The 56,121-nt window shown below is 75.4% G+C and carries 57 protein-coding genes (2 of these 57 only partly in view); 18 read left to right on the forward strand and 39 right to left on the reverse strand.

The features are described from left to right. Window positions 1-1,280, forward strand: partial view of a GAF domain-containing protein gene (locus ACI8AF_RS13205; RefSeq protein WP_456540173.1) — the 3' portion only. It extends 379 nt beyond the left edge of the window; 1,280 of the gene's 1,659 nt are visible here — the last part of the coding sequence; its start codon lies beyond the left edge, outside the window; the stop codon is at window positions 1,278-1,280. Between the two features lie 3 nt (window positions 1,281-1,283). Here the strand turns inward: ACI8AF_RS13205 and ACI8AF_RS13210 are convergent, their stop codons facing one another. The 3 genes from ACI8AF_RS13210 to ACI8AF_RS13220 form a co-directional block, all read right to left on the reverse strand. Then, complete coding sequence (locus ACI8AF_RS13210) at window positions 1,284-1,946, reverse strand: response regulator (protein WP_456540174.1); 663 nt, start codon at window positions 1,944-1,946, stop codon at window positions 1,284-1,286. 12 nt (window positions 1,947-1,958) lie between these two features. Next, on the reverse strand, window positions 1,959-2,723 hold the full coding sequence (locus tag ACI8AF_RS13215) for a hypothetical protein (protein ID WP_456540175.1): 765 nt from the start codon (window positions 2,721-2,723) through the stop codon (window positions 1,959-1,961). Window positions 2,724-2,828: 105 nt separating this feature from the next. Beyond that, window positions 2,829-3,908, reverse strand: a complete 1,080-nt coding sequence (locus ACI8AF_RS13220) for a sensor histidine kinase (protein WP_456540176.1) — start codon at window positions 3,906-3,908, stop codon at window positions 2,829-2,831. A gap of 434 nt (window positions 3,909-4,342) precedes the next feature. Here ACI8AF_RS13220 and ACI8AF_RS13225 point away from each other — a divergent pair, with 434 nt between their 5' ends. Together ACI8AF_RS13225 and ACI8AF_RS13230 are read left to right on the forward strand one after the other, a co-directional pair. After that, window positions 4,343-4,609, forward strand: coding sequence for a metal-sensitive transcriptional regulator (locus ACI8AF_RS13225; protein ID WP_456540177.1), 267 nt, complete (start codon window positions 4,343-4,345; stop codon window positions 4,607-4,609). A 139-nt stretch (window positions 4,610-4,748) separates the two neighbouring features. Next, window positions 4,749-6,125: an MBL fold metallo-hydrolase gene (locus tag ACI8AF_RS13230; RefSeq protein WP_456540178.1), complete on the forward strand. Its 1,377-nt coding sequence runs from the start codon at window positions 4,749-4,751 to the stop codon at window positions 6,123-6,125. 127 nt (window positions 6,126-6,252) lie between these two features. On the opposite strand, the gene ACI8AF_RS13235 is transcribed toward ACI8AF_RS13230, so the two are convergent. Continuing rightward, on the reverse strand, window positions 6,253-7,164 hold the full coding sequence (locus ACI8AF_RS13235) for a hypothetical protein (protein WP_456540179.1): 912 nt from the start codon (window positions 7,162-7,164) through the stop codon (window positions 6,253-6,255). A gap of 251 nt (window positions 7,165-7,415) precedes the next feature. On the opposite strand from ACI8AF_RS13235, the gene ACI8AF_RS13240 reads away from it, so the two are divergent. The 3 genes from ACI8AF_RS13240 (at window position 7,416) to ACI8AF_RS13250 (ending at window position 10,677) form a co-directional block, all read left to right on the forward strand. Next, entirely contained in the window at window positions 7,416-8,717 is a 1,302-nt protein-coding gene (locus tag ACI8AF_RS13240) for a wax ester/triacylglycerol synthase domain-containing protein (protein WP_456540180.1), read from the forward strand. Window positions 8,718-8,893: 176 nt separating this feature from the next. After that, the gene (locus tag ACI8AF_RS13245) at window positions 8,894-10,051 is read left to right on the forward strand and encodes an LLM class flavin-dependent oxidoreductase (RefSeq protein ID WP_456540181.1); all 1,158 of its coding nucleotides are present in this window, start codon (window positions 8,894-8,896) and stop codon (window positions 10,049-10,051) included. Continuing rightward, complete coding sequence (locus tag ACI8AF_RS13250; RefSeq protein ID WP_456540182.1) at window positions 10,048-10,677, forward strand: FMN reductase; 630 nt, start codon at window positions 10,048-10,050, stop codon at window positions 10,675-10,677. The genes ACI8AF_RS13245 and ACI8AF_RS13250 overlap by 4 nt, the downstream gene beginning before the upstream one ends. A gap of 300 nt (window positions 10,678-10,977) precedes the next feature. Here the strand turns inward: ACI8AF_RS13250 and ACI8AF_RS13255 are convergent, their stop codons facing one another. Continuing rightward, window positions 10,978-11,817 carry an alpha/beta fold hydrolase gene (locus tag ACI8AF_RS13255; protein ID WP_456540183.1) on the reverse strand — a complete coding sequence of 280 codons (840 nt, stop codon included), beginning with the start codon at window positions 11,815-11,817 and terminating at the stop codon, window positions 10,978-10,980. A gap of 47 nt (window positions 11,818-11,864) precedes the next feature. Between ACI8AF_RS13255 and ACI8AF_RS13260 the strand changes: the two genes are divergently transcribed. Then, window positions 11,865-12,632, forward strand: coding sequence for a TetR/AcrR family transcriptional regulator C-terminal domain-containing protein (locus ACI8AF_RS13260; RefSeq protein ID WP_456540184.1), 768 nt, complete (start codon window positions 11,865-11,867; stop codon window positions 12,630-12,632). A 63-nt stretch (window positions 12,633-12,695) separates the two neighbouring features. Here the strand turns inward: ACI8AF_RS13260 and ACI8AF_RS13265 are convergent, their stop codons facing one another. Continuing rightward, the gene (locus ACI8AF_RS13265) at window positions 12,696-14,270 is read right to left on the reverse strand and encodes an FMN-binding glutamate synthase family protein (RefSeq protein ID WP_456540185.1); all 1,575 of its coding nucleotides are present in this window, start codon (window positions 14,268-14,270) and stop codon (window positions 12,696-12,698) included. A gap of 20 nt (window positions 14,271-14,290) precedes the next feature. Further along, complete coding sequence (locus ACI8AF_RS13270) at window positions 14,291-15,217, reverse strand: hypothetical protein (protein WP_456540186.1); 927 nt, start codon at window positions 15,215-15,217, stop codon at window positions 14,291-14,293. A gap of 86 nt (window positions 15,218-15,303) precedes the next feature. On the opposite strand from ACI8AF_RS13270, the gene ACI8AF_RS13275 reads away from it, so the two are divergent. Then, the gene (locus tag ACI8AF_RS13275) at window positions 15,304-16,272 is read left to right on the forward strand and encodes a sulfotransferase family protein (protein WP_456540187.1); all 969 of its coding nucleotides are present in this window, start codon (window positions 15,304-15,306) and stop codon (window positions 16,270-16,272) included. Here the strand turns inward: ACI8AF_RS13275 and ACI8AF_RS13280 are convergent. Further along, window positions 16,263-17,597 (reverse strand): MFS transporter, encoded by a 1,335-nt coding sequence (locus ACI8AF_RS13280; protein WP_456540188.1) that lies wholly within the window; start codon window positions 17,595-17,597, stop codon window positions 16,263-16,265. The two genes, ACI8AF_RS13275 and ACI8AF_RS13280, sit on opposite strands and share 10 nt — an antisense overlap. 132 nt (window positions 17,598-17,729) lie before the next feature. On the opposite strand from ACI8AF_RS13280, the gene ACI8AF_RS13285 reads away from it, so the two are divergent. Then, window positions 17,730-18,368: a TetR/AcrR family transcriptional regulator gene (locus tag ACI8AF_RS13285; RefSeq protein WP_456540189.1), complete on the forward strand. Its 639-nt coding sequence runs from the start codon at window positions 17,730-17,732 to the stop codon at window positions 18,366-18,368. 1 nt (window position 18,369) lies between these two features. On the opposite strand, the gene ACI8AF_RS13290 is transcribed toward ACI8AF_RS13285, so the two are convergent. Then, a complete protein-coding gene (locus tag ACI8AF_RS13290; protein ID WP_456540190.1) occupies window positions 18,370-19,749 on the reverse strand; it encodes an MFS transporter in 1,380 nt (459 codons plus the stop codon). 136 nt (window positions 19,750-19,885) lie between these two features. On the opposite strand from ACI8AF_RS13290, the gene ACI8AF_RS13295 reads away from it, so the two are divergent. After that, complete coding sequence (locus tag ACI8AF_RS13295) at window positions 19,886-20,284, forward strand: cupin domain-containing protein (protein ID WP_456540191.1); 399 nt, start codon at window positions 19,886-19,888, stop codon at window positions 20,282-20,284. 30 nt (window positions 20,285-20,314) lie between these two features. After that, window positions 20,315-23,149, forward strand: a complete 2,835-nt coding sequence (locus ACI8AF_RS13300) for an FAD-binding and (Fe-S)-binding domain-containing protein (RefSeq protein WP_456540192.1) — start codon at window positions 20,315-20,317, stop codon at window positions 23,147-23,149. On the opposite strand, the gene ACI8AF_RS13305 is transcribed toward ACI8AF_RS13300, so the two are convergent. Continuing rightward, window positions 23,115-23,525 carry a VOC family protein gene (locus ACI8AF_RS13305; RefSeq protein WP_456540193.1) on the reverse strand — a complete coding sequence of 137 codons (411 nt, stop codon included), beginning with the start codon at window positions 23,523-23,525 and terminating at the stop codon, window positions 23,115-23,117. The two genes, ACI8AF_RS13300 and ACI8AF_RS13305, sit on opposite strands and share 35 nt — an antisense overlap. 49 nt (window positions 23,526-23,574) lie before the next feature. Here ACI8AF_RS13305 and ACI8AF_RS13310 point away from each other — a divergent pair, with 49 nt between their 5' ends. Further along, the gene (locus ACI8AF_RS13310; protein WP_456540194.1) at window positions 23,575-23,991 is read left to right on the forward strand and encodes a hypothetical protein; all 417 of its coding nucleotides are present in this window, start codon (window positions 23,575-23,577) and stop codon (window positions 23,989-23,991) included. A 105-nt stretch (window positions 23,992-24,096) separates the two neighbouring features. Here the strand turns inward: ACI8AF_RS13310 and ACI8AF_RS13315 are convergent, their stop codons facing one another. The 14 genes from ACI8AF_RS13315 to ACI8AF_RS13380 all read right to left on the reverse strand — a co-directional run bounded on the left by ACI8AF_RS13315 (window position 24,097) and on the right by ACI8AF_RS13380 (window position 35,064). Next, the gene (locus ACI8AF_RS13315; protein WP_456540195.1) at window positions 24,097-24,429 is read right to left on the reverse strand and encodes a DUF6204 family protein; all 333 of its coding nucleotides are present in this window, start codon (window positions 24,427-24,429) and stop codon (window positions 24,097-24,099) included. A gap of 52 nt (window positions 24,430-24,481) precedes the next feature. Then, window positions 24,482-25,021 (reverse strand): hypothetical protein, encoded by a 540-nt coding sequence (locus ACI8AF_RS13320; RefSeq protein ID WP_456540196.1) that lies wholly within the window; start codon window positions 25,019-25,021, stop codon window positions 24,482-24,484. A 45-nt stretch (window positions 25,022-25,066) separates the two neighbouring features. Further along, window positions 25,067-25,687: an SGNH/GDSL hydrolase family protein gene (locus ACI8AF_RS13325; protein ID WP_456540197.1), complete on the reverse strand. Its 621-nt coding sequence runs from the start codon at window positions 25,685-25,687 to the stop codon at window positions 25,067-25,069. A gap of 75 nt (window positions 25,688-25,762) precedes the next feature. Then, the gene (fabG, locus tag ACI8AF_RS13330) at window positions 25,763-26,533 is read right to left on the reverse strand and encodes a 3-oxoacyl-ACP reductase FabG (protein WP_456540198.1); all 771 of its coding nucleotides are present in this window, start codon (window positions 26,531-26,533) and stop codon (window positions 25,763-25,765) included. A 138-nt stretch (window positions 26,534-26,671) separates the two neighbouring features. Continuing rightward, a complete protein-coding gene (locus tag ACI8AF_RS13335) occupies window positions 26,672-27,100 on the reverse strand; it encodes an AAA family ATPase (RefSeq protein ID WP_456540199.1) in 429 nt (142 codons plus the stop codon). Between the two features lie 19 nt (window positions 27,101-27,119). Then, window positions 27,120-27,383, reverse strand: coding sequence for a hypothetical protein (locus ACI8AF_RS13340; protein WP_456540200.1), 264 nt, complete (start codon window positions 27,381-27,383; stop codon window positions 27,120-27,122). 105 nt (window positions 27,384-27,488) lie between these two features. Further along, entirely contained in the window at window positions 27,489-28,829 is a 1,341-nt protein-coding gene (locus ACI8AF_RS13345) for an AI-2E family transporter (RefSeq protein ID WP_456540201.1), read from the reverse strand. Between the two features lie 46 nt (window positions 28,830-28,875). Continuing rightward, on the reverse strand, window positions 28,876-29,631 hold the full coding sequence (locus ACI8AF_RS13350; protein WP_456540202.1) for a dienelactone hydrolase family protein: 756 nt from the start codon (window positions 29,629-29,631) through the stop codon (window positions 28,876-28,878). A gap of 22 nt (window positions 29,632-29,653) precedes the next feature. Further along, window positions 29,654-30,196 carry a hypothetical protein gene (locus tag ACI8AF_RS13355; protein ID WP_456540203.1) on the reverse strand — a complete coding sequence of 181 codons (543 nt, stop codon included), beginning with the start codon at window positions 30,194-30,196 and terminating at the stop codon, window positions 29,654-29,656. A gap of 37 nt (window positions 30,197-30,233) precedes the next feature. Further along, on the reverse strand, window positions 30,234-32,693 hold the full coding sequence (locus ACI8AF_RS13360) for a hypothetical protein (protein WP_456540204.1): 2,460 nt from the start codon (window positions 32,691-32,693) through the stop codon (window positions 30,234-30,236). Window positions 32,694-32,703: 10 nt separating this feature from the next. Beyond that, window positions 32,704-33,345 carry a hypothetical protein gene (locus tag ACI8AF_RS13365; protein WP_456540205.1) on the reverse strand — a complete coding sequence of 214 codons (642 nt, stop codon included), beginning with the start codon at window positions 33,343-33,345 and terminating at the stop codon, window positions 32,704-32,706. Between the two features lie 96 nt (window positions 33,346-33,441). Beyond that, window positions 33,442-33,963 (reverse strand): hypothetical protein, encoded by a 522-nt coding sequence (locus ACI8AF_RS13370; RefSeq protein ID WP_456540206.1) that lies wholly within the window; start codon window positions 33,961-33,963, stop codon window positions 33,442-33,444. Window positions 33,964-33,970: 7 nt separating this feature from the next. Continuing rightward, entirely contained in the window at window positions 33,971-34,558 is a 588-nt protein-coding gene (locus ACI8AF_RS13375; RefSeq protein ID WP_456540207.1) for a SatD family protein, read from the reverse strand. A gap of 38 nt (window positions 34,559-34,596) precedes the next feature. Continuing rightward, entirely contained in the window at window positions 34,597-35,064 is a 468-nt protein-coding gene (locus ACI8AF_RS13380; protein ID WP_456540208.1) for a PPOX class F420-dependent oxidoreductase, read from the reverse strand. A 75-nt stretch (window positions 35,065-35,139) separates the two neighbouring features. On the opposite strand from ACI8AF_RS13380, the gene ACI8AF_RS13385 reads away from it, so the two are divergent. Then, on the forward strand, window positions 35,140-36,429 hold the full coding sequence (locus ACI8AF_RS13385) for an AI-2E family transporter (protein ID WP_456540209.1): 1,290 nt from the start codon (window positions 35,140-35,142) through the stop codon (window positions 36,427-36,429). A gap of 85 nt (window positions 36,430-36,514) precedes the next feature. Next, the gene (locus tag ACI8AF_RS13390; RefSeq protein ID WP_456540210.1) at window positions 36,515-37,471 is read left to right on the forward strand and encodes a proteasome assembly chaperone family protein; all 957 of its coding nucleotides are present in this window, start codon (window positions 36,515-36,517) and stop codon (window positions 37,469-37,471) included. Here the strand turns inward: ACI8AF_RS13390 and ACI8AF_RS13395 are convergent, their stop codons facing one another. From ACI8AF_RS13395 to ACI8AF_RS13425, 7 genes are all read right to left on the reverse strand, one after another. Next, a complete protein-coding gene (locus ACI8AF_RS13395) occupies window positions 37,472-38,776 on the reverse strand; it encodes an MFS transporter (protein ID WP_456540211.1) in 1,305 nt (434 codons plus the stop codon). Window positions 38,777-38,969: 193 nt separating this feature from the next. Then, the gene (gene purU / locus ACI8AF_RS13400; protein WP_456540212.1) at window positions 38,970-39,851 is read right to left on the reverse strand and encodes a formyltetrahydrofolate deformylase; all 882 of its coding nucleotides are present in this window, start codon (window positions 39,849-39,851) and stop codon (window positions 38,970-38,972) included. Between the two features lie 53 nt (window positions 39,852-39,904). Next, a complete protein-coding gene (gene ligD, locus ACI8AF_RS13405; protein ID WP_456540213.1) occupies window positions 39,905-40,837 on the reverse strand; it encodes a non-homologous end-joining DNA ligase in 933 nt (310 codons plus the stop codon). Between the two features lie 73 nt (window positions 40,838-40,910). Continuing rightward, window positions 40,911-42,404: a non-homologous end-joining DNA ligase gene (gene ligD / locus ACI8AF_RS13410; protein ID WP_456540214.1), complete on the reverse strand. Its 1,494-nt coding sequence runs from the start codon at window positions 42,402-42,404 to the stop codon at window positions 40,911-40,913. A gap of 1 nt (window position 42,405) precedes the next feature. Next, entirely contained in the window at window positions 42,406-43,362 is a 957-nt protein-coding gene (gene ku / locus ACI8AF_RS13415; protein ID WP_456540215.1) for a non-homologous end joining protein Ku, read from the reverse strand. 198 nt (window positions 43,363-43,560) lie between these two features. Further along, window positions 43,561-44,139 carry a DUF1360 domain-containing protein gene (locus ACI8AF_RS13420; RefSeq protein ID WP_456540216.1) on the reverse strand — a complete coding sequence of 193 codons (579 nt, stop codon included), beginning with the start codon at window positions 44,137-44,139 and terminating at the stop codon, window positions 43,561-43,563. A 30-nt stretch (window positions 44,140-44,169) separates the two neighbouring features. Further along, complete coding sequence (locus tag ACI8AF_RS13425; protein WP_456540217.1) at window positions 44,170-44,694, reverse strand: hypothetical protein; 525 nt, start codon at window positions 44,692-44,694, stop codon at window positions 44,170-44,172. A 355-nt stretch (window positions 44,695-45,049) separates the two neighbouring features. Between ACI8AF_RS13425 and ACI8AF_RS13430 the strand changes: the two genes are divergently transcribed. After that, the gene (locus tag ACI8AF_RS13430; RefSeq protein WP_456540218.1) at window positions 45,050-45,448 is read left to right on the forward strand and encodes an STAS domain-containing protein; all 399 of its coding nucleotides are present in this window, start codon (window positions 45,050-45,052) and stop codon (window positions 45,446-45,448) included. Between the two features lie 47 nt (window positions 45,449-45,495). On the opposite strand, the gene ACI8AF_RS13435 is transcribed toward ACI8AF_RS13430, so the two are convergent. Then, complete coding sequence (locus tag ACI8AF_RS13435) at window positions 45,496-46,518, reverse strand: DNA topoisomerase IB (RefSeq protein ID WP_456540219.1); 1,023 nt, start codon at window positions 46,516-46,518, stop codon at window positions 45,496-45,498. Window positions 46,519-46,567: 49 nt separating this feature from the next. After that, window positions 46,568-48,421, reverse strand: coding sequence for a SpoIIE family protein phosphatase (locus ACI8AF_RS13440; protein ID WP_456540220.1), 1,854 nt, complete (start codon window positions 48,419-48,421; stop codon window positions 46,568-46,570). Window positions 48,422-48,657: 236 nt separating this feature from the next. Between ACI8AF_RS13440 and ACI8AF_RS13445 the strand changes: the two genes are divergently transcribed. Together ACI8AF_RS13445 and ACI8AF_RS13450 are read left to right on the forward strand one after the other, a co-directional pair. After that, a complete protein-coding gene (locus ACI8AF_RS13445; protein WP_456540221.1) occupies window positions 48,658-49,161 on the forward strand; it encodes an ATP-binding protein in 504 nt (167 codons plus the stop codon). A 47-nt stretch (window positions 49,162-49,208) separates the two neighbouring features. Continuing rightward, a complete protein-coding gene (locus ACI8AF_RS13450) occupies window positions 49,209-50,120 on the forward strand; it encodes an RNA polymerase sigma factor SigF (RefSeq protein ID WP_456540222.1) in 912 nt (303 codons plus the stop codon). A gap of 79 nt (window positions 50,121-50,199) precedes the next feature. Here ACI8AF_RS13450 and ACI8AF_RS13455 read toward each other — a convergent pair whose 3' ends face one another. Both ACI8AF_RS13455 and ACI8AF_RS13460 read right to left on the reverse strand, forming a co-directional pair. After that, window positions 50,200-51,381, reverse strand: a complete 1,182-nt coding sequence (locus ACI8AF_RS13455) for an SPFH domain-containing protein (RefSeq protein WP_456540223.1) — start codon at window positions 51,379-51,381, stop codon at window positions 50,200-50,202. 76 nt (window positions 51,382-51,457) lie between these two features. Next, window positions 51,458-51,895 (reverse strand): NfeD family protein, encoded by a 438-nt coding sequence (locus ACI8AF_RS13460; RefSeq protein WP_456540224.1) that lies wholly within the window; start codon window positions 51,893-51,895, stop codon window positions 51,458-51,460. Window positions 51,896-51,952: 57 nt separating this feature from the next. On the opposite strand from ACI8AF_RS13460, the gene ACI8AF_RS13465 reads away from it, so the two are divergent. After that, the gene (locus tag ACI8AF_RS13465) at window positions 51,953-52,693 is read left to right on the forward strand and encodes a hypothetical protein (protein ID WP_456540225.1); all 741 of its coding nucleotides are present in this window, start codon (window positions 51,953-51,955) and stop codon (window positions 52,691-52,693) included. A gap of 100 nt (window positions 52,694-52,793) precedes the next feature. Here the strand turns inward: ACI8AF_RS13465 and ACI8AF_RS13470 are convergent, their stop codons facing one another. The 4 genes from ACI8AF_RS13470 to ACI8AF_RS13485 all read right to left on the reverse strand — a co-directional run. Continuing rightward, window positions 52,794-53,915 carry a ferrochelatase gene (locus ACI8AF_RS13470; RefSeq protein WP_456540226.1) on the reverse strand — a complete coding sequence of 374 codons (1,122 nt, stop codon included), beginning with the start codon at window positions 53,913-53,915 and terminating at the stop codon, window positions 52,794-52,796. Window positions 53,916-53,985: 70 nt separating this feature from the next. Then, complete coding sequence (fabI, locus tag ACI8AF_RS13475) at window positions 53,986-54,768, reverse strand: enoyl-ACP reductase FabI (RefSeq protein ID WP_456540227.1); 783 nt, start codon at window positions 54,766-54,768, stop codon at window positions 53,986-53,988. Beyond that, window positions 54,768-55,472: a 3-oxoacyl-[acyl-carrier-protein] reductase gene (gene fabG, locus ACI8AF_RS13480; protein WP_456540228.1), complete on the reverse strand. Its 705-nt coding sequence runs from the start codon at window positions 55,470-55,472 to the stop codon at window positions 54,768-54,770. The genes fabI and fabG (ACI8AF_RS13480) overlap by 1 nt, the downstream gene beginning before the upstream one ends. A gap of 78 nt (window positions 55,473-55,550) precedes the next feature. Continuing rightward, on the reverse strand, window positions 55,551-56,121 hold the 3' end of the coding sequence (locus ACI8AF_RS13485; protein ID WP_456540229.1) for an aminotransferase class V-fold PLP-dependent enzyme. It continues 785 nt past the right edge of the window; only the last 571 of its 1,356 coding nucleotides appear in the window; its start codon lies off the right edge, out of view; the stop codon is at window positions 55,551-55,553.

Consider the following 56,121-nt stretch of genomic DNA (forward strand, 5'->3'; position numbering starts at 1 on the left):
CGCCGATGAAGAGCTTCCTCGGGGTGCCGGTGCTGGTCCGCGGCGAGGTCTTCGGCAACCTCTACATGACCGAGAAGCGGCACGGGGAGTTCACCGCCGAGGACGAGGCGGTCCTCACCGCGCTCGCGGGAGCCGCCGGCATCGCGATCGACAACGCGCACCTCTACGAGGAGAGCGAGCAGCGCCGGCGGTGGCTGGCCGCCGTCTCCGACGTCCGGGCCGCCCTGCTGGAGGCGCCCTCGCCGGAGGCCGCCCTGGGGCTCATCGCCGAGCGGGTCGCCGACCTGACCCGGGCCCACGCCACCTGGCTGCTGACCGGACCCGATCCGGAGACGGGTGTCTACACCATCGCGGCGCAGCACGGCGAGGATCTGCGCGACCTCACCCACGAGCACCTCTCCCGCGAGGAGAGCCCCGTGCTGGAGGCCGTCGAGGAAGGCGGGTCGGTGGTCACGCTCGACCTGTCCGGCTTGGCCTACGACAACCGCAACCCGCACGTCGCCTGGGGTCCGTGCCTGGCTCTCCCGCTGCGCGGCAGCCACGCCGGGAACGCGGTGGTGATCGCCGCCCGCACGGCCGGGTCCGACGCGTTCGACGCCTCCCTCGCGCCGCTCATGACGGCCTTCGCCGACCAGGCCACGGCCGCTCTCGACATGGCGGCACGGCAGCGCCTCGCCCGGCAGATCGACGTGTACGAGGACCGCGACCGCATCGCCCGCGACCTCCACGACCACGTCATCCAGCGCGTGTTCGCCGCCGGCCTGGCGCTGCAGTCGGTGCTGCCGCGCATCGGGGACGCCGTGGCCCGCAACCGGATCCACTCGGTCGTCGGCCAGCTCGACGACACCGTCCGCGACATCCGGACGACGATCTTCGACCTCCACACGACAGACGCGGTCGACGCCGGCGACAGCCTGCGCCGGCGGCTGCTGGACATCGTCACCCAGACCGCCGGCGCCCTCGAGCCGACCGTGCGGATGTCCGGGGCGGTCGACAGCCTGGTCAGCGGCGACCTGGCCGCCGACGTCGAGGCGGTCGTCCGCGAGGCCGTGAGCAACGCCGCGCGGCACTCGGGCGGCCGGCACGTCACGGTGACCGTCGACGTCTCCGACCGGGTGGTGCTCGAGGTGGTCGACGACGGACGCGGCATCGACCCGGGGGCCGCCCGCAGCGGCCTGCGCAACCTCGAGCAGCGGGCGCAGCGCCACGGCGGTGAGGCCGCCGTCGAGCCCCTGCCCGACGGCGGCACCCGGCTGCGCTGGGCGGCGCCGCTGCGCTGACCCTCAGCGCGGGGAGTTCCGCAGCTCCGTCGCGAGGACGGCGGCCTGCGTCCGCCGCTCCAGCCCCAGCTTGGCCAGCAGGTGGGACACGTAGTTCTTCACGGTCTTCTCGGCCAGGAACATCCGCTCGCCGATCTGCCGGTTGGTCAGCCCCTCGCCGATCAGCTCCAGCACCGTGCGTTCCTGCTCGCTCAGCTTGGCCAGCGGACCGGCCGGCTCGGCGGCCCGCCGCATCCGCTCGAGGACCGCGGTGGTGGCGGTGGGGTCGAGCAGGGACCCGCCCGCGGCGACCGTCCGCACGGCGGTCACGAGGTCCTGCCCGAGGATCTGCTTGAGCAGGTAGCCGGATGCACCGGCCATGATCGCCTCGAACAGCGCCTCGTCGTCGCTGTAGCTCGTCAGCATGATCACCCTGAGCTCGGGCATGCGCGAGCGGAGGTCGCGGCAGACCGACACGCCGTCGCCGTCGGGCAGCCGCACGTCCAGGACGGCGACGTCGGGCCGGAGCGCCGGCACCCGGGCCAGCGCCTCGGCGGCGTTCTTCGCCTCGCCGATCACCGTGATGCCGGGATCGGTCTCGAGGACGTCGGCGACCCCGCGCCGGACGATCTCGTGGTCGTCGAGCAGGAAGACCCGCACCGGAGGAGCCCCGTTGTCCGCACCCATGATCTGCAGAGGCTAGGTGCTGGGTGGCCGGATCGGCTCAGGGTCCAAGGTCCTGTTCCCGCCGTCGGCCACGAGCGTCCCGCTCCGCCCCCCGGACCCGGCGGCGGACAGCCGGGCGGCAGCCAGCAGCCGCACCAGCCCCCACCCGGTGACGGCCGCCATCGCGAGGGCCATCGACCCACCGGCCAGCGCCCCGACGGCAGCGGTGAGGCCGACCGGTTGCCCGGGCTGCCACAGCGGTGTGGCGACGAGCACGAACACCGCGAGGCCGACCAGCCAGGCCAGCGCGGTCCACCCGATCCAGCGCCCGGCGTGCGGGACGAGCGGGCGCAGGACCGTCCACTGGGCGACACCGATGCAGAGCAGCAGGACGACGGCGGCGGGCACCGCGAGCGCCACCTGCAGCGCGAGCGGCCGGTCCGCCCAGATCCCGCCCAGCGTGGTGGGCGCCATGCCCAGCACCCACGCGAGCGCGGCCGCGACGGCGGTACGGACCGTCCAGGCGCCCGGCCGGAAGCCGGGCACGACGCGCGTCAACACCCGGGCCTGGGCCACGCCGAGCACCGCGCCCTCGCCCGCGCCGGCCACCGCGAGCGCCGCGAGCCGCGCACCGTCGGGCCAGCCGTCGGCCCCCACGACGACCGCCAGGACCGGCACGAGGAACCCGAGCGTCTCGCCGAGGAACACGGCGACCAGCCAGCGGCGCCACAGCGGGCGCCGGTCGAGGCCGCCGGGCCGTCGGACGTCGGCCGGCGTCGAGAGCGCGCTGTCGGTCACGGTCCCAGCCTCCGGGCCGTCGCGGGGAGGACCCAGGGCAGGACGTCCCGTCGGCCCGGTCCCTCGGTCCGCGCCCGGCCCGCCCCCGCACGGCGGTCCGCCGGCCTAGCTCCTCGCCACGGGCACGGACCAGGTCAGGCACGTCCCACCGGAGGGGACCGGCTCCACCGCCATGTGGCCACCGTGCCACCGCGCGCGCCTGCGCAGGTCCGCCAGCCCACCGCCGTCCGGCACGTCGACGAGGCCGACGCCGTCGTCGGTGACCGCCACGGTCACCGTCCCGCCGGTGGCGGTGACGGCGACCTCGGCGGCACGGGCACGGGCGTGCCGGGCGACGTTGGCCAGTGCCTCGCGGACGACGACGCGCAGGTCGGTGAGCACGTCGGGTGGGAGCTCGTCCAGCGAGCCGGTCACCTGGGTGACCGGCTCGAAGCCGAGTGCTCCGGACAGTTCCGCGATGGCGTCGATCAGCCGCGCCCCGACGCGGGGCGGCTCGCCGGGCACCTCGTCCTGCAGCGCGAACACCGTGCGCTGGACGTGGTTGATCGTGCGGTCCAGATCGACGACGGCCGCCTGCAGGCGTTCGGCCGCGGTGTCCCGCACCCGGCCGCCGGCGGCGCCGGGGACGAGACCGGCGGCCACGGAGTGCAGGGTCATCCCGATGGCGAACAACCGCCGCAGGACGTCGTCGTGGAGCTCGGTGGCGATGCGGGAGCGGTCGGCCAGCACCGCCGCCTGCTGCTGCTCGTGCTGCGACGTGGCCAGCGCGAGCGCCACCGCGGCGTGCACCGCCAGGTCGGCGGCCAGCCCGCGCTCCTCCTCGGTGAAGTCCGGTCGTCCCCGGGAGCGGCCGAGGAGCAGTGCCCCGCCGGTGGCCTGCCCCGGGAGGGGCACGCTGAGCACCGGCCCCAGTCCGTCCGGTGGCCAACCGTCCAGCGCCGGCCCACCGTGCCCGACGGCGACCTCCACGCGCGGCTCGAAATCCTCCTCCGGGCTCCGCAGCACGGCCACCACGTCCGCTCGCACCAGTTCGAGGGTCGACCCGGCGACCCACCGCAGCGCTTCCGCGGCGTCCGGCCGCTCCGCCGTCAGCTGCCGCCGGTGGACCGCCGCCGACGCCTGCACCCAGGGGATCCCTCCGCCCGCGGCCGGAGCAGCGCCGGCGACCGGCTCCGGATCCCCCACCGTCGCGTCACCTCCGTCGCAGGCCGCCCCCTGGGGGGTCGGGCGCCCTGGGCACCCGGTACCGCCGCCCGCGGGCGGCGATGGTTGCGCACAGTGACGGTAGTGCCGGTGTCCACGGCAGGGGTAGGCCTGGTCCTCAGCCGTCGGCGAAGGCCACCGTCGTGCCCTCGAACGTGCCGTCGACGTGCACCTCGCTGACGACCTGGGTGTCGCGGGCTGAGAGGCGTCGCCGGCCGCGTACTCCTCGATCCCGGTGTCGGCCGGTCGACGCCGTCGTGGTGCCCGATCCGGATGTCGGTGATCGTGCCGAACGCGTCCGCCGGCGCCTCCTCGGGGAGGCCGACGACGTGGTCGGCGAGGCACCGCCCAGGTCACCGCCCGGAGGGAAGGACCGATCCTTGCGTGGTACCCCCGGGGGTATCTACCCTGGCGCCGTGGACCTCCCGCAGGGTGAGCTGGCCGACGTCGTGAAGCGGTTGCGCCGCGTCGAGGGCCAGATCGGCGGGATCGTGAAGATGATCGAGGACGGCCGGGACTGCTCCGCCGTCGTCACCCAGTTGGCCGCGGCGTCGAAGGCACTGAGCAGGGCCGGGTTCGCGGTCATCTCGACCGGGATGCGCCACTGCTCGACCGCCACGGACGGCGAGTCGCGCGAGGTGGACCTGCGCGAGCTCGAACGCCTCTTCCTCTCCCTGGCCTGACGCCCCCCCGTCACCCCGGAGGACCCGATGACGCCGAGCCCACCCCCGCCGAACCCGCCGGCGCCCCGGCCCCCGACCGACTGAGCCACCGCTCGGCGCACGCCTACGCCTACCCGGCTCACCGTACGGAGGAGTGACCGTGGAGATCGACGTCATCGAGACCGGCAGCCTGGGCGACCGGAGCTACCTCGTCTCCGCCGACGGCGTCGCCGTCGCGCTCGACCCGCAGCGCGACATCGACCGGGTGCTCGACCTGGCCGCCGCGCGCGGCGCCCGGATCGGGCTCGTGCTGGAGACGCACCTGCACAACGACTACGTGACCGGGGGGCTCGAGCTCGCCCGCACGACCGGCGCCGACTACGCCGTCCCGGCCGGTGACCGGGTGGCCTACGAGCGGGTGCCGGCCGCGGACGGCGACGTCCTCGAGACCGGGCCGATGCGGTTCCGCGTGCTGCACACCCCTGGGCACACCCACCACCATGTCAGCTACGTGCTCACCGACACCGGCGGCGCGGTCCAGGCGGTCTTCACCGGCGGCTCGATGCTCTTCGGCGCCACCGGTCGCACCGACCTGGTCGGGCCGGAGCACACGCAGGAGCTCACCCACGCCCAGTACCACTCGGTGCGCCGGCTGGCCGACGAGCTCCCCGCAGGCACCCCGGTGTTCCCCACGCACGGTTTCGGCAGCTTCTGCTCGGCCACCCCGACCAGCGGCACCTCCTCCACCGTCGGCGAGCAGGCGGCGGTGAACCCCGCGCTGACCCAGGACGAGCAGAGCTTCGTCGACCAGCTCCTCGCCGGGCTCACCGCGATCCCCGCCTGGTACGCGCACATGGGCCCGGCCAACGCGGCCGGCCCCGACCCGGTCGACCTCTCCGCGCCCCGGGAGGTCGATCCGCGGGAGCTCGCCGAACGCCTCACCGCCGGGGAGTGGGTGGTCGACCTGCGCACACGCACGGCGTTCGCCGCCGGCCACCTGCCCGGGGCGCTGAACTTCGAACTGTCCACCAACTTCCTCACCTACATCGGGTGGCTGGTGCCGTGGGGCGCACCGCTGACCCTGATCGGCGGGACGCCCGACCAGGTCGCCGACGCCCGCCGGGAGCTGGTGCGCATCGGCATCGACCGGCTCGCCGGCGCCGCGATCGGCACGCCGGAGCAGCTCGCCGCCGGGCGGGCGCTGGAGTCCTACCCGGTGACCGACTTCGCCGGCCTGGCCGCCGCGATGGCCGTCGACGGCGAGCTGGTCGTGCTCGACGCCCGGCGCTCCGACGAGCGCGCCGGCGGGGGTGTGCGCGGCTCGCTGCACGTCCCGATCCACGAACTGGTGGACCGGATCGACGAGGTCCCGGTCGGCGAGGTGTGGGTGTACTGCGGGTCGGGCTACCGCGCCTCGATCGCCGCCTCGCTGCTCGCCCGCACCGGGCGGCGCCCGGTGCTGGTCGACGGCGGCTACGACGACGCCGGGTCGGGCGCGGCCGCCGCCGGCCTGCACGCCGAGCCGGCCGGCGTCTGACCCCCGCGACGCACGGATGTCCGACGCGACGGCACAGCGCACGCCGGCCCAGAGGGCGCGCTCGGCGGCGTAGGGCTCGTCGACCACCACCGCGCCGCGCGGAGGGACGACCTGGCGGTGACGCGGATCAGACGGGCGCGGGCCGCCCCGGCCCGATCACCGCGGCCAGGTCGCTCACGCCGGCCACGGTCTCCAGGGCCACGCCGATCTGCTCGTTGAGCCGCAGCAGCGACTCCGTGGCCCGCACCCGGCGGCGGTCGAGCTCCTCGACCTCGCCGCGGGCCTCGGCCACCATGGCCTCGGCGGCCGCGGCGGCCTCCTCCTGCTCCCGCCGGGCGGCCGCGCGGGTGTCGGCCAGCCACTTGGCCAGCTCGGCCTCCGCCCGCGAGCGCGACTCCTGCGCCTCCCGGGCCAGCCGGTCGCGCTCCGCCTCGGCGTCGCGCAGGATCTGCGCCGCCTCCGCCCGTGCCCGCTCGAGCGTCGCGGTCGCTTCGGCGCGGACCAGCCGGGCCTCCTCGCGCATGCGGTCGCCGGCCTCGACGGCCATCTGCTTGATCTCGTGCGCCTTGCGCAGGCGGGCGTCGGCCTCGATCCGCGCCTCGGTGAGGATCTGCTCCGCCTCCTCCTGGGCGGACGCGGTGATCTCGGCGCCCTCGTCGGCGGCCATCTGCAGCATCCGGCCCATGCGCTCGGAGATCGCCGACATCTCCTGGCCCTCGGGGGACCGGGCGAGCAGCCGCCGGGAGATCTCCAGCTCGGCGGAGGCCCGGCCGTAGCGCTCCACGAGGTCGTCGGTCTCGCGGCGCGCGGCCCGCAGCTCCGCCTCGGCCCACGCCACGTAGTTGTCGACCTGCAGCCGGTCGTAGCCGCGCACCGACGAGCGGAACACCGGGGCGGTGGTCAGCAGCGCGTCGAGGTCACCGGACAGGTTCGGCCACTGCTGGTCGACCACGAAGTTCCCTGCGGGCGTCGGACCCGACGGGCTCACGCCCTCCGGCTGGCGGCCGGAGCCGCCGGTCACCTCGGTGCGTCGGAACATGCGGCAACCGCCTCCTGGGGGTCCGGCCCGTGATCTCGCAGCCGACAGTGGCAGACACGCCCGGTCACCCGCGCGACGTCCCGAGCGTGTCGGGACGTCGCGCGGCGTAGCTGCTCGCCCGGTGCCGGGCCCGTGACGCTGTGTGCGCCTTACGGGGCCGCAGGGTCACGATCAGGTCACGAGGACCTTTGCGGCCAGCGGCAGGTCGGACGCCTCTCCGGCCGCGACGAGGGCTCGGGCACCGTCGGCACGTGGAGCCGCTGACCCCCGGCGAGCTCGTGAACCTCTGGGTCGACGAGCCGGTCGCGCCGTTCCAGATCGCGCTGCTCGCGTTCTTCTCGGCCGGACCGTTCCAGGCTTCCGACGGCGGCGTCGACACCGTCGCGATCGCCGCCGAGCTGGCCCGGCGGGCGCACGTCCTCCCGGTACTGCGCCGGCGGATCACCCGGGCCGGGGGTCGCCCGTCGTGGCAGGAGGCACCGGGCGACGACCCGGCCGACCACGTCACGCGCGACGCCCTGCCGCCCGGCAGCGACCCCCTGGACTGGGCGGCGGCCCGGCTCGTGCACCCGCTGGACCCGTCGCGACCCCTGTGGCGGGCCGACGTCGCCGCCCTGCCCGACGGCCGGTTCGCGGTGCTGATCGTGGTCCACCACGCGCTCGCCGACGGCCTCCGGGGGGTGGCGCTCGCCGCTGCGCTCCTCGACCCGGAGGGCGCCCCACCCCCGCCGGGTCACCTCGGGCCCGCACCCACGCCGGCCGTCGTCCCGAACCGGGTCCGCCGGACGCGCCAGCTCCTCGCCGACCTGCGCACCGCCGCGCCCCGGACGTCGCTGTCCCGGCCGATCGGGCCGGGACGGCGGCTGACCGTCGTCGCCCTGCCGCTGGACGAGCTGCGGGCGACGGCGCACGCGCTCGGCGCGACGGTCAACGACCTGCTGCTGACCGCCGTCGCCGCCGGGCTGCGACGCCTGCTGCTCGCCCGGGGCGACCGCGTCGACGGACTGCGGCTGCAGGCCTCCGTGCCCGTCGGGGCCCGGTCGCCGGGTCAGCGCGACGGCATCCTCGTCGTCGGGCTGCCGGTCGGGGAGGCCGACGACCTCCGGCGGCTGGCCGCCGTGGTCGCCCGCACCCGCGTGCTGAAGCGCCGGCTCGCCTCCGGTGGTGGCCACGTCATGGACGTGCTCCGCCTGCCGGTGCCGGTGGCCCGCCTCGCCGTCCGGTGGATGCGCCGGGTGGCCGGGCGGCGGGTCAACCTCTTCGTGACGAACGTGCCGGGGCCCGGGACGCCGCTGTCCCTGGCCGGTGCCCGCCTGGAGCAGGCGGTCCCCCTCGCCCCGCTGGTCCGCGGCGTGCCGCTCGGGATCGCGGCGCTGTCCTACGCGGGCACGCTCACCGTCTCGATCGACGCGGACGCAGCCGTCGACGACGTCGGAGTCCTGGCCGAGGGGATGGCGGCGTGCATCGACGAGCTCACCGCGGCGGCGACCGCGCGCGCCCGGGAGCGACGAGCCGAGGAGGAACCGTGGCCCGCGAGCGCCGGAGCGAATTGAGCGGACGGCAGCGGGCCGCCCTGCCGCCCATCGCCGTCGACGTCGTCGGACCGGCGGCGTACTTCCTCCGGGGTCGCCGCCGCCGGTGGGTGCGGCAGACTCGGGAATGACCACGGGGCCGCCGCGGTTCTGGTGGGCGAAAGTAGTTGCGCTCTCAACTAGCAACGGAGACGGTCATGCAGTTCGGCATCTTCTCGGTCAGCGACATCACGACCGACCCGACCAACGGGCGCACCCCCACCGAGGCGGAGCGGATCAAGGCGGTCCTCACGATCGCGAAGAAGGCCGAGGAGGTCGGGCTCGACGTCTTCGCCCTGGGCGAGCACCACAACCCGCCGTTCTTCTCGTCCTCCCCCACCACGACGCTGGCGCACATCGCGGCGCAGACGTCGACCCTGCAGCTGTCGACGGCCACGACGCTGATCACCACCAACGACCCGGTGAAGATCGCCGAGGACTACGCGATGCTGCAGCACCTCGCCGACGGCCGCGTCGACCTGATGATGGGCCGCGGCAACACCGGCCCGGTCTACCCGTGGTTCGGCCAGGACATCCGCAACGGCATCGAGCTCGCCGTCGAGAACTACGCCCTCCTGCGCCGGCTCTGGCGGGAGGACGTCGTGGACTGGTCGGGCAGGTTCCGCACGCCGCTGCAGGGCTTCACCTCCACGCCGCGGCCGCTCGACGGCGTCCCGCCGTTCGTCTGGCACGGTTCGATCCGCAGCCCGCAGATCGCCGAGCAGGCGGCGTACTACGGCGACGGCTTCTTCCACAACCACATCTTCTGGCCGCCGGAGCACACGCAGCGGATGGTCGAGTTCTACCGCCGCCGCTTCGAGCACTACGGCCACGGCGGCGCCGACCAGGCCATCGTCGGGCTGGGCGGGCAGGTGTTCATGCGCAAGAACAGCCAGGACGCCGTCGACGAGTTCCGGCCCTACTTCGACAACGCGCCGGTCTACGGCCACGGACCGTCGCTGGAGGACTTCAGCCGCGAGACCCCGCTGACCGTCGGCAGCCCGCAGCAGGTCATCGAGCGCACCCTCGGGTTCCGCGACTACGTCGGCGACTACCAGCGCCAGCTGTTCCTCGTCGACCACGCCGGCCTGCCGCTGAAGACGGTGCTCGAGCAGCTCGACATCCTCGGCGAGGAGGTCGTGCCCGTGCTGCGCAAGGAGTTCGCCGCCCTCAAGCCGGCGCACGTGCCCGACGCCCCGACGCACGCCTCGCTGGTGGCCGCGGCCGGCGGCGCCAAGGACGCCACCGTCTACGCCGCCGGCGACGACGTCACCGGCCAGGTGCGCGAGGAGGCCGAGGAGGTGGAGGTCCGATGACGACCCGCACGCTCGCCGTCGTCAGCGCCGGGCTCTCGGTCCCGTCGTCCACCCGGCTGCTGGCCGACCGGCTCACCACCGCCACGGTGGAGGCGCTGCGCGAGCGCGGCGTCTCCGCCACGGTGGAGGTCGTCGAGCTGCGCGAGCACGCCCGCGACCTGGCCGACAACCTGGTGACCGGCTTCCCGAACGCCGCCCTGCGCTCGGCGGTGGAGACGGTGACCGGCGCCGACGGCCTGATCGCCGTCACGCCGATCTTCTCCGCCTCCTACAGCGGGCTGTTCAAGACGTTCTTCGACGTCCTGGACAAGGACGCGCTGATCTCCAAGCCGACGCTGCTGGGCGCCACCGCCGGCACCGCCCGCCACTCGCTGGCGCTGGAGTTCGCGGTGCGCCCGCTGTTCGCCTACCTGCGCGCGGTGGTCGCGCCGACGGCGGTCTTCGCCGCGAGCGAGGACTGGGCCGGCGGGGATGGCGTCAGCCGCGCCCTGGGCGAGCGGGTCCGCCGCGCCGCGGGCGAGCTGGCCGACCTGATCGCCGGCCTGCCGACCGCACCCCCGGCCGACGCGCTCGAGGGCCCGTTCGGCGGCACCCCGTCGTTCGAGGAGCTGCTCCGCGGCAACTGACCGCGCGTCGGGAGGCCCGGCCGGGGTATGCAACCCCGGCGACAGCTCCCCGCAGCCCGACGGGGCGCCTGCAGGCGACCGAAGGAGCCGGCTCCGTGGAGTCCCGGATCGAGATCAGCTGGACGTGCACGCCGTGCCAGGTCGGCGGCCAGGACGCACCGGGCAGCGGCGGCGCCCACCCCCGGTGCTGGAACTGCGGTGGACCCGTCGTGGTGACCGCCCCGCCCCCCGCGGCCAGCCTGCCCGTCCGGCCCCCCATCGGCTGGTCCTGACCGGACGAGTGGCCCGGGGCGCGGACCGTCAGCCCCGCAGCACCTCGTCGAGCCACGGGCGCAGCACCGGGAGGACCGCGCCGGCCTGCATGGCGCCGGTGTGGTCCAGCCCGTCGAGCAGGCGGACGGTCCACCCGGCCGCCGTCAGCTCGGCGGCGCAGCCGGCCAGCCGCGGGCCCATGTCCACCCGCACCCCGCCCCAGCGCTCCTCGTAGTCGATGACGTCGGCGGTGCCGGCGAAGGCCAGCCGCGGGCAGCGCACCCGCGGCAGGGCCGCCCGGTCGTCGAAGTTCTGCAGCGCCTCGTAGAGCGTGCGGAACTGACGGGCCTGCGGCTCGCTCAGCCCCACCTCGGCGGTCGACCAGTCCCCCGGCTCGGCGGCGGGCGCGGGCTCCGCCCGGGGCGCGGCGGCCAGCGCGTGGGTCGCCGCCGTCACCGCCAGCATCTCCGCGTACGGACCGCCGAGCGGCGGGAACCCGCCCATCGCCAGGGCGGTCAGCCGGTCGGTGCGGACGGCGAGCTGCAGGCCGGCCAGGGCCAGCCACGAGTAGCCGTAGAGGGCGAAGCGGTCGGCACCCACCGCGTCGGCCACCGCCAGCAGGTCGGCCACCACCGCCTCCGGCGTGAGCGCGTCCGGCCGCGGGTGGGCCAGCACGTGGGCCTCGTAGCCGAAGGCGACGACCCGGTACCCGTCGGCCAGCCCCCGCAGCAGGCTGCGGCCGAGCTCGGGATCGGTGCCCCACGCCCGCATCGCGTCGGCCTGCTCCCCCTCGGCCGCGCGGGGGTCCACCGGCAGCAGCACGACCGGCCCCTCGCCCCGCACCTCCACCTCGATCCCGGCTCCGCCGGGCAGCCCGATCGTCCGCACGAGCTAAACTCTATACGCGATAAACAGTTCCAGCGGCGGGAGGGCACGTGGTCCGGGGTGGGCAGGGCGACGCCGAGACGACGCTGCGGCTGCTGTGGCGGCGGCCGGGGCCGGGCGGGCGCCGCGGCCCGCGGCCGGCCCTGACCCTCGACGACGTGGTCGCGGCCGGGATCGCCGCCGCCGACGCGACCGCCGGCGCCGACGTGAGCCTCCGGCAGGTCGGCGAGCGGCTCGGCGTCACCGCGATGGCGCTCTACACCTACGTGCCCGGCAAGGCCGAGCTGCTCGACCTCATGCACGACGCGGTGCACGCGGAGGCCGAGCTGCCCGGCCCGGGCGGCGACTGGCGCGCCGCCGTCCGCACCTGGGCCGCGGAGCTGGTCGCCGTCCACGTCCGCCACCCGTGGACGCTGCAGCTCTCCTTCGCCCGGCCGGTGCTGGGCCCGCACGAGCAGGCGGTCCTCGAGTCGCTGGTGCGGGTGCTGCGCGCCGGCGGCCTGCCGGCCGCGTCGGCCCGACCCGCGGTGACCGCGCTCTACCACCTGGTCCGCGGCACCGCGGAGACCGTGGCCGACGCCCGGCGGGCCGCCGCCGAGGGGCCGGACGAGCAGCGGTGGTGGTCCGAGCGGGCGGCCGCCCTCGCCACCGTCGTCCCCGACCACGCCGAGCGGTTCCCGGCCACGGCCTGGCTGGCGACCGCCCCGGCCCCGGTCCGCCCCGACGACGGGACCTCCTGGCCCGAGGCCGCCGCCCGCCATGCCCTCGACGCCGGGATCGACCTCCTCCTCTCCGGCCTGTCAGCCGACGATGTCTGACCGTCGGCTTCCGCGCCCCGCTCCGCTCCTCGCTCGTTCCTCGCTGCGCTGCTCACGGGGCTGTCAGCCGACGGCGGTGGGTGACGGCGGCGCGCTGCCGCCCTTCGACCCCTCCCCCGTCATCAGCCGCACGATCGCCGCCCGGTCCTCCGCCGACGGCAGCCCCCAGCCCGGCTCGTACTCGTACACCTCGCCCAGCGGCCGCGAGGCCGTCCGCCCGGTGAGCACCTCCACCGCCGAGGTGTCGATCAGCCCCGGGTGCTCCACGCCGCATGCCTCGGCCACCTTGAGCAGGTCGCGGCGCAGCGTGGCGATGTAGGTGGCCGCGCGCACCGACTTCAGCGCCGGGTCCAGGCCGTGGGCCAGCCACGCGTTCTGCGTCGCGACGCCGGTCGGGCAGGTGTCGGTGTGGCACTTCTGCGCCTGGATGCAGCCGATGGCCAGCATCGCCTCGCGGGCGACGTTGACCAGGTCGCAGCCGAGCGCGAAGGCGACGATCGCGTTGTCCGGCAGCCCCAGCTTGCCGCCGCCGACGAACACGACCTGCTCGGCCAGCCCGGCCCGGGCGAAGACGGAGTAGACGCGGGCGAAGCCGAGCTGGAAGGGCAGCGACACCGAGTCGGTGAAGATCAGCGGCGCCGCCCCGGTGCCGCCCTCCCCGCCGTCGATCGTCACGAAGTCCACCCCGCGGCCGGTCGTCGCCATGAGCTCGGTGAGCTCGTGCCAGAAGGCCATGTCGCCGACCGCCGACTTGATCCCCACCGGCAGCCCGGTCTCGGCGGCCAGCAGCTCGACCCAGTCGAGCAGGCTGTCGGGGTCGGAGAACTCGGCGTGCCGCGACGGGCTGATGCAGTCCACGCCCTCGGGCACCCCGCGGGCCTCGGCGATCTCGGCCGACACCTTGGCCGCCGGCAGCACGCCGCCCAGGCCGGGCTTGGCCCCCTGGCTGAGCTTGACCTCGATCGCCCGCACCGGGGCGCCGGCCACCAGGTCCTTGAGCCGGGCCAGGTCGAAACGGCCGTGCTCGTCGCGGCAGCCGAAGTACGCCGTGCCGATCTGGTAGACCAGCTCGCCGCCGTGCCGGTGGTGCACCGAGATGCCGCCCTCGCCGGTGTTGTGCAGGCAGCCGGCCAGCGCGGCGCCGCGGTTGAGCGCCTCGACCGCGCGGCCGGACAGCGAGCCGAAGCTCATCGCGGAGATGTTGACGACCGACGCGGGCCGGAACGCCTGCACCCGGCCGCGGGCCGCGCCGAGCACCTTGGCGCACGGCAGCCGCACGTCCGCGCCGGCGTGCACGCTCGTGGCCGGCACCGCCCGGCCGAACGTGCGGTGGTTGATCACGGGGTAGCCGGCGGTGTACTCGAGGTCGTTGTCGGTGCCGAAGCCGAAGTAGTTGTTCTGCTTCTTCGCCGAGGCGTACACCCACCGCCGCTGGTCGCGGGTGAAGGGCCGCTCCTCGTTGTTGCCGGCGACCAGGTACTGGCGCAGTTCGGGGCCGATCGCCTCGATCAGGTACCGGGCGTGCCCGATCACCGGGAAGTTGCGCAGCAGCGTGTGCTCGCGCTGCACCAGGTCGCGGGCGGCGACGGCGCCCAGGGCGGAGAGGCCGGCTGCTGCGGCTCGTGTGACCCAGCTCATAGGCGCAGTGTGCGCCGTCCTCACGCAGCCAGCAGCACGGTCCGCAGGTCGTGCGCGCCGTCGGCGCGGGTGGCCTCGTAGAACCAGCGGGTGGAGCCGTCGGGCAGGCCGACGGCGTCGGCGTAGCGCAGCCCGCCGGGCGCGTGCGGGCTGGTCAGCAGCGGCCCGCCGGGGTCGGCGGCGAAGCGGCCGCCGTCGGCCCGCGCCAGCCCGGTGCGCTCCTCCCAGTTCTCCGCCGCGCTCGCCCGGCCGTCGTAGAGCGCCCAGGTGGCCGGGTCGTCGGCGCCGCCGGGCCCGAGCTGCACGGCCGCGACGCGCACCCCGCGGGCGTCCCACGTGCCCGGCGTGCCGGCCAGCGCGGTGCCGCGGTGCGTCCACGTCCGCCCGTCGGGGCTGGTGGCGTGCTCGGTGGTCATCCGGTCGGTCGCGTCGGGGTCGTCGAGCGGGTGCACCGACGCCCACAGGTGCCACTCCCCGCCCGACCGGCGGACCACCGGGTCCTTCCACGCCTGGGTGTCGGTGCACGGCAGCACGGTCTCGGCGGCCGCGTCGCCGAGGCCCTCGACCGATGCCGCCTCCAGCAGGTCGATGCGCCAGCCCTTGGTCCCGGGCAGCGCGCAGCTGACGTAGAGCCGCCAGCGGCCCTCGGGCGTGCGCACCAGCGCCGGCCGCTCCAGCGACTCGGCGCCGAACCGCGCCGACGACAGGGTGGTCACCGGCTCGAAGTGCACCCCGTCGGACGACCGGGCGACGACGTTGCCGTACCCGCGCCCCTCGCCGATCGGCCGGCGCAGCCGGTAGGCCAGCCACCAAACGCCGTCGACCAGCAGCGCCGACGGCGCGCCCGCCCAGGCGCCGGGGCGGGGGTCGTCGGGCTCGGCGACCACGGCGGCGTCGTCCCAGAAGCGGTCGAGGTGCGCGAGCAGGGACGACGGACTGGTGGACAACGCGGACGACCCTCCCCGTGGCGGAGCCCCCACCCTAACCACGCCCCATTCCTCACCAATCCGGTGGTGTTGGTAGAAATAGCGCCATGGCGGAGCGGTTGCCCCAGTTCTTCATCGCCGGCGCCCCCAAGGCGGGGACGACGGCGCTGCACGCCGCGCTGGCCACCCACCCCGGCCTGTACCTCTCGCCGGTCAAGGAGCCGAAGTTCTACCTCACCGGCGGGCGCCCGCCCGAGCGCGCGCAGCAGCGCGGCCCCGGCGACGCGCACAGCGCCCGCGAGTGGATCTGGCGCCGCGAGCGCTACCTGGCGCTGTTCGCCGGAGCACCGGCCGACGCCGTCCACGGGGAGAGCACGCCGTTCTACCTCTACGACCGCCGGGCGCACGCCCGGATCGCCGCCGACGTCCCCGACGCGCGGTTCGTGCTCGTCGTCCGCGACCCGGTCGACCGCGCCGTCTCGAACTGGGTGCACCTGCGGGCCGACGGCCTGGAGCCGGAGGCCGACGTCCTGGCCGCCGTCCGGGCCGAGGAGCGGCGCACCGCCGAGGGCTGGGCGCCGTTCTGGCACTACCGGGGGCTGGGCCGCTACGGCGAGCAGCTCCGCGACCTGCGCACCCGCTTCCCGCGGGAGCAGGTGCTGCTCCTGCGCTACCGCGAGCTGGTCGACACCCCGCAGCAGACCCTCGACCGGGTCGCCCGCTTCCTCGGGGTGGCCGAGGGCGTCGCGCACGCCGTCCCCCCGGAGAACGTGAAGCCGTACGTGGCCGACGGGACGCGCTACCGGCTGCTGGCCCGCGCGGCGCGGGCGGGGGCGGCGCTCGGCGCCCTCGCGCCGCCGCAGGTGTGGCGGCAGGCGAGCCGGCCGCTGCTCGCCGCGCTGCACGCCGGGCGGACGCAGCGCCCGCCGCTGCCGGTGGAGGTCCGCCGGGAGGTGCTGGCCCCGCTGCTCGAGGACATCGCGCTGCTCGAGGAGCTCACCGGCGAGTCGTTCGCCGACTGGCGCTCCGACACCGGGAGGGGCGACTTCCGCTCCCGGGCCACCGCTCAGCGGTAGGCCGAGCCCCCGCGCAGGCGGGCGCCGACGGCGATCCGGAGCGGCACGAGCACGATGCCGTCGCGCGCCATGCGGGCGCGCAGCTGCCGGCGGTGCCGCACCACGCCGGCCAGGCCGATCGCCCAGAACAGGTACTGCACGGCGAAGGCGGCGCGGAAGGCGTCGAGGTCGTAGCCCGTGGAGCCGCCGGGCGTGAGCAGGTCGAGCACCGCGCCGACGGCGAGGATGGTGAGCAGCGAGGCGACGAAGCCGCCGACGTTGACCACGCCGCTGGCGCTGCCCATGCGCTCGGCCGGGTTCTCGGTGCGGGCGTAGTCGAAGCCGATCATCGAGCCCGGCCCGTTGGTGCCGAGGACGACGACCAGCAGCACGAGCAGCCACAGCGGCGCCCGGCCCGGCCAGAGCAGGACGACGGTCCAGATCGCCGCGGTCGCCATCAGGATCGTGAACACCAGGTTGGAGCGGCGCAGCGGCCAGTGCCCGCACAGCCGGCCCAGCAGCGGCCCGACGGCCATGCCGACCAGGACGAGCAGCGTCAGCAGGGCCGCCGCCGTCCCGGGGGCGAGGCCCTGGCCGAGGACCAGGAACGGGTAGCCCCACAGCAGCGCGAAGACCGTGCCGGAGAACTGGGTGACCAGGTGGGTGTAGAGCCCGATGCGGGTGCCCGGCTCGCGCCAGGTGTCGGCCAGGCTGCGGCGCACCTCGGCCAGGCCGGCCGGCGCCGGGCGGAGCGTGCCGGGCGGGGCGTCGCGCAGCGTGGCGAGCACGAGCGCGGCGGCGAGCACGCCGACCGCGGCTGCGCCGAGGAACGTGCTCTCCCAGGACACCGCGTGCAGCAGCGCCACCAGTGGGTAGGCCGCGGCGATCTGACCGACCTGGCCGAGGATGCCGGTGAGCTGGGTGACCAGCGGCACCGTGCGGCCGGGGAACCACAGCCCGACGACGCGCAGCAGGCTGATGAAGGTCATCGCGTCACCGGCGCCGATGAGCACCCGGGCCACCACCGCCGTCGGCACGTCGGTGGCCACCGCCAGGACGAGCTGGCCGGCGGCCATGGTCAGCCCGCCGGCGACGATGAGCGCCCGGGAGCCGAACCGGTCGAGGGCGACGCCCACCGGCACCTGCATGGCGGCGTAGACGGCCAGCTGCAGCACCAGGAACAGCGAGATCGCCGACGCGCCGGCGGAGAACCGCTCCTGCGCCTCGACGGCGGCGACGCCGAGGGAGCCGCGGTGGAACACGGCCACGGCGTAGGCGAACAGGCCGACCAGCCAGACGGCGTAGGCGCGGGCCGGGGCGCGGGTCGGGGCGGTCGCCGTGCTCACCCCATGGACGACGCCCGGGCACCCCTGTCGCCTTCCGGGCACGGACCGTGACCTTGCCCACGCTCCGCGCGATCCCGGCTGTTCACCCCGCGGAGAGGCCCCGGACCGGTCGTGCCCGTTATCGTGCCGGAGGTGGGCGCTACCGTCGCAGCAGCTCCCGTCGACGACCCGGCCGTGGACGACGGGCATCGACGCGGCCGGATCCTGCGCGCGCTCGCCGTCTGCATGGCGGAGAAGGGCTACGCCGCGACCACGATGTCCGACATCGCCCGCGTGGGGCAGGTGTCGAAGACGGTCGTCTACGCGCACTTCCGCGACAAGGAGCAGTGCCTGCTCGAGCTGTACCAGCGGGCGACCGACTCGGTGCTCGAGACGGTGCGGCGGGCCCAGGACGACGCCCGCGCGGCGCGGCTGCCGTGGCGGGAGCGGGTGCGCTCCGGCGTCGCCAGCTACCTCGCCGCGCTGTCGGCCGGGCCGGCGGTGGCGTGGGCCGCGCTGGTGGAGGTGCAGGCGGCGGGGCGGCCGGCGCTGGCACTGCGCCGCGCGGTGGTCGACCGCTACGTCGACCTGCTCGACGAGGTGGCGCGCGAGCTCGGCGAGGCGCACCCCGACGAGGTCCGGCCGGTCAGCCGCGAGCTGGTGCTCGCCGCCGTCGGCGGGATCAACGAGCTCATGCTGGCGCGCGTCGAGCGCGGCGAGGCCGAACGCCTGCCCGAGGACACCGACGTCGCGGCGGCCGTGCTGATCGGCCTGCTCGAGCGCCGCCGCTGAGTCAGGCGCGCGCGGGGCGCAGCAGCAGCACGGTCAGCGCCCCGGCCGCGCCGACCGCGGCCGCACCGAGGGCGGCGGCGTTCCAGCCCGCGGTGACGTCGGTGCCCGTGCCGACCACGAGGACGACGACGGTGACGCCGACCGCCGCGCCGACGTAGCGCGCGGTGTTGTTCGCGCCGCTGCCCATCCCGGCACGGGCCGGCGGCACGTGGGCGACGGCCTCCCGGCCGAGCGCCGCGTTGGCCGCCCCGTAGCCGACACCGAGCACCACGAGGCCGGGCAGGAACCGCAGCGCCGACGCGCCCTCGTCGAGAACGGCGAGCCCGGCCAGCCCGGCGGCGGAGAGCGCCAGGCCGCCGGCGAGCAGCACCCGCCCGTCCAGGCCCGGCACCAGCCGGACGGCGAGCGCGGTGGCCGTGGAGACCGCCGACCAGACGAGCACCAGCAGCGTGACGGCGAGCAGGCTCTCCCCCAGCCCGCGCTGCAGCACGCTGGGCAGGTAGGACATCACGCCCACGACGGCGGCGCCGGTGACCAGCGCCCCGGTGCTCGCGGCGACGAACCCCCGGACGCGGAACAGCGCCAGGTCGACCAGCGGCTCGCGGGTGCGCGCCTGCACCACCAGGAACCCGGCCAGCAGGACGGCGGCCACCGCCAGCACGACCGCGGCGGTGGCGCCGCCGCCCGGCGACCGGGTCTCGACCAGCCCGGCGAGCAGGCCGGCCAGCGCGCCGACCAGGAGGACCGTGCCGGCGACGTCGACCCGCCGGTGCCGCCGCGCCGCCGGCGGCGGGAGGACGCGCAGCGCGACGCCGGCACCGAGCACCGCCAGCGCGGCGGCGACCAGGTGCGTCGTCCGCCAGGCGGTGCCGTGGTCGAGGACGACGGTGGCCAGGCCGCCCACCCCGGTGCCGGCGCCGACGGCGGCGCCCCAGACCGCGGCGGCCCGCGACCGGGCGGGACCGGCGGGGAAGGCCTGCGAGACCAGCCCCAGGGTCGCGGCCAGCACCGCCGCCCCGCCCACGCCCTGGACCAGCCGGCCGGCGACGAACAGGCCGGTGCTCCCGGCCAGGCCGGCGACCGCCGCCCCCGCGCCGAGCAGCGCCAGCCCGGCGGCGAAGACCCGCCGGTGGCCGAGGTCGTCGGCCGCCACCCCGGCGACGAGCAGGGCCGCCGCGAGCCCGACGCTCATGCCGCTGAGCAGCCAGGCCTGCCCGCCGGGCCCGGAGCCGAACTCGGCCGCGGTGCGCACACCGGTCGCGAGCGGGGTGACGAACGCGGCGAGTACCAGCACCGTGCTCGCGGACACCACCGCGAGCGTGCGGCCCGGCGCACCGGGAGCGGCCTCGGACGGGGCGGGGAGGGCGTCGGCGCGCGGCACGGGAGGACGGTAGCGGGTGTCGGTACGGGAATCAAACCGCTCGGTGGTCGCCCGACCGGGGAGCCGAGGACTAGTGGACGCGATCTTGGGATAGGACTGCCGCGACCGAGCTCAGGGAGACGAGAGGAAAGCGCTGATGGCGAGCGTCATCCACTACACGATCGCGACCGAGGCCGAGAAGAGCGCGGACTTCCGCCGCGTGCTCTGGACCGGCGAGCACACCCAGCTGGTGATCATGACCATCCCGCCGGACGGGGAGATCGGCGAGGAGGTGCACGAGGTCGACCAGATCCTCACGTTCGTGAGCGGCACCGGGGAGGCCCGCGTCTCCGGCAGCACCAAGAAGGTCGCGCAGGGTGACCTGGTCGTCGTCCCGGCCGGGACGAAGCACAACTTCCTCAACACCGGCGAGAACCCGCTGATCCTCTACACCGTCTACGGCCCGCCGGAGCACGCCGACGGCGCGGTGCACAAGACCAAGGAGGAGGCCGACCGGCTGGAGGAGGAGGGCAAGGACGAGCCGCCCACCGGATAGCCGCACCGGTCGCCTGCGAGACTCCTCCCCGTGGGGGACGACCGCGAACTGATCGATGCCCTGCGCCGGGCCGGGGTCGACGACGTCGACGGCTCCGGACTGGCGCGGGCGCTGTACTCCTCCGACGGCTCCCTCTACCGCGTGCTGCCGCGCGCGGTCGTCCGGCCGCGGCACCCCGACGAGGTCGTGGCCACGCTGGCGGTGTGCCGGGAGCTCGGCGTCCCGCTGACCGCGCGCGGCGCGGGCACCTCGATCGCGGGCAACGCCGTCGGGCCGGGCGTCGTCCTCGACACCAGCCGGCACCTGCACGGGATCCACCGGATCGACGCCGACGCCGGGACGGCGGTGGTCGACCCCGGGGTGGTGCACGCCGCGCTGCAGGCGGCGGCCAAGCCGCACGGGCTGCGCTTCGGCCCCGACCCGAGCACGCACAACCGCTGCACGGTCGGCGGGATGATCGGCAACAACGCCTGCGGCTCGCGCGCCCTCGGCTACGGGCGGACGTCGGACAACGTCGTCGCCCTCGACGTCGTCACCGGCGGCGGCGAGCGGCTGTCCCTCGGGGCGGGCGCCACGGGCGGGGTGCTCGACCGGCTGCGCGACCTGGTGGCCGGGGAGCTCGCGACGATCCGCACCGAGCTGGGCCGCTTCGGCCGGCAGGTGTCGGGCTACTCGCTGGAGCACCTGCTGCCCGAGCGCGGCGCCGACGCCGCGCGGGCGCTGGTGGGCAGCGAGGGCACCCTGGGCCTGGTGCTCGGCGCGACGGTGCGCCTGGTCGCCGACGCCCCGGTGCGCGGCCTCGTCGTCCTGGGCTACCCGGCGATGGCCGACGCCGCGGACGCCACACCCGGCCTGCTCCGCCACGGGCCGACGGCGGTGGAGGGGCTGGACGCGCGGATCGTCCAGCGGCTGCGCGACGTCCCCGCCGCGGTCGTGCCCGACCTGCCCCGCGGCGAGGGCTGGCTGGTCGTCGAGCTCACCGGCGACACGGTGGCGGAGGTCGAGGCGGCGGCGCGGCACGTGCTCGCCGACGCCGGGGCGCTGGACTCCCTGGTGGTCACCGACGTCGCGCACGCCGCGGCGATCTGGCGGATCCGGGAGGACGGCGCCGGGCTGGCCGCGCGCACCCCCGACGGCCGGCCCGCGCACGCCGGGTGGGAGGACGCCGCCGTCCCGGTGGAGTCGCTGGGCGGGTACCTGCGCGGCTTCGAGGAGCTGCTCGCCGGGCACGGGCTGCAGGGCGTGCCGTACGGGCACTTCGGCGACGGCTGCCTGCACGTGCGCATCGACTTCCCGTTCGGGCGGGAGCCCGACCGCGGCCGCCGGGCCTACCGCGCCTTCATCGAGGACGCCGCCCGGCTGGTGGCCGCGCACGGCGGCTCGATGTCGGGCGAGCACGGCGACGGGCGGGCGCGCAGCGAGCTGCTGCCGGTCATGTACTCCCCCGCCGCGATCGCGCTGTTCGAGCGGGTCAAGGGGTTGTTCGACCCCGACGACGTGCTCAACCCCGGGGTGCTGGTGCGCCCGGCGCCGTTCGACGAGGCGGTGCGGGTGACCGAGGCGCCCCGGCGGCGCACCGGGCTCGCCTTCGCCTACCCGCACGACGGCGGCGACTTCTCCTCGGCGGTGCACCGCTGCACCGGCGTCGGCAAGTGCCGGGCCGACCTGCAGGCAGCCGGCGGGGTGATGTGCCCCTCGTGGCCGGCCACCCGCGAGGAGAAGGACACCACCCGCGGGCGGGCGCGGGTGCTGCAGGAGATGCTGGCGCCCGGCGGGCCGGTGCGGGACTGGCGCTCGGCGGAGGTGCACGAGGCGCTGGACCTCTGCCTGTCGTGCAAGGGCTGCTCGCGGGACTGCCCGACCGGCGTGGACATGGCCACCTACAAGGCCGAGGTGCTGCACCAGTCCTACCGCCGGCGGCTGCGCCCGCGGTCGCACTACACGCTCGGGCAGCTGCCGCGGTGGGCCGACGTGGCCGCGCGGGTGCCCCGCCTGGCCAACGCGCTCATGGGCTCGAGGCTCGGCGGCGCGGTGGCGAAGTGGTCGGCGGGGATGGACCAGCGCCGCGAGGTGCCGCCGTTCGCCCGGGAGACGTTCCGCGCCTGGTGGGCCGACCGCCCGGCCGCGTCCGGCCAGGGCCGCCCGGTGGCGCTGTGGGTGGACTCGTTCACCGACCACTTCGCCCCCTCGGTGGCGCAGGCCGCGGTGACCGTGCTGGAGGACGCCGGCTACCGGGTGCAGGTGCCGGGCGCCGACACCTGCTGCGGGCTGACCTGGATCACCACCGGCCAGCTCGACGCCGCGCGGCGGATCCTCGGCCCCACCGTGCGGGCGCTGGCGCCGCTGGCCGAGGCGGGCGTGCCGATCGTGGGGGTGGAGCCCTCGTGCACCGCGGTGCTCCGCGGCGAGGCGGTCGACCTCCTCGACGACCCGGCCGCGGCGGCGGTCAAGGCGGCGACGCGGACGCTGGCCGAGCTGCTCGCCGACACCCCGGGCTGGGCGCCGCCGTCCCTGACCGGTCTGGAGGTCGTCGCCCAGCCGCACTGCCACCACGCCGCCGTGCTCGGCTGGGCGGCCGACGAGCGGCTGCTGCGCGCGGCCGGCGCGACGGTCACGCGGCTGGGCGGGTGCTGCGGGCTGGCCGGCAACTGGGGCGTGGAGCGCGGCCACCACGACGTATCGGTGGCGATCGCGGAGCAGCAGCTGCTGCCCGCGGTCCGGGACCTCTCCTCCGACGCCGTCGTGCTGGCCGACGGGTTCTCCTGCCGGACCCAGCTCGACCAGCTGGCCGGCCGCCAGGGGCTGCACCTGGCCGAGCTGCTGGCCGGGGTCAGCCCGGCGGATCGAGCTCCTGGAAGACGGTGATGTGCAGCCCGGCCGGGGCGTCCAGCCGTGCGTTCAGCGAGCGCCAGGGCGTCTCGGTCGGCGGCGCCACGACGTCGGCACCGGCGCCGGCCAGCTCGCCGGTCACCTGCGCGGAGTCGTCGACCTCGAAGGCGACGCGCATCCGGGGCGCGACCTGGCGGCCGACCTCGACGTCGTCGATGTAGCGCTTCTGGGCGGGGTTGGCCAGCTCCAGGGTCGCCCGGCCGGCGTCGAGGATCGTCACGTGCGCGCCGCCGTCGGCCGCGAACGCGCCCTCCTCCGGCATGCCGAGGACGTCGCGGTAGAAGCGGACGGCCTGCTCGTAGTCCTCGGCCTCGACGACCAGCCGCAGCTGGCGCACCCTTCCCTCGGTCACGGGTCGGGAGTCTGGACCATGCCGGTGCCGCGGATCTACCGTTGGCGACGTGCCCGAGTGGCTCACCGTCGAGGTGCTCGACGCCGAGGCGTTCCCGGCGTCGATGTGGCAGCACGCCCACGGCAACGACCTGGTCGAGGCCGCGGTGACCAACGGCGCCCTGTACTGGGAGTGGCACGAGACCCGGTGGGGCGTCGTCCTGGAGCTGGTCTTCCCCGACGACGAGCGGCTCGAGCGCTACCGCGCCCTGCCCGCCGTCCGGGCCTCGCTGGACGCCGTCCCCGACCGGGTGCACGGCCTGCTCGTCTACCGCGGGCGCGGTGGCGGCGCCGGGGCGTCGGTCCCCCGCCGGCCGCGGCCGAAGCCGGTCGCCGGCTCGGCGGAGTGGCCGCGCGACGACGACATCCGCTTCCTCTCGGCCGAGCGCGGCCGCACCGACCTGCCCGAGGACCTCAGCTCGACCTGAGGTGGGCGGCGGGTGCTGCAGCGCCGGGCACCGAGATGCGCACGGGGGTCGCTTCGACGGGCCCCGTCACAGCACCGAGGCGGATCCCGGCGTGGGGACGTGCCCTCAGCGCCGAGCTCTGATCTTCACGTCGTCCACGCAGGTCACGGTCGACCGCAGGTTGCGGTAGCCGAGCCCGGCGGCGTCGAGGTGCTCGATCGCGGCGAGCTCCCCGGCGGTGTGCGCCTCGTCCTCCTCGGCCGGCCCGGCGGGCACCCGCACGAGCACGCGGTGGGAGAAGGCGGCCAGCCGCTCGTCGTAGGTGAGGGTGCCCGCCTCGGTGAACCGGGCGAGGAACAGGTCGTGCTCGGCGGCCTCGGCGCGCAGGCGGCTGCGGGTGGCCTCGTCGAGGCCGTCGAAGGTGCCGCGGACGATGACGCGGTAGGTGCGGTCGGACACGGCGGGGGACGCTACGGCGCCGGGCCCGGGTCGGCGACCGGATTCCCGCGGGTCAGGGGTAGCGCGGCGCCGCGGGCTGCGGCCGCAGCGCGAAGTGCTCGACGATGCGCGCCGCCGAGGCCGCCGGGTCGCTGACGTCGGTGTCGATCTCCAGGTCGGCCGGCGGCTGGTCGGCGGCGGGCGCACCGCGCAGCAGCCCCGGGTCGCGCAGCTTGTGGAACTCGCCGCGGTCGGGCAGGACGACGCGCCGCCGCTGTTCCTCGGCGCCGACCAGCAGCCGGACGAAGCGCACCCGCCCACCGGCCTCCTCGACCGCCGCGCGGGCGCGCTCGGCGAAGCCGGCCCGGACCGTGGCCTCCGGCGCGAAGGTGAAGACCAGCGACCGGCCGGCGGCCGCGGCCTCGGCGAACACCGCCGTCCAGAACTCCTCGCGCAGCCGCACGAACGGCGGCGTGCCGAACGGGAAGATCCCGGTGAGCAGGTCGACGACCAGGTGGTTGTGGAACACCGGGTAGCCGACCAGCCGCTCCAGCGCGCGGGCGGTGGTCAGCTTGCCCGACGCGGGCGGGCCGTGCAGGAAGACGAGGTCCACCCGGCGGACGCTAGGTGCGGGCCCCCGCCGCGGACCAGCGGGTTCTCAGGCGGCGGCGTCGCGCCGGGCCCGGGCGGCGGCGACCACGTGCGGGGCCAGCGCCCCGGCGATGAGGGCGTAGCCGGCCGCCGAGGGGTGGAAGCGGTCGGCCGAGAACAAGCCCGGATCGGCCGAGAAGGCCGGCCCGACCTGCGGGCCGACGTCGGCGAACGCGACCCCGGCGGCCCGGGCGACCTGCTCCTGGTGCCGCTGCAGCACCGAGCACGCCGCCTGCACCACGGGCCGGAAGGCCGGCGGCACGAACGGGACCATGGACATGTCCGGCGCCGGGACGACGACCACGTCGGTGCCCGCCGCCTGCAACCCGGCGACCGCCGTGGCCAGGGAGCCGGCGGCGTCGGCCGGCGGGACGAAGCGGGCCAGGTCGTTGGCGCCGATCACCACGACGGCCAGGTCGATGCCCAGCGGCGCCGCGCGGCGGACCTGGGCGGCCAGGTCGGCGGAGACCGAGCGGGGGACGGCGAGGACGTGCAGGTCGACGGCGAAGCCCTCGGCGGTCAGCGCCGCGGCCAGCCGCGGGCCGAGCCGCTCGTCGGGGTGCCGGGCGCCCTGCCCGTACCCGATGGAGTCACCGAGGACGGCGAGCCGGAGCGGAGTGCGTGCCACGCCTTCCCATTACCCCAGAAAATCCCCGACGGTGCCGGGCCCGGGCGGCCGGTGGCCGCCCGGGCACCTCGCCGTTCAGGCCTTGGGACCGCCGGCGGCGTAGATGACCTGGCCGGACACGAAGCCGGCGCCCTCGCTGACGAGGAACGAGACCAGGTGCGCGATGTCCTCGGGCTGGCCCACGCGCTGCACCGGGATCTCCTTGGCGGCGAACGCGATGAAGTCGTCGAAGGCGATGCCCATGCGCTCGGCGGTCGCCTTGGTCATCTCGGTCTGGATGAAGCCGGGCGCGATCGCGTTCGCGGTGACGCCGAACTTGCCCAGCTCGATGGCGACGGTCTTGGTGAAGCCCTGCAGACCGGCCTTGGCCGTGGAGTAGTTGGTCTGCCCGCGGTTGCCGAGCGCCGAGACGCTGGACAGGCTCACGATCCGGCCGAACCTCGCCTCGGTCATGTACTTCTGCACCGCGCGGGTCATGAGGAAGGCGCCGCGCAGGTGCACGTTCATGACCGTGTCCCAGTCGGACTCGGTCATCTTGAACAGCATGTTGTCGCGGGTCACGCCGGCGTTGTTGACCAGCACGGTCGGCGGGCCGAGCTCGGCGGCGACGCGCTCGACGGCGGCGGTCACCTGCTCGGTGTCGCTGACGTCGGCGCCCACGGCCAGGGCGGTGCCGCCCGCGGCCTCGATCGCCTCGACGGTGGCCTTGGCCTGCCCCTCGTCCAGGTCGAGCACGCCGACGGCGAGCCCGTCGGCGGCCAGCCGGATCGCGGTGGCGGCGCCGATGCCGCGGGCCGCGCCGGTCACGATGGCCACGCGGCGGGCCGCGCTCCCTGCCTCGCTCATCTAAAGGTTCCCTTCGTCCGGATGCCGGCCGCCCGCCGGGCTGCTGCGCCGGGGCGGCCGCCTGCTGCGCCCGCCAGGTTACGGGCGGGTAGCAACGGCCGTGCCGGAAGGTCCGGGTGCCTTGGTCGGCCGGGCGGGTCAGGTCGCCGGGCGCAGCACGTCGACCGCGGCGAAGCCCTCCTCCGGCGTCGGCGGCACCAGCCGGGCGCGGGTGGCGTGCACCCCGACGAGCGGCACGCGGGCCCGGCCCTCCCGCCGCGCGTTGCGCTCCAGGCACGTCTCGACGGGCACGTCCAGCCAGACGGCGCGCACCGGCACGCCGGCGGCGCGGGCCGCCGCGACGAGTGGTGCGCGCTCCTCGACGGAGGGGTTGGTGTTGTCGACCACCACGCTGCGCCCCGCGGCCAGCAGCTCGGCGACGACGCGGCGCTGCCGCGCCTCGCGCCGGCGGGCGCGGGGCCAGTGGTCCTTGCTCACGACGGCGTGGCTGCCGGCCAGGTGCTGGGCCACCCACGTCGTCTTCCCGCTGCCCTGGAGCCCGACCACCACGACGAGCTCCTGAGCCACGGGACGGGGACTACCCCGTTCAGGCGGGCTGGCGCAACTGGGTCACCGCGGCGTCGTCGGGCAGCACGTCCTGCGACGCCGGGTGCTCGACCAGGGCCAGCACGCGGTTGGCCATGAACCGCGCGGTACGCACACGGGTGCCGCCGCGGGTGGTCTCGGTGACCTCCACGAGCCCCCGGCCGTGGGTGATCTCCACCCGGCGGCCGGCCCGGGTGGCCTCGATCTCGTAGGTGCGGGTGTCGTCACCGGCGTCGATGACGACCTCGACACGATCGCCCTTCATGGGTCTCCTCCTCGGCTCGCCGAGCGGCGCGTCCACCCGGTACCGGTGCAACGTACGGAGCGGGTACGACATTCCGTCTGCGCAGCTCAGCGGGCGTGTCGAGGGTCAGCCGTGGGGCGTCCGGCGGTGCGGGTGCAGGGCCCGCACCGAGGCCAGCGCGGCCCGCCGGGCGTGCGCCCGCCGGCGGGCTCTCGACGTGCGCGGCGCCCGCGGTTCCTCGCGGAGGATGACGTCCAGCCAGTGCCCCCGCGGGTCGACGTCGACCAGCAGCGCCTTGACCAGCAGGGTGAGCGGGATGGCCAGCAGAGCGCCGAGCGCGCCCAGCACCCAGCCCCAGAACAGCAGCGCCACGAACGTGACCGTCATCGACAGCCCGACCGAGTCGCCCACGAAGCGCGGCTGCACCAGCGTCTGGACGACGAAGTTCAGCACGCAGTACAGGATCACGACGGCGGTGAACTTGCCCCAGCCGCCGGCGAGCAGGGCGAGCAGCGCCGGCGGGATGAGGCCCAGGACGAAGCCGATGTTGGGCACGTAGTTGGTGATGAACGACAGGACGCCCCAGAGCACGGCGGCCGGGACCCCGAGCAGGGCCAGGCCGATGGCGTCGCCGACGGCGACGACGAACCCGAAGACCGTGCTGACGAGCAGGTAGCTGCGGGTGCCGCGGGCGAAGAGGCCGAGCGCGATCGGCAGGTGCGGGCGCTCGGCGGCGACCAGCGCCAGCCGGCGGCCGAATCCCCCGGACTCGATGGCGAGGAACACCAGCGCGGAGAGCAGGAGCAGCAGCGTGCTGGCCGCGTCGGTGAGGCGGCCCAGCAGCCCGGTGGCCACGCCGACCAGCTGGCTGTAGTCGATGCCGCGGACCAGGTCGGAGAGCTGGCCGCTGACCACCCCGGCGTCGTTGAGGTCGAGGACGACGTCGCTGATCAGCACCTCGGCGCGGCCGGCGTAGTCGGGGAGCAGGGCGGCGAACTGCGCGATGGAGAGGACCAGGAGGCCGACGAAGGCGAGCAGCACCGTCCAGACGAGGACGAGCAGCACGGTGGCGCTGGCCCAGCGCGGCCAGCCGGCGCGCATCAGCCAGCTCTGCACCGGCGCGAGCGCGATGACCACGACCAGCGCCAGCAGGATCGGCGCGACCAGCCAGGAGATCTCCCGCAGACCGGCGATCGCGACGGTCGCGGCCGCCGCCCCGAGCAGGAGCAGCAGCCACCGCGGCAGCCCGCCGGACGCGGGCATCGGCTCCGCGGCCGGCGCGCCGGGCACCGCGACGGCGGGCCCGGGCTCGGGCACCCCCTCCGCCGGCGCCGCCGCGACCTCGGCGGCGTCCACGGTCTCCGTCGGCAGGGCCTCCGGTGAGGCCGCCGGCGGCCGGGACGCCGCGGCGGACGTCTCGTGCGAGGGCGCCAGCCGGTGCCCGGGCAGGTTCGGCTGCGCGACCATGCTCCCCCCTCGTGCGCGGCTCGGTGGCCGGCGCCGTCCCGCCAGCCTAGGTCCGGGCGACCCGGTCGGTGAGCGCGAGGACCCGCCGCCAGACGTCCGCGCAGGCCTCCTCCCACTCCCCGAACGCCCGGTCGAAGAAGGAGTGCGGTGCGCCGTCGTACACGGCCGTCTCGACCTCGGCGCCGGCCGCGCGCATGGTCTCGGCGAGCGCCAGCTGGTCCGCCACCGGGGTGGCGGCGTCGGCGCCCGCGATCACCATCAGGGTGGACCGGTGCGCCCGTCCGGCGGCCTCTCCGACCACCGACGGCTTGCCGTAGAAGCCGACGCACGCGGCCAGGTCGAGGTCGCCGCCGCTCTGCCGCCAGGAGTGGCTGCCGCCGAAGCAGAACCCCACCGTGACCACCGGCAGATCGGGCCGGGTGCGCCCGCGCAGGTAGTCGACGGCGGCGGTGAGGTCGGCGTCGATCGACTGCGGCCGGGTCTGCGGGATGTGCGCCTGCCAGTCGAAGTCCGCCCCGCGCGTCCCGGGATCCCCGCACACGCCCGCCGTCCGCCCGAACCAGTCGAACGCGACGGCCGGCAGCCCGGCCTCGGCGAAGCGCTCGGCGAGCGCGACGTAGTACGGGTGCAGACCGCGGATGTCCGGCAGGATGACCACGCCCACCCGCGGCTCGGCGGCGGGCGCCGCGTACGCGGCCGAGAACTCGGCGCCGTCGGCGGCGGTGAGGGTCAGCGTCCCGCGTTCCGCGACGTCCCCGGTCCGGGGCGGCGCGGGCGGTCGGCTGTCGTGGTCGTGGCACATGGAACCGGTCCTACCGGCGCCGTCAGTCCGCCGCCTCCTCGGGGGCGTGGGCGTCGCCGCCGAACGTCCGGGCGGCGACCTCCCGGCGGGCGCGGGTCAGCCACTCGTGCTGCCGGTCGGCCTGCTCGATCAGCCGGTCCAGCTCGGCCCGGTCGAGACGGCCGTCGATCTCCGCGACCTCCCGCAGCGTCTCGAAGCCGCTGCGCTTGGCCCGCACGGCCGAGGCGAGGAACTCGAACTCGACCAGGTCGGACAGCGGCGAGCGCTCGAGCAGGCGGCCGTTGAGCTTGGCCCGCGACACCTTCTCCCCCACCCACAGCGCGGCCTGCTTGTACCGGCGGACGGGGAAGCCGACCGCCTGCATCTGCGTCTCGAGCGAGGAGTTCTCCTCGCGCAGCTCGGCGAGCAGCTGGGTCAGGGGGCCCTCGTAGGCGGTGCCGCCGTGGACGCCGAGCATCCGCTTGACCAGCTCGATGCCGCCGACCGAGGCGGCCAGGTGGTCGTTGCAGTAGACCGCGAGCAGGTCGGGGTTGCGGACGGCACCGGAGGCGGGCGACTCGGACACGGGATCATTCTCGCCGCGCGGTGATCATCCCGCGCGCTCAACCGGTGGCGCCGGACGACGTCGGCGCGGGTTCGGGCGCCTGCTCGGCCGGCAGTTCCGCCGACTCCTCCGCCGGTGCCGACGTGGTGGCCGCGGGCTCGTCGGTCGCGGTGCCGCCCGTGGACGCGTCGTCAGGGGTCGTCGTCCCGGCCTGCTCGCCGACCTCCCCGGTGGGTGCGGCGTCCTCCTCCGTCCCGGCCGGAGCGTCCCCTGCCCCGTCGTCGGCCGTGCCGTCGGCCGTGCCGGCTCCCCCGGACGGGGTCCCCGTGGGCGTCGCCGACCCGCTCCCCGTCGCTGCCTGCTCCGGGGGCTGCTCCTCGGCCGCCTGCTGCACGACGGCGAGGATCCGCTCCTCGAACTCGGTGAGCCGGTCGCGGAGTTCCGACAGGGAGAGCCCCGCGATCTGCTCGCCGAAGGCGCGCAGCTCTGCCCAGACCGCTGCGAGCTCGCGGCCGGCCTCCTCGCCGAGCGGGCCGGGGACGCTCACGACCAGCTGGGTCGCCAGCGCCGCGGTCACGCACTCGACGCAGGCGTAGTTGACCGCGGTCGCGAGGTTCTGCGGCACGACGACGTCGACCGAGCCGACGAGGACGACGACCTGGAAGGCGACGGCGACGGTGCGGCAGCCGGTGCAGCTGGCCGCGGCGAAGGCCTCGTTGCGGTTGAGGGCCTCGTCGCCCTCCTCGACCCAGATCAGGGAGAAGGAGACGTCGTAGAGGACCGAGCCGTCCTCGGTGTTCACCGCCAGGGCCTGGTTGTCGCCCTCCCCCGGTGGGAGCGGGCGGTCGAACGGGAAGACCCACGTCGGCGCGTCGGTGGCCGCCCCGCCGCCGTCGCCGGTGCCCTCGCCGGGACCGTCCGCGGCGGTCGAGCTCTGCGACGCGGGCGTGAGCACCAGGGCGAGCGCGGGGGCGTCGGCGGTCGGCAACGGGCCGTCGTCGGGCCAGATCGTCAGCCCGGTCCCCCGGCTGCCCTGGTCGAGGCCGGGCGCGCTGCCGCCCAGCGCGGCGGGCACCGCGTCGAGGACGGTGCCGCCCTCGTACGGCTGCACCGGCCGGTACCGGTCGCCGGCGGGCCACCACGCCCAGGCGAGACCCGCGAGGAGGGCGGCGGCGACCACCAGCGCGAGAGCGCGCCGGCCCGGGCGCCCCTCGGTGCGCCGCCGCACGCCGGCCGCCGCCCGCCGGACGGCGCTCGCGAGCACGACGAGCAGGCCGGCGATCGGCAGCACGACGGCGACGACCGCCAGCGCGCGGGCGAGCGCGCCGAGGATGTCGCCGTCGCCGACGTCGCCGCCGACCAGCGACGCCTGCTCCCGCACCGACGCCCACGCGGTGCCCAGCAGCCGGGGCAGGGCCAGCACCATGAGCAGGAAGGTCCCGAGCATCAGCGGGACGACGAGCAGCACCCACAGCGTCACGACCACGCGCGCCCACGGCTCGAGCGCGGCGGCCTCGGGCGAGCGCCGGCGGCCCGGCAGCAGTCCCCGCAGCACCGGGCCGATCCGCTGGTAGAGGTCCGGCACGCCGGTGACGTCGGCGAGCACGTGGTAGCCGTCGAACCGCAGCAGTGGGGCGAGCTGGCGGACCATCTGCAGGATCTGCGTGGCGACCACCAGCAGCACGGCGTGCCAACCGGTTCCCCACCAGACGGCGAAGGTCAGCAGGACGACGACGGCGTTGAAGTACAGCCCGCCGAGGTCGGTGCGCACCCGCCCGGCGCGGCCGAGCCGGTAGCTGTCGGTGACGTCGGTGTAGAACGCCGGCCAGAGCAGGTACAGCCCGAAGCCCATGGCCCCGGGCGTCGCCCCGCCGTATCGGGCTGCCGCGGCGTGCCCGAACTCGTGGAAGCCCGCCGACAGGACCGTCACCAGCACGATCGCGAGGAAGACGCCGGGGACGGCGAAGGCCTGCGCGGTGGCCGCGGCCAGACCCTCCCGGAAGAGCACCCAGAAGGCCACCGCGGCGAAGGCCAGGACCACCGGGACGACGACCAGCGGCGAGAAGAGCACCGCGAAGGGCGCGGTGACCCGCCGCGTGACGGCGGGGTCGGTCACCACGCGGCGGAACCGCAGCCCGAGCAGGGGTGCGGAGCGGCGCAGCTCCGGCTCGCGGCCGTCGGCCGGGAGCAGGAGCCCCATCGGCCGCAGCGACCGGTCGACCAGCTGGCGGACGTCGTCCGGCCGCACGAGCCGCCCGGTGGCGGCGCCGACGGCGTCGGCCACCTCGGCGACCGTCCGGGAGCCGTCCACCGCGGCGAGCACCTGCTGCACCAGCGGGGTCAGCGTGACCACCTGGCCGTCGCCGCGACGGGCGAGCGCGGGCGGCCGGCGGTAGCCGGAGCCGGGGATCTCGCCGAGCAGCTCCACGCCCGCGGCGCGCTGGAGCACCTCCCGGTCGGTCCCCGCCGCGGCGGGCGCGGCGGGGACGGCGAGCGGGACGGTGCGCGGACCGGTCATCCGCGCGGGATCACTGGGTGATGCCGGAGGACTGGTCCGCCGTCGCGTGCGCGTCGGCGTCAATGTCCTGCGTGATGATCGCGTCCTGCTGGGCGATCGCCGTGGCCTGCGAGTCGATCGAGCCCACGTTGGCCGCGACGGCGGCGTCGATCGGGGCGGCGACGTTGGCGTTCGCGGCCACCGCACCGGCGACCGGGGCGGCCAGGTCGACGTCGGCGGCCAGGTCGACGTCCACGTCCAGGAGGTCGCCGGAGAGCGGGTCGCCGACCTCGGTGCCGTCGTCCGGCACTGTCGGCGCCGGGGCGGGCTCGTCGCCCGCGTCGGCGTCGTCGCCGGTCTGGTCGACGGTGGCGTCCTGCGGCGCGGTGGCGACCGCCTCGCCGGTGATGCCCTGGTCGATCAGGGCGCCCTGGTCGGCGAGGGCCTGGGCGGTCGAGCCCTCCGACAGGACGTTGGCGCCGACGGCCGCGTCGATGGGCGCGGCGACGTTGGCGTTGGCCGCCACGGCGAGGTCGATCGGGGCCGCCGCGTCGAGCGCGATGTCGAGGTCGGCGTTCAGGTCGAGCAGCGAGACGACCTCCTTGTCCGGCAGCGCGACGGCACCCTCGGCGGCGAGTTCCTCGGGCGAGAGCGGGCGCGGGTCCTGGGTCACGGCTCCTCCTCCTGGCTCGGGATCGGGCCGGGGCATTCCCCGCCGCGGAGAGGTAGAAACCGCAGGTGGGGCGGAGGAACCTGATCGGGTGGCCGGTCAGCGGCGGAGGAGCTCCACGACGCCGACGCAGGCGACGGCCCACAGGGCGCTGGCGAGGGTGCCGAGGATGAACCGCTCGGCGGCCGCGGACACCTTGAGCTCGGCGAAGCGCCCGAGCCCCTTGACGGCCAGGACGACGGCGAGGCCCTCGGGCCAGCCCACCAGCAGCGTGCCGGCGACCGCGGCCCGCTCGAGGACGCCGATCCAGGCCCCGCCGCGCAGCACGTCGGGGTCACCCGGCCCGCCGGCCGCCACCGCGTCGGTGGGGTCGGCCGAGCGGAGCACCGCGGTCGCGACCGGCCCCCCGCCGACCACCGCCGCGGCGAAGGCGAGCAGCACGGTCGCCTGCACCACCCCGCCGGACGCCGGGTCGGCCACCCACGCCAGGACGGCGGCGACGCCCAGGGACGCGACCGGCACGGTCGCCGTCCACGCCGGGCGCACCCGCTCCCCCAGCAGGGTCAGCGCCAGCCCGCCGACGACGGTCAGCGACACCAGGATCAGGACGGCGACGAGCACGGACACCTCATCCCGCGGCCCGCGCCAGCAGGCGGGACGCCGTCGGGCGCAGTTCGCGCTCCAGTTCCCACAGGCCCGCCGCCAGCCGCTGGCCCACCGCCTGGCGGGAGATGCCCAGCGCCGCGGCGGCGTCGGACTGGGTGCGGCCCTGCTCCACGAGCTCGATGGCCTCCCACGCCTGCTCGCTGCGCCGGTCGACCAGCGCGGCCAGCGCGGTGAGCACCGCCTGCGCGTCGGCCGCCTCGGGCGGCACGGCCCCGCGCACCGCGAGCCGGAACGGGCGCTGCTTGGCCGCGTCGATCGCCCGCCGGGCGGACAGGTACGCCGGCCCCGCACCGGCCCGCGTGCTCTCGGGCAGCGGCGTCTGCACCGGGCCGGCGCCCACGCCGATGCTCCAGCCGCCGAGCCGCACCAGCAGCAGCACCACGTCGACCACGTCCGCCGGTTCGGCCAGCAGGCCCTGGAACTCGTCGCCGGCGGTGCGCTCGAACGGCAGCAGCACGGGCACGGCGCCGTCCAGCCGGCGCAGCGCGTCGCCGACGCGGTCGGGACCGCGCCGGCTCGCGCGCTGGTCGACGGTCAGCACGTACGGCACTCCGCAAGCCTGTCAGCTTTCACCGGCGCAAGCAAGGGTCAGAGCTTGCCGATCACCTCGGGCGGGAAACCGCCGGTGGCGACCGGCCCCCATCCGGTGATCGTGATCCGCAGCAGCGACTTGCCCTGGCGCACCATGGCCGCGCGGTACTCCTCCCAGTCGGGGTGCTCCCCGCTGATCACCCGGAAGTACTCCACGAGCGGCTCCAGCGCCTCGGGCAGGTCGAGCACCTCCGCCTCGCCGTCCAGCTGCGCCCACGGGCCGTCCCAGTCGTCGGACAGGACGCACAGCGAGACCGCGGGGTCGCGGCGGGCGTTGGCCACCTTGGCCCGCTGCGGGTACGTGGAGACGACGACCCGCCCCTCGGTGTCGACGCCGAAGGTGACGGGGGAGAGCTGCGGGGCGCCGCCGGACCGCCGGGTGAGCAGGACGGCCCGGTGCCGGGGCCGGAGGAACTCGAGCAGGGCGTCGCGGTCGACGCGGTCGGCGGTTGCGGTTCGGGGCATGCGGGAACGCTACGACGCAGGTACGACGGCGGCGCGTCCCCGTGCCGCCGCCCTGCGTGTGTTGGGATCTTGACCATGAAGCTTCCGCTGCCCGGCCGCCGGGACGTCGACGAGGCGACCGCCGATCCCGACGACGACGCCGTGGCGGGCGACCGGCTCCCCGACGCCGGCGCCCACACGACGCTGCCCACCTCCGCGCCGGCACCGGGGCCGGCGCGGGGGGAGCGGGTCCGCTCGGCGACGCGCACGATGGCGATCGCCTCCGCGCAGCTGCTGTTGATCGTGGCCGGGGTCGTCGTCCTCGGTTACGTGCTCGGCAAGTTCTGGGTGGTGCTGCTGCCGATCGTGCTCGGCCTGCTGTTCACCACCGTGCTCTGGCCGCCCGCCCGCTTCCTGCGCCGGCACGGGTGGCCGCCGGCGCTGGCCGCCACGGTGGCGCTGCTGGGCTTCCTCGCCGTCTTCGGCGCGATCGTCGCGGTGATCGTCCCGCAGGTGGCCGACCAGTCCGGCGAGCTGGCCGACCAGACCGTGGCCGCGCTCGACGACGTGCAGGAGTGGCTGCAGGGTCCGCCGTTCAACATCGGCGAGGACCAGATCGGCAACGCCATCGACTCGGCCATCGCCCGGCTGCAGGAGAACGCGACCGACATCGCCGGCTACGCGCTCACCACCGCGACGTCGATCGGCAACGGCCTGATCAACCTCGTGCTGGCGCTGGTCCTGAGCTTCTTCTTCCTCAAGGACGGCCCGCGGTGGACGCCGTGGCTGGCCGCGCAGACCGGCCCCCGGGCCGCGCCCCACGTCACCGCGCTCTCGCAGAAGGCGTGGACGACGCTGTCGGAGTTCATCAAGCAGCAGGCGCTGGTCGGCTTCGTCGACGCGTTCTTCATCGGCGTCGGGCTGCTGGTGCTCGGCGTCCCGCTGGTGATCCCGCTGGCGGTGATCACGTTCCTGGGCGCGTTCATCCCGATCATCGGTGCGTTCGTCGCCGGCGCCTTCGCCGTCCTCATCGCGCTGGTGACCGAGGGCCCGACCGACGCCCTGATCGTGCTGATCATCGTGATCGTCGTGCAGCAGATCGAGGGCAACGTGCTGCAGCCGATCATCCAGGGCCGCGGGTTCAACCTGCACGCCGCGGTGGTCATCCTCGCGGTCACCGCGGGCAGCAGCCTGGCCGGCATCATCGGCGCCTTCCTCTCGGTGCCGGTGGCCGCGCTGATCGCCGTCACCTACCGCTACGTGCGCGACCAGCTGGACCAGCGAGATCCCGAGGTGGCCGCCGACGGGACGGTGGCCCGGGTGGCCGGCGACGAGCAGGGCAGCCGGCTGGTGGCCGAGCCGGCGGCGGACGGCGACCGCGGCTGATCCCCGGCCGGGGGACGATGGGAATGCCGGACCCTCCGCGGGAGCTGCACCGGGGGTCCACCGGCAGAGGCTGTAGGAGGTCGCCGTGGTCCAGCGTCCGGAGGAGCTCGTCGAGCTGCTCCCCGAGGCCGAGCCGCTGCTCGCCCGCGAGGCGGAGGCCGGCGCACCCGGGGAGCGCCGCGGGCTCGTGCTCGTGCACGACCTGGCCGGCGAGTTCGACGCCGCCCACGCCGCGGCCCTGGCCGGGTCGCACCTGCTGGCCGACCTGCCGCACCGGGTCATCGCCCGCTTCGACGTCGACAGCCTGGTCGACTACCGGGCGCACCGGCCGCGGATGACCTTCCAGGGCGACCACTACGAGTCGTTCACCGCCCCGGAGATCAACCTCTACGCGGTCGAGGACGACGCCGGCGAGACCTTCCTGCTGCTGCACGGCGCCGAGCCCGACTACGCGTGGCAGCGCTTCGTCGCCGCCGTCCAGTGGCTGGTCGAGCGGCTCGGCGTGACGTCGGTCGTCGCGCTGCAGGCGATCCCCATGCCGGTGCCGCACACCCGCCCGGTGACCGTCACCGCGCACGCCAGCCGGCGGGCGCTCATCGAGTCGTACCCGGTGTACTGGGGCGAGATGCGCATCCCGGGCAGCGTCCCGGCGCTGCTCGAGCTGCGGCTCGGCGAGGCCGGCGTCGACGCGTTCGGCGTCGCCGCGCACGTGCCGCACTACCTGGCCCAGGCGACCTACCCGGCCGCCTCGCTCACGCTGCTCGAGCACCTGGAGCGGCTGACCGGCCTGCACCTGCCCGTCGAGGGGCTGCGCGAGGCCGCCGAGGCCAACCGCACCGAGATCGACGAGCAGATCGCCCGCAACCCGGAGAACACCGCGGTCGTGGCCGCGCTCGAGCAGCAGTTCGACGCGTTCACCGCCGCGCGCGAGGACAACGGGCTGCTCGGCGAGACCGGTGGCCTGCCCAGCGGCGACGAGCTGGCCACCGAGCTGGAGCGCTTCCTGGCCGACCAGGACCGCAAGCGCCCGCGCGGCGACTGATCAGACGCGCCGCGTGCGCGCCACGGCCAGCGCGAGCGCCCCGAGCACGCCGACGACCGAGAACACGTAGAAGCCCCACGGGAACGCGTTGCCGGCGGCGAACAGCGCGCCGGTGAGCACCGGCCCGACGATCGCGCCGACGCGCCCCGCACCGGCCGACCAGCCGAGCGCCGTGGCGCGCACCTGCGGCGGGTGGTTGCCGCTGACGAACGCGTACACCAGCACCTGCGAGCTGAAGACGAAGCAGCCGGTGAGGAACACCAGCACGTAGAGGCCGGCGATCGGTAGCCGCACCGAGAGCAGCGCGAGGAAGACCGCGGCGGCGGCGAACCAGATGATGCCGGCGGTGCGCGTGCCGATCCGGTCGGCGACCGCGCCGGCCACCAGCAGGCCCACGATCGCGCCGACGTTGAGCACCAGCAGGAAGGCCAGCGCGGCGCCGAGGTCGTAGTCGGCCTCGCGCATGATCGTCGGCAGCCAGTTGTTCAGGCCGTAGACCAGCAGCAGGCCCATGAACGACGTCACCCCGATGACCACGGTGTTGCGCAGCCACGGGCGGGCGAACAAGGCCTTCAGCGTGGCGCCGGCGCTCTCCCCGGCGTGCTCGTCGACCGCCGCCGTCGGCTCCTCAAGCTCCAGTCCGTAGCGGCGGGCGACGTCCTCGGCCTCGGCGCGGCGGCCCCTGGCCACGAGGAAGGAGGCCGACTCGGGCAGCCGGAGCAGCATCAGGGGCACCAGCACGAGCGCCGGCAGCGCGCCGATGACGAACATCCAGCGCCAGCCGATCGGCTCCACCACCACGATCGCCAGCGCCGCGGTGGCCACCGCACCCACGTGGTAGCCGGTCATCACGGTGGTGGTCGCCCGCCCGCTGCGGCCGCCGCGGGTGAACTCGTTGACCATCGCGATCGCCGTCGGCAGGCAGCCGCCGAGGCCGAGGCCGGCCAGGAAGCGCAGGACGCCGAACGTGCCGGCGTTGGGCGCGAAGGCGCAGAGCAGGGTGAACAGGGAGAACGAGGCGACGGCGCCGATGAGCGCCTTGCGCCGGCCCACGAGGTCGGTCAGCGTGCCCACGGTCAGCGCGCCGATCATCATGCCGACCAGGCCGATGGTGATGACGAACGTCGTCCCGGCCCCGGACAGCCCCCACTCGGAGGGCTCCTGCAGCGCGGGCACCACCGTGCCGACCACGACGAGGTCGAAGCCGTCGAGGAGGACGGCGATCCAGCACAGCGGCGCGACCCAGCCGGCGGCGCGGGCTGCGGTCCCGGCGCCGCTGCGGGTCGTGGTGGACGACGAGCTCATGTCCCCTCCAGGTCCTCGGTGGCCGACCGACGGACCCTAGGTGCGCAGGGAAGGCGGAACCCAATCGATCTTTCCGCCCAGTGGGAGCCGGCCTCGGGCCCGGCACCGACCGTGTGCGCGGAGTGCCAGGGGACGCCCGCCCACTGCCAGGTCGCGCGGCACGGTCGCCGCGTCGAGCGGCGGCGCCTGTCGGTCAGGCGAAGACGATGGTGCGGTGGCCCTCGACGATGACGCGGTCCTCGACGTGCCACGTGACCGCCTGGGCGAGCACCTGCCGCTCGACGTAGCGGCCCACCCGGCGCATGTCCTCGACCGTGGCGCGGTGGTCGACGCGGGCGACCTCCTGCTCGATGATCGGGCCGGCGTCCAATTCCGGGGTCACGTAGTGGGCGGTGGCGCCGATCAGCTTCACGCCGCGGTCGTGGGCGGCCTGGTACGGGTTCGCCCCGACGAAGGCCGGCAGGAAGCTGTGGTGGATGTTGATCAGCCGCTCCGGGAAGCGGGCGCAGAAGTCCTCCGAGACGATCTGCATGTAGCGGGCCAGCACCACCAGGTCGACGTCGCCGATGAGCTCCAGGGCCCGGGCCTCGGCCTCCGCCTTCGTGCCGGGCGTGACCGGCACGTGGTGGAACGGGATGCCCGCCGCCTCGGCCACCGGCTCGAGGTCGGGGTGGTTGGAGACGACGGCGGTGATCTCGGCCCGCAGGTCGCCGGCGCGGACCCGGTAGATCAGCTCCTGCAGCACGTGGTCGGTCCGGCTGACGAAGACGGCGACGCTCGGGCGGTGCGCGGCCTCGGTCAGCCGCCAGGTCATCCCCCACTGCCGGGCGAGCAGGCTCAGCGCGCCCTCCAGGTGCTGGCGGTGCGTGGCCAGCCCGGGCAGCACGAACTCCAGGCGGAGGGTGAAGGTGCCGCCGACCGGGTCGGAGGAGTGCTGCTGCGACTCGGTGATGTTCGCGCCGACGTCGGCCAGCAGCCGGGACAGGACGGCGACGATGCCCGGCCGGTCGGGGCAGCGGACGACCAGCCGGCCGGCGTCGGTGAACCGGTCGGGCTCCGGACCTGCAGCAGACACGACGGCGATCGTCCCAGACCGCCCCGGCGCGGTCCTCCCTCGGAGGGGGCCCCTCAGACGGCGGGCAGCGTCGCGCGCTGCCGGTCGGCGACGTCGAACAGGTCGCCGTACTCCTCGACCCGCTCGAGCACCTCCTCGGTGCGGAAGCGCAGCGCACCGGGTTCGGCGTCGCCCTCCCTGACGGCGTCCACCTCGTCCCAGCCGATCGGCGCCGAGACCGTGGCGTCGGGCCGGGCGCGGAGCGAGTACGGCGCCACCGTCGTCTTGGCCGGGTTGTTCTGGCTCCAGTCGACCAGCACCTTGCCCGGCCGCAGCACCTTCTCCATGCGCCAGACCACCTGCTCGGGCGTCTCGGCCGAGAGCTCCTGCGCCAGGTGCTTGGCGTAGCGGCTGGGGTGCTCCCGGTCGGTGACCCGGATCGGCGCGTAGACCTGCATCCCCTTCGAACCCGACGTCTTCACCACCGGGTCGAGGCCGTCGGCGACCAGCCGCTCGCGCAGCCGCTCGGCCACCAGGCAGCACTCGTAGATGCCGGCGTTCGGGCCGGGGTCGAGGTCGAGCACCAGCAGGTCGGGCAGCGCCGGCTGGCGCTTGCTGCCGATCTGCCACTGCGGCACGTGCAGCTCCAGCGCGGCCAGGTTGGCCGCCCAGGCCAGGTCGGCCACGGTCTCGAGCAGCACCATGTCCAGCACCTCCCGGCCCTTGGAGCTGCCCGGGCTCGGCACGGTCACCCGGCGCACCCAGTCCGGCGCGTGCCGGGCGCTGTTCTTCTCGAAGAACGCCTGGCCCTCCACGCCGTCGGGCCACCGCGTGAACGTCACCGGCCGGCCGGACAGGTGCGGCAGCAGCACCGGGGCGATGCGCACGTAGTAGTCGATCACCTGGGCCTTGGTGAACGAGACGTCCGGGAAGAGGACCTTGTCCAGGTTCGAGACGGTCAGCTGCCGACCGTCGACCCGCACCCGCTGGCGGGACTCGGCTACCACGTCTGCCGTTCGCCCCCGCCGTCGCCCCGCTCCTCGCTCGCAGAGCTCGCTGCGACGCCCACTCCCTGTCGGCTCACCACTCGACCACCACGTCCTCCGGGTCCACGTCGTCCCGCAACCCCCGCCACGAAGGGTGGCGCAACCGGCCGTCCGCCGTCCACACGCCGTAGGCGACCTCGCCCACGAGGACCGGTTCCACCCACCGCGCGTCGCGGGTGACCTCGCGCGGGAGCGCGCCGTCGAACGGCGAGGTCCGCCGCGGGGTGAACAGCCCCTCGAGCTCGCGCAGCGCCTTGCCGGTGAAGCCGGTGCCCACGTGCCCGGCGTAGACGAGGCGCCCCTCGTCGTCGTGCACCCCGAACAGCAGCGAGCCCACTCCCCCGGCCCGCCGTCCCTTGCCCGGCCGCCAGCCGCCGACGACGACCGACTGGGTGCGGAAGTTCTTGACCTTGACCCACTCCGGCCCGCGGACGCCGGGCCGGTACGGCGCGTCCAGCCGCTTGGCGACGACGCCCTCCAGCCCGTTCTCCAGACCCGCCGCGGCGACGGTCTCCCCGCCGCCGGCGAACCAGGGGGTGGCGCCCCAGCGGTGCCCGCTCGGCGCGAGTGCGTCCAGCCGGGCCCGCCGCTCGGCGTAGGGCAGGTCGAGCAGGTCCTCGCCGTCGACCGCGAGGAGGTCGAACACCAGGTAGGTCACCGGCTTCTCCGCGGCCATCGTGGGCACCTCGGGACCGGTGCGGTGCATGCGGTTCTGCAGCGCGCCGAAGTCGGGGCGGCCCTGCTCGTCGAGGGCCACCACCTCCCCGTCGAGGACGGCGTCGCGCCCGGCCAGCGAGTCCGGCAGCCGGGCCAGCTCGGGGTAGCGCACGGTGATGTCGTCGCCCTTGCGCGAGCGCAGCGCGAGCCGGCCGCCGGAGACGAAGGCGACGGCGCGGACGCCGTCCCACTTGAACTCGTAACCCCACGCGTCGTCCTCCGCGGCCGGCGGCAGCTCCCCCGGGGTGGCCAGCATCGGGGCGAACCCGGGACCGGTCAGCCGGGCCGGCAGCCGCTCGGTGGACGGGTCCAGCCGCTTGAGGTTCCAGGTGCCGTCGGCGAGCGGGAAGAGCACGTACCGGCCCCGCAGCCGGCGACCGTCGAACCGGACGATGACGTGCCTGTCGTCCCACTTCTCGGTCTCGTAGCGGCCGGCGTCCCAGATGGTCACGTGCCCGCCGCCGTACTCGCCGGCGGCGATGGTCCCCGCGAAGGAGGCGTACTCCAGCGGGTGGTCCTCGGTGGGGACGGCGAGCCGGTTCACGTCCGGCTCGAGCGGCGGGCCCTTGGGCACGGCCCAGCTCTTGAGGACGCCGTCGCGCTCCAGCCGCAGGTCCCAGTGCACCCGCTCGCCCCGTGGGTGGGCGGGATCTCCACGAGGCGTGCGGTGCTCCTGGACGACGAAGGTGTCGTCGTCCCCCACCGGCAGCGGCTGACCCTCCGGCGGCACCGGCTCCGCGGTGCGCGCCGGGTCCCGCTTGGCGCGGTACTCGGCCAGCGGGTCGGCCGCCGATCGGCGCCGGGCGGGCACGTCAGGCGCTGCGGCGGGTGGCGCGCTTGGCCGGCTGCTTGTCCGCCGCCGCCGTCTTCTTCGCCGTCGTCTTCTTCGCGGTCGTGGTCTTCTTCGCCGGGGTCGCCTTCTTCGCCGGCGCGGCCTTCTTCGCCGCGGCGGTCTTGCGCGGGGCGCTGCGCGGCGCCGGCTCCTCCTCGGCGCCGCCGCCGCGGGCCCGCTCGACGCTGGCGCGCAGCGCGCTCATGAGGTCGACCACGGCCGCGCCGGAGTCGGCCACCTCGGGCACCGGCTGCACGTCGCCACCGGAGGTCTTGGCCTCCAGCAGGGCCTCCATCGCGGCGCGGTAGTCGTCGGTGAACTCGCCGGCGTCGAACGAGCCGGACATCGAGGCGATGAGCGCCTCGGCCATCTGCAGCTCCTGCGGGCGGACCGAGATGTCCTCGTCGAGGAAGCCGAAGTCGGGCGTCCGGATCTCGTCGGGCCAGCGCATGGTGTGCAGCACCAGCACGCCGTCGCGCACGCGCAGCGCCGCCAGCGACTCCCGCTGACGCAGCGCGATCTTGGTGATCGCGACCTGGCCGGCGTTCTCCAGCGCGTCGCGCAGCAGCACGTACGGCCGCGTCGCCGGGCCGTCGGGCTCCAGGTAGTAGGTCTTCTCGAAGTGGATCGGGTCGATCTCGTCCTGGTCGACGAACTGCAGGACGTCGATCTCGCGCCGCGTCGACAGCGGCAGCTCGTCGAAGTCCTCGTCGGTCAGGATCACCAGCTGCCCGTCGGGCAGCTCGTACCCCTTGGCGATGTCGGAGTACTCGACCTCTTCGCCGTCGATCGAGCAGACCCGCTTGTACTTGATCCGCCCACCGTCGGTGACGTGCACCTGGTGGAACCGGATGTCCTTGTCCTCGGTCGCCGAGTACAGCTTCACCCCGATGCTGACGAGGCCGAACGACACCGCCCCGCGCCAGATCGACCGCATGCCGCCCCTTCCCCTGCCTGGGCCCGCTCGGGTCCCGGTGACCGCCAGACGGTCGAGAATCCGCAGGATAGGGGCGAGCGGGTGCCCGCGTCAGGTCGACCGGCCGTCGGTCTCCCCCGTCCGGGGGACACGCCGGCGGGGGAAGAGGTCACCGGGCGTGGACCGCCCTCGTCCTGCGTGCCCGGGGCGGAACCGCACTCATCGTCCTCCTTCGTCGACCCCTTCGCCCCCGCCGGTCAGCGCGCCGTTCTGGATCGCGTCGTAGAGGAACTGCAGGACATCGGAGCCGGCGACCGTGGTCATGGTCAGCGCGGCGAGGCGGGTGGCCCGCGGCGCGGTGGCGTAGCCGAACACGAACGCCGTCCCCACCCACTGCGCGAGGCAGAACGGGCAGGTGAGCAGCTCGCCGACGGCGTGCTTGGCGCCCCCGTGCTCGCGGACCTCCTCGGCCACCTCCGCGTGCCCGGAGGGGCCCTGGAAGGCGGTGAACGGCGCCCGGAGCGGGCTGGTCACCGGGTCCTTGGCCAGCCGCCGGGCCAGCCGGAAGGTGGCGACGGTGAGCAGGACGGCGTCGCCCACGGGGATGCGGTCGGGCAGGTCGCGGCCGGAGGCCCGCACCGCGGCCGCCCCCGCCGCCACCAGCCCCGCGTAGACGCCCATCGCGCCGAGGTCGCCGCCGAGCGGGCGCTCGGCGCCGTTGGTGTACTCGCGCTTCTGGGTGCGGGCCCAGCGGCGTACCGGAGCGCTCAACCGCTGCACCTCCTCTGCGATCGCCATGGGCGGGCAGCTACCCGTCCGGGACGCCGCTCAGTCCACGACGTGCATCGCGGTCTCCTCGGGGCCCTCGCCCCCGACGACGGGGTCGAGGGCCGCCTCGACGTCGTCGGCGGTGCGGTTGGTCCCGGAGTCGGAGACCGGGGTGGTGTCGTAGTCCTGCTCGAGCTGGCCGATGCCGCGGGCCGGGTCCTCGGCCGGTCGCACGTCGGCGACGTCGTCGGCGATCTCCTCCTCCAGGCGACCGGACAGCGGCTTCCCCTCCTGCTGCTCGAGGGCGGTGGTGCCGAAGCCGACGGTCGCGTGGCTCTCGCGGTCGCCCGGTTCCGGGGCGAACTGCGGGTCCTCGGACCGCTGCATGGTCGGGAAGTCGTCCTGGGAGACGTCCGGCACCCCGTTGTCCTCGGGGAAGACGTCGCGGGCGGTCTGGCCCTCGGGACCGGTGGCCCCGGTGCCGCCACGGACGGCGTCACGGGTCCCCGTGACGCCGCGCTCGTCGTCGGGGAACTCGCGGTCGTTCTGCGCGGAGTGGATCGCGCCGGCGTCGTTCTCGCTCATGGGGTGGCCTCCGTTCTGCGTGCGGCGGCGGGGCGCGCGCACTCGTCCGTCCCGGGGGACGGGGGGACCGGCCGGTCGACCGGTGTCGTGGTCGCGCCCTACCCGTGGGGCTGCACCCCATGCGTGACCCTGCTCGCGGAGGCGCCCCAGGCGGGGGTTGGCGTGGGATGATCCGGTTGTCTACGTTTGATCTGCGGTTGAACAAGCAGCCGTCTCTCGCCGGGACCCCGCGTTCCGGCAGGTAACACGTTCGAGGACGCTCGCCCCGGGGCCACGACATCCCCGGAGCGGGCAGCGGTAGATTGACCACCGCGGTACCGCCGCCCGGTCCTGCCGCCGAGAGGAGCTGCTGTCCGTGACGACTTCCGATCTGCCCGCCGAGGGTCAGCACGACGTGCCGGCCGAGGGCACGGAGGCGCCCTTCGACGACGTGATCACGCTGTCCACCTCGACCGGTGAGGACGGCTCGGTCACGGTGACCGTCGTGGGCGAGGTGGACACCTTCACCGCCCCCGTGCTGCGCTCCTCCCTGGACAGCCAGCTGGAGCAGCAGCCCAAGGAGCTGGTGATCGACCTCTCCGGCGTCCAGTTCCTCGGCTCCGCCGGGCTGGCCGTGCTGGTCGAGACCCAGAAGTCGGCGCGCTCCCGCGACGTCGGCCTGCGCCTCATCGCGACCACGCGCGCCGTCACCCGCCCCCTCGAGGTCACCGGCCTGATCGACCTCTTCACGATCGCCGACAGCGCCGCCAACTGAGCGAACGACGAAGGGCCCCGCCGAGCCGGCGGGGCCCTTCGTCGTCGTCAGGCGGTCAGCATCCGGCAGACCGCCTGCTCCAGCACCCGCTGCTGGCTGCGGTCGTCGGGCGCGTGCTGCGCCTCCTGGAGGGCCTCGACGATCGTCTCACCGGACTCGAACCGGTCGACCACCCGCGGGTCCACGTAGGAGGCCTTGCAGACGGCGGGCGTGTTCCCCAGCGAGTCCGACACCCGCTCGTAGGCCTGCTTGACCACCCGCTTGCGCGCGGTCCTCGACGCCGGCGGCGGCACCTCGGCCAGCGTGGCGGCCATCAGCACCGTGGCGTTCCAGGTCCGGAAGTCCTTGGCCGTGATCTCGGCGTCGCTGACCTCCTTGAGGTAGGAGTTGATCTCGCTGCTGGTGACGTCGTGCCAGACCTGCCCCTCCCCCGCCGGGTCGTCCACCCAGTAGCCGAGCAGGTCCTCGCCGGTGTCGTCCGGCCGCCTGAGCAGCTCGCGGACGACGTCGGCGGTCGGCTTGTCCTTGAGCTCGAGCTCCCAGTCCTTGCCGCCCTTGGCCGGGAAGGCGAAGAACACCTTCTCCCCGCGCACCCGCACGTGGTCGCGCCGCAGCGTGGCCAGCCCGTAGGTGCCGTTGTCCTCGGCGTACTGCTCGCTGCCCACCCGGAAGGCGCCGAGGTCGAGCAGCCGGACGGCGGCGGCGAGCACCCGGTCGCGGGACAGGCCGCTGCCGGTGATCGCGTCGTACACCGCGTCGCGGACGTCGGGCAGCTGGTGGGCGATCTCCAGCACGCGCTCGTGCTTCTCGGCGTCCCGGCGCTGCCGCCAGCGGTCGTGGTAGCGGTACTGCTTGCGGCCGGCCGCGTCGAAGCCCGTGGCCTGGATGTGCCCGTTGGGCCAGGGGCAGATCCACACGTCGCGCCAGGCCGGCGGGATGGCGAGGGCGCGGACCCGGTCCAGCCGCTCGTCCTTGATCAGGACGCCGTCCTCGTCGTAGTAGGCGAAGCCCTTGCCGGCGCGGCGTCGCCGCCACCCGGGACCGTGCACGTCGCTGCGCCGCAGTCTCACGAGCCAGGGATGCGCACCGGGGCCGTTCCCCAAACCGGCTGTCCCCCGCTCAGTTGAGGTCGACCAGTCCTCCCAGCCCGCTGATCTCCAGGACGTGCCGGGTGACGCCGCCCTCCGGCGCGTGCACCACCAGGCGCCACTGCTCGTCGCGGGCGATCCGGGCGATGGCCAGCACGACGCGCACGCCGGCGCTGGAGAGCAGCGTGACGCCGCCGAGGTCGAGCTCCACCCGGGACGTACCGCCGTGGCTGGCCTCGAGCAGCCGGATGCGCAGCAGCTCGGCGCTGACGATGTCCACCGCCCCCGACACGCGCACCACCGCGCACGGCATCGTGGTCCGGTCGACGACGACCGTGGCGGCGGCCTCGGCCACGGCGCGCTCCACGTCGACCTCGGGGGTCCGGCGCAGCCGGATGCTGAGGGTGACCGTCGTCCCGTGCCCCTCCTCGAGGACGACGCGGTCGACCATCTGCCGCATGATCAGCAGGCCGCGGCCGCGGTCGCCGGGATCGCGGTCCGGCGGCCGCCAGGAGCCCTCGTCGCGGACCTGCACGGTGAGCACGCCGTCGACGTCGACGTGGGCGTCGAGGTACATGCGCCCCGGCTCCTTGCCCCGGTAGGCGTGCTCGACGGCGTTGGCGCACGCCTCGCCGACGGCGACCATCACCCCCACCCGGTCCTGCTCGCCCATCCCGAGGCCGGCCAGCCAGGCGCCGAGCCGCCGCCGCACACCCGGGAGGGACGACGGCACCGCGGGCAGGTCGAGCACGACCGGTTCCAGCGACATCGCCCGGCGGTGGGCGACGAGGACGGCGACGTCGTCGGGCCAGCCCTGCGGCGTGCGCACCCCCTCGGCCACCGCGGCGGCCAGGTCGGCCGACGCCTCCACCTCCAGCGGCGCCGCGCCGGCGAGCACCTCGGCGGCGACCTCGGCCAGCCGGGACATGCCGTCGCCGGGGCTGTCCCCCGCGCCGACGACCGCTCCGTCGGAGACGAGCACGAGCGTGGCGCCCTGCTCCAGCAGGTGCTCGGCGACCTCGGTGACGGCGTCGGGCACGCTGCCCAGCGGTGGCCGCGGCGTGACCGGCAGGAAGCGGGTGTCGCCGTCGGTGCCGACCACCAGCGGCGCGGGGTGGCCGGCCGCGGCGTAGGTCAGCCGCCCGGTGGCGGCGTCGAGCACGCCGTAGAAGACAGAGGCGCCCTCGACGTCGTCCATCTGGCCGGCGAAGGCGTCCAGCGCGCGGATGACCGACGCCGGCTCGGGGTCGAGCAGCGCGCTGCTGCGCATCGCGCCGCGCAGCCGGCTCATGGCCCCGGCGGCGGGGACGCCGTGCCCGACCGCGTCGCCGACGACGAGGGCGAGCCGGCCCTCGCCGAGCGCCACCGCGTCGTACCAGTCCCCGCCGGCGGCGCGCACCGAGCTGGCGCGGTGGTAGCTGCCGGACAGCCACAGGTCGGGCAGCATCGGCAGCGACGGCGGCAGCAGGCTGTGCTGCACCTTCTCGACGACGTCGACCTCGCCCACCGGCCAGGGGCTGCGCTCCTCGTCGTCCACGGTCTCCAGGACGAGCAGCGCGCCGTAGCCGCCGCCGACCTGCAGGGGCCGGACGACGGCCGTGCCGACCGGGCCGTCGCCGCCGACCGGGCCGTGCAGCGCGTCCTGCCGGCCGGCGCCCAGCGCGGCCTCGACGAGCTCGGTGACCGGGCGCCCCCCGACGACCGGCAGGTCGCCCCAGCCGGCGCCCATGCCGCGGGCGCGCGCGTTGGCCCAGACGGCCGGCTCGCCGACGCCGGAGAGGAACCAGATGGCGGCGGGCGCGGCGTCCATCGCGGCGACCAGCACGGCGGACCCGGAGTCCTCCGGCGCGGTCGGCGGCTGCTCGTCGCCCGTGCTCGCACTCATCTCGCCGCCAGACAACAGCAACCCCGGGGGGTCGGCAACCGGGCTCGGGACCCGTCCGCGCCGTGGTCAGGGCCACGTTTGGGGCAGCCGAGAGTGCGGGTATGCCAGCCTGCCGGGGCAGGAGCCGGTCGTGCAGCGCTGCGCGCCGGGCGGCCGCCCCGGGCGATCCGGCAGGATGGGTCGTCGCGACCCGCGCGAGGCGCGGGCGCCGAGGACGAGGAAAGGGCGGACGACGGATGGCCGACTCGAGGGGTGCCCTCGCGCAGGACGGACGGCGCGGTGAACGGTTGGAGCTGCGGGTGCCCACGACGCCGACCCAGCTGCCGGCGGTGCGCGCCATGGCCGGCGACCTGGCGATGCGGATGGACTACGACCTCGACTCGGTCGAGGACCTCCGCCTGGCCGTCGACGAGGCCTGCGCCACGCTCGCGCTCGTGGGTGCCGACGACGAGCCGCTGACCGTCGTCTTCGAGACCACCCGCACCGGGCTGCACATCGACGCCTGGGTGCCCACCCCCGCCGGCACCGACGTCCCGCGGGACGGCTTCGGCTGGGCGGTGCTGCAGACCCTCGCCGACAACGTCGCCGGCCGGCCGGCCACCCAGGCGGACGTCCCCGGTGGCAACGGCACCGCCGAACCGGTGGCGGTCATCTCCATGGACAAGTACCTGCCCGGCCAGCGGCCTCCGGAGGTCGTCGGTGGTGGGGCGGGGCAGAACCTCTCGGTCCCGCAGCGGTGACCCGGACGGCTGCCGGAGACGAGGACACCCTGCCCAAGGGGCTGTCCGTGATCCCGCGAACGGCGGAGGACGACATCTCTGCACAGGAACAGCCGGTCGAGCTGCCCGACGACCAGGCGGCCGGGCGGGCCGACGACGCCGAGGAGGCGGACGAGGCGAGCGAGCCGGAGACGACCCCCGACAGCACACCGGTCTCGGACAACCGGCGGCGGGCCGAGCGCACCGCGCCGCTGTTCGCCGAGCTGGCCACGCTGGCCAAGGACGACCCGCGCCGGGAACGGCTGCGGGAGATCCTGGTCGAGGAGCACCTGCCCCTCGTCCGGCACTTCGCGCGGCGCTTCAGCAACCGCGGCGAGCCGTTCGACGACCTGCTGCAGGTGGGCACGCTCGGGCTGATCGCCGCCATCGACCGGTTCGACCCGAACCGCGGCGTGGAGTTCCTCAGCTTCGCCGTCCCCACGATCACCGGCGAGATCAAGCGGCACTTCCGCGACCAGGGCTGGTCGGTGCGCGTCCCCCGGCGGCTGCAGGAGCTGCACCTGTCGCTGAACGCGGCGGTCGGCGAGCTGGCGCAGAAGAACGGCCGGGCACCGACGCCGTCGGAGCTGGCCGAGCACCTGGGCATCCCCCGCGAGGAGGTGCTCGAGGGCCTCGCCGTCGCCAACGCCTACCGGTCGAGCTCGCTCGACGAGCGGCTGTCCGGGGAGGACGACTCCCCCACCCTGGCGGCGACGCTGGGCGAGGAGGACGCCGCGCTCGAGGGCGTGGAGTACCGCGAGTCGCTGCAGCCGCTGCTGGCCACGATCCCCGCCCGCGAGCGCCGGATCCTGATCCTGCGGTTCTTCGGCAACATGACGCAGTCGCAGATCGCCGCCGACATCGGCATCTCGCAGATGCACGTCTCGCGGCTGCTGTCGCAGACCCTCGCCAAGCTCCGCGAGGGCCTCCTCAAGGATTGAGGACCCCCTGCCCCCCGCCCCTGCAGGGGGCCTTGTTCCGGCGCCGAGAGCCGGACGGCTTTCGGCGCCGGAAGCGGGGTCACTGCTGCGGCGGCTGGCCGGGCGGCAGGGCCTGCTCGACGTCCTCGTTGTGCGCCTCCTGCGTCACCTGCGACAGCGGCGGGGGCGCCGGGATGCCCGGCTGGATGCTGGACAGCTCGATCTTGGCCTCGGGCTGCTCGGCGGCCGGCGGCAGGTGCGACTCGAACCAGCCGCTGGTGTCCAGGCCGTCACCGGAGCGGCCGCTGCCGTTGGTGGACGCCGGCACGTCGAGGAACGACTTCTCGCTGTCGGCCCCGCCCATGCGGGCCAGCCCCTCCAGCGCCTTGCTGAACTCGCTGGGGACGATCCACATCTTGTTCGCGTCGCCCTTGGCGATCTGCGGCAGCGTCTGCAGGTACTGGTAGGCCAGCAGCGCCTGGTCGGGTTTGCCGTCGTGGATCGCCTGGAAGACCGTCTCGATCGACTTCGCCTGGCCCTGCGCCTGCAGGAACAGCGCGGCGCGCTCACCCTCGGCGCGCAGGATCTGGCTCTGCCGCTCCGCCTCGGCCGCGAGGATCGCCGCCTGCTTCTTGCCCTCGGCGGAGAGGATCGCCGCGGCCTTCTCGCCCTCGGCCGAGGTGATCGCGGCCTGGCGCGAGCCCTCGGCGGTGAGGATGATCGCCCGCTTGTCGCGGTCGGCGCGCAGCTGCTTCTCCATCGAGTCGCGGATCGACGCCGGCGGGTCGATCGCCTTGATCTCGACGCGGGCCACGCGCAGGCCCCACGGGCCCGTGGTGCCGTCGAGCACCGAGCGCAGCTGGCTGTTGATGCCGTCGCGGCCGGTGAGCGACTGCTCGAGGTTCAACCCGCCGACGACGTTGCGCAGGGTCGTCGTCGTCAGCTGCTCCATGCCGGTGATGTAGTTCGCGATGCCGTACACGGCCAGCCGCGGGTCGGTCACCTGGAAGTAGACGACGGTGTCGATGCCGACCTGCAGGTTGTCGGCGGTGATGACCGGCTGCGGCGGGAACGAGATGACCTGCTCGCGCAGGTCCACCGTCGCGCGCACCCGGTCGACGAAGGGCACCAGCAGGTTCAGGCCGGGCGACAGGGTCCGGCTGTAGCGGCCCAGGCGCTCGATGACCTTCGCCTGGGCCTGCGGGACGATGGTGAGGCTCTTGGCCACGACGATGATCACCAGGACGGCGATCACCAGCAGGGCGATGAGGGCGGGCTCCATCGGGGCCCCCTTTCTCGAGGACTACGTCGATCGTGCAACGAGTGATCGGCCCGGGTCGTCCCCCCGGGCGGGCGGTCTACTCCAGGGCGTCCCCGACGACCGCCGTCGCCCCCTCGACCTTGAGGATCCGCACCGTGTCGCCGACGGCGAACGCCTCGCCGTCGTACTGGCTGCGGGCGGTCCACTCGTCGGCGCCGAGCTTGATCCGGCCGCCGTGGTGGTCGACGGCCTGGGTGACCCGTGCCGTCCTGCCGATCAGGGTGTCGACGCCGTCGAGCTGCAGCGGGGTCTTCTGCTCGAGGTGCTTCTTGGCGATCGGCCGGACGACGGCCAGCAGCGCCAGCGAGACGAGGACGAACGCCACCAGCTGGAACGCCACGGCGCCGCCGGCCAGCGCGACGGCCATGCCGCCCAGCGCCCCGCCGGCGAACATCAGCAGGACCAGGTCGAGGCTCACGACCTCGCCGGCGGCGAACAGGCCGGCGGCGATGAGCCAGAGCAACCACGCAGCCATACCCGGAGTGTCTCATCACCGAGGGTGATGTCGGGGTCGCGACGTAGCCTTCCCTGCGTGCACGACTTCCCCGCGGGCCGGTTCGCGGTCTGGGCGACCGCCTGGCTGACCGGCCGCACGTCCTACGACGAGGCCCTCGACGCCCTGCTCGGCGACACCGCGCACCGGGTCGCCGGCCTGCCGGGCACCGACGAGGCGGTCCCCCTCGGCTGGGCGCTGACCGCGCTGCGCGGCCTGGGCGAGCGCCGCTTCCGGCTGGTGCTGCCGGTGCCGGGCGACGTCCGCGGCCTGCCCCGCGCGCCGGGGCTCTCCGCGCCGGCGCTGGAGGCGGGCCAGGCGGCGGTCGGCGAGCGGCTGGCGCTGGTGCCCGAGTCGATCGGGCCCGAGGCGATCGCCTGGACGGCGTTCCCGCTGGACGGCGTCGCGCCCGTGCCGCCGCCGGTGGAGGGCAGCCTGCGCGCCGTCTCCGGCCAGCTCGACCTCGCCGTGGGCGACGCCGCCCGCACGCTGGCCGACCTCGACCTGGCCCGCTGGAACCCCGAGGTGCCCACGCTGCTGGCCGGCCTGGCCCGCAGCACGGGCGCGCCCGGGTTGCCGCCGGACCACGACCCGCTGGCGCTGTCGGTGCTCGGCCGGGCGCAGCGGCTGGCGCGGGTGCTCGACCTGGCGATGGCCGACGCGCCCGGTGCGGCGGTCACCCACGCGCAGGCCGCGGCCCGCGACGACGCGCTGCGGCCGCTGGCGCAGGCGGTCCGGGAGGCCACGGTCGCCGCCTACAACGCCGTCCCGCGCCCGTAGCCGGTCCGCCCCGCATCGCTCCCGCTCCGCATCGCACGCTCTTCCCGCGCTCCGCACGGGCTGCAGCGCGGGCCACCCGGGAGGGGAGCGGGCGGAGCGGTCAGGCGCCGGGCCGGCTGGGGCGCTGCACGAAGCAGCAGGCGGCGGGGCAGTTCGTCCCCAGCCGCGGCTCGCCGCCGGCGCGGCGCTCCTCGAGCAGCTCGCGCAGCGACCTGACGAACGCCGGGTGCGTGCCGGCGGTCGCCGCCCGGGCGAAGGCGAGGCCGAGCTTCTCGGCGGTCTGCCTCGCCTCGTTGTCGAGGTCCCAGATCACCTCGAGGTGGTCGCTGACGAACCCGACCGGGAAGAGGACGACGGCCCGCTCCCCCGCCGCGGCCAGCGCCTCGAGGTGGTCGTTGACGTCGGGCTCCAGCCACGGCACCGACGGCGGGCCGCTGCGGCTCTGCCACACCAGGTCGAACGGCCGGCCGGGTGCCGCGGCGTCGACGACGGCCCGCGCGGCGGCGGTGAGCTCGGCCTCGTAGGCGTGCCCCTGCGGTCCGGCGACGTCGGCCATCGCCTCCGGGATGCTGTGCGCCGTCGCGACCAGGCGGGCCGAGCCGCGCAGCTCGTCGGGCAGCGAGGCGATGGCGGCGGCCAGCGCGTCGGCGTTGGCCTGCACGAAGCCCGGGGCGTCGAAGTAGTGCGGCAGCTTCTCCGCGGTGGGCCCGCCGCCGAGGGCGGCCCGGGCCCGGGCGACGTCCTCGTGGTACTGCCGGCAGCCGGAGTAGGAGGCGTACGCCGAGGTCGCGAGGACGTAGACGTGCTCGACGCCGTCCCCGGCCATCAGCGCCCAGACGTCCTCGACGTAGGGCTCCCAGTTGCGGTTCCCCCAGTACACGGGCAGGTCGATGCCGGCCGCTCGCAGCTCGCCCTCCAGCGCGGCGAGCAGCGCCTCGTTTTGGTCGTTGATGGGGCTGACCCCGCCGAAGTGGTGGTAGTGCTCGGCGACCTCGACCAGCCGCTCCGGGGGGATGCCGCGGCCGCGGGTGACGTTCTCGAGGAACGGCATGACGTCGTCGTGGCCCTCGGGTCCGCCGAAGGAGAGCAGCAGCAGCGCCTCCCGCCGGCCCGCCGGGGCGGGCGCCGACGGCGGCGGGGTCCCGCCGTTGTTGCGGACGGCGAGCGACGGGTCCTCGTCGGGGCGCTGGCCGGGGTGGAGGTCGACGATGGCGCGGGGCACGTGGTGCTCTTCTCTTGCTCTTCGCGGAACGGATGCGGTCACACGCCGACGGCTCTACACACCGACGCCTCTACACACCGACGGCGTGGAACCCCCCGTCGACGTGCACGATCTCGCCGGTGGTCGCCGGGAACCAGTCCGACAGCAGGGCGACCACGGCCTTGCCGGCGGGCTCGGTGTCGGTGACCGACCAGCCCAGCGGCGCGCGGGTCTCCCACGCGTCCTCGAACTGCTTGCTGCCCGGGATGGACTTCATCGCCATGCTGCGCAGCGGCCCGGCGGCCACCAGGTTCACCCGCACGCCCTCCGGTCCGAGCTCGCGGGCCAGGTAGCGGGAGGTGGACTCCAGCGCCGCCTTGGCCGCGCCCATCCAGCCGTAGACCGGCCAGGCCACCGACGCGTCGAAGGTCAGCCCGACGACCGACGCCGACGAGCCGAACAGCGGGCGGCAGGCCTGGGTGAGCGAGGCCATCGACCACGTGGAGACCTGGAACGCCGTCGCGGCGTGCTCCCAGGCGACCTCGGGGAAGCCGTCGCCCATCGCCTCCTGCGGCGCGAAGCCGATGGAGTGGACGACGCCGTCGAGGGTGTCGCCGTCCCCGAGGCCCAGCGCGTCGCGCAGCCGGTCGGCCAGCGTCGCCAGGTGCTCGGTGTTCGTCACGTCGAGCTCGACGACCGGCGCCTCCTGCGGCAGCCGCTTGGCGATGCGCTGGCACAGCGACAGCGCCCGGCCGAAGTTGGACAGGACGACGGTGGCGCCCTGCTCCTGCGCGAGCCGGGCGGTGGCGAAGGCGATCGACGCCTCGGTCAGCACGCCGGTGACGAGGACCTTCTTGCCCTCGAGGATTCCCATCAGTGCCCCATCCCCAGTCCGCCGTCGACCGGGACGACCGCCCCGGTGATGTAGGCCGCCGCGTCGCTCGCCAGGAAGCGGACGACGCCGGCGATCTCGTCCGCCTCGGCGTACCGGCCGAGCGGGACCTGCCCCAGGATCTCCTTCTGCCGGTCCTCCGGCAGGGCCGCGGTCATGTCGGTGGTCACGAACCCGGGCGCGACCACGTTCGCGGTGACGTTCCGGCTGCCGAGCTCGCGGGCGACCGACCGGGCCAGGCCGACCAGGCCGGCCTTGCTGGCGGCGTAGTTGGTCTGGCCGGCCGAGCCGAGCAGGCCGACGACCGAGGAGATGAAGACCATCCGGCCCCAGCGGTTGCGCACCATGCGCGCCGACGCCCGCTTGGCCACCCGGTAGGCGGCGGTCAGGTTGGCGTCGAGGACCTCGCTGAAATCCTCCTCCTTCATCCGCATGAGCAGGCCGTCGCGGGTGATGCCGGCGTTGCTGACCAGCACCTCGACCGGCCCCTGGTGCTCCTCGACCTCGGCGAAGGCGCGGTCGACGTCCGCGCTGCTGGTCACGTCGCACCGGACGCCGAAGAGCCCCTCCGGCGCCCCGCTGCCGCGGTGGGTCACCGCGACGGAGTCGCCCTGCTCGGCGAAGGACCGGGCGATGGCCAGCCCGATCCCGCGGTTGCCGCCGGTCACGAGCACCGATCTACCCACGTGCCACTCCCCTGCGCCGGAGGACTCTGTCGCAGCAGAAACCTAGCCGGTGGTCGCAGGTCACACCCGCCGGTCCCGTCAGACCGGCGTCCGGGGGCGGGGTATGGGCGGTGCCGCGTCGCGCGGGGCGCGACCGGCGTCCCCCGACGTCGCCGCGATCGCCCGCAGCGCCGCGCCGAGCTCGGCGATGTCGGCCAGGGACGTCGTCGCGCCGCAGCTGACCCGCACGGCTCCGGGCAGCCGGTCCTCGCGGTCGGCCCGGGCGTCCTCGTGGAACGCCCGGACCTCGTCCTCGCCGAGCTCGAACAGCCGGGAGACGTAGGGGTGGGCGCAGAAGCAGCCGCTGCGGACGCCCATGCCGTGCTCGGCCGCCAGCCGGGCCGCGACCTCCCGGTGCGCCGTCCCCTCCAGGACGAACGCCGCCACCGGCAGCCGGTCGCCGGTCGTCGGCCCCAGCCGCCGCAGGCCGGGGACGGCGGCCAGTTCGGCGTCCAGGGCGCGGACGAGCGCGTCCTCGTGGGCCCGCCGGGCGGCCCGGTCGCCGGCCGCCAGCTCCTGGGCGGCGGCCGTGAGGGCGACCACCCCCACGACGTTCGGTGAGCCGGCGTCGTCGCGGTCGGGGCAGTCGGCCCAGACGACCTCCTCGAAG

The organism is Blastococcus sp. SYSU D00669, from assembly GCF_054050715.1.

What these genes read in the sequence shown, in the direction of transcription:
- ACI8AF_RS13210 (WP_456540174.1), bottom strand. Translation starts at nt 1,946, where the DNA reads ATGGGTGCGGACAACGGGGCTCCTCCGGTGCGGGTCTTCCTGCTCGAC.
- ACI8AF_RS13235 (WP_456540179.1), bottom strand. Translation starts at nt 7,164, where the DNA reads ATGTTCCGACGCACCGAGGTGACCGGCGGCTCCGGCCGCCAGCCGGAG.
- ACI8AF_RS13245 (WP_456540181.1), top strand. Translation starts at nt 8,894, where the DNA reads ATGCAGTTCGGCATCTTCTCGGTCAGCGACATCACGACCGACCCGACC.
- ACI8AF_RS13250 (WP_456540182.1), top strand. Translation starts at nt 10,048, where the DNA reads ATGACGACCCGCACGCTCGCCGTCGTCAGCGCCGGGCTCTCGGTCCCG.
- ACI8AF_RS13265 (WP_456540185.1), bottom strand. Translation starts at nt 14,270, where the DNA reads ATGAGCTGGGTCACACGAGCCGCAGCAGCCGGCCTCTCCGCCCTGGGC.
- ACI8AF_RS13275 (WP_456540187.1), top strand. Translation starts at nt 15,304, where the DNA reads ATGGCGGAGCGGTTGCCCCAGTTCTTCATCGCCGGCGCCCCCAAGGCG.
- ACI8AF_RS13295 (WP_456540191.1), top strand. Translation starts at nt 19,886, where the DNA reads ATGGCGAGCGTCATCCACTACACGATCGCGACCGAGGCCGAGAAGAGC.
- fabG (WP_456540198.1), bottom strand. Translation starts at nt 26,533, where the DNA reads ATGAGCGAGGCAGGGAGCGCGGCCCGCCGCGTGGCCATCGTGACCGGC.
- ACI8AF_RS13340 (WP_456540200.1), bottom strand. Translation starts at nt 27,383, where the DNA reads ATGAAGGGCGATCGTGTCGAGGTCGTCATCGACGCCGGTGACGACACC.
- ACI8AF_RS13345 (WP_456540201.1), bottom strand. Translation starts at nt 28,829, where the DNA reads ATGGTCGCGCAGCCGAACCTGCCCGGGCACCGGCTGGCGCCCTCGCAC.
- ACI8AF_RS13350 (WP_456540202.1), bottom strand. Translation starts at nt 29,631, where the DNA reads ATGTGCCACGACCACGACAGCCGACCGCCCGCGCCGCCCCGGACCGGG.
- ACI8AF_RS13360 (WP_456540204.1), bottom strand. Translation starts at nt 32,693, where the DNA reads ATGACCGGTCCGCGCACCGTCCCGCTCGCCGTCCCCGCCGCGCCCGCC.
- ACI8AF_RS13380 (WP_456540208.1), bottom strand. Translation starts at nt 35,064, where the DNA reads ATGCCCCGAACCGCAACCGCCGACCGCGTCGACCGCGACGCCCTGCTC.
- ACI8AF_RS13385 (WP_456540209.1), top strand. Translation starts at nt 35,140, where the DNA reads ATGAAGCTTCCGCTGCCCGGCCGCCGGGACGTCGACGAGGCGACCGCC.
- ACI8AF_RS13395 (WP_456540211.1), bottom strand. Translation starts at nt 38,776, where the DNA reads ATGAGCTCGTCGTCCACCACGACCCGCAGCGGCGCCGGGACCGCAGCC.
- ku (WP_456540215.1), bottom strand. Translation starts at nt 43,362, where the DNA reads ATGCGGTCGATCTGGCGCGGGGCGGTGTCGTTCGGCCTCGTCAGCATC.
- ACI8AF_RS13420 (WP_456540216.1), bottom strand. Translation starts at nt 44,139, where the DNA reads ATGGCGATCGCAGAGGAGGTGCAGCGGTTGAGCGCTCCGGTACGCCGC.
- ACI8AF_RS13425 (WP_456540217.1), bottom strand. Translation starts at nt 44,694, where the DNA reads ATGAGCGAGAACGACGCCGGCGCGATCCACTCCGCGCAGAACGACCGC.
- ACI8AF_RS13440 (WP_456540220.1), bottom strand. Translation starts at nt 48,421, where the DNA reads ATGAGTGCGAGCACGGGCGACGAGCAGCCGCCGACCGCGCCGGAGGAC.
- ACI8AF_RS13445 (WP_456540221.1), top strand. Translation starts at nt 48,658, where the DNA reads ATGGCCGACTCGAGGGGTGCCCTCGCGCAGGACGGACGGCGCGGTGAA.
- ACI8AF_RS13455 (WP_456540223.1), bottom strand. Translation starts at nt 51,381, where the DNA reads ATGGAGCCCGCCCTCATCGCCCTGCTGGTGATCGCCGTCCTGGTGATC.
- ACI8AF_RS13460 (WP_456540224.1), bottom strand. Translation starts at nt 51,895, where the DNA reads ATGGCTGCGTGGTTGCTCTGGCTCATCGCCGCCGGCCTGTTCGCCGCC.
- fabI (WP_456540227.1), bottom strand. Translation starts at nt 54,768, where the DNA reads ATGGGAATCCTCGAGGGCAAGAAGGTCCTCGTCACCGGCGTGCTGACC.